This is a genomic window from Peribacillus sp. NPDC096622 (assembly GCF_044762665.1).
GTDB classification, from domain to species: Bacteria; Bacillota; Bacilli; order Bacillales; family DSM-1321; genus Peribacillus; species Peribacillus frigoritolerans_B.
The window spans coordinates 287,028-344,698 of sequence record NZ_JBIWES010000003.1 but is presented as its reverse complement, the minus strand read 5'-3'; the positions used below and the strand labels follow the sequence as shown (position 1 = coordinate 344,698).

Genomic DNA, 57,671 nt, shown 5'->3' with positions numbered 1-57,671 from the left:
TGGTCCTGATTGGAGATGTCGATTTGGAGATCTTAAGGCGGGAGCGTCAGTCCGGTACTGTAAAGCAATTGAAAGATCGCCGCCATGATATATACCATCTGCATTACAAAGATGGCGAAAAATAAAGAGGAAAACGAGCTCGTGATGTGAAGAACACTGGATTTGGTTCTTTTCATTACGAGCCTTTACTTCATTTATTGGAATAAATGTGATAATTTTGTATATGTAAGGCAGATACATAATAATAAAAAAATAAGGCGTTTAGGAGGAGATGTTGGAGATGGACTGGAAATCTTTATACACCACTTGGGCAGGGTACCAGAATTTAAATGGGGAATTACGTGTCCTCCTTGAGGAAATGCAGCAGGATGAAGCACAACTCGAAGATGCCTTTTATAAAAATTTAGAATTTGGAACAGGCGGAATGCGTGGGGAAATCGGAGCGGGAACGAACCGGATGAATCTTTATACTGTAAGGAAGGCAACGGTTGGGTTGGCTCAATATATCTCTTCGTTTGGGGAAGAAGCAAAAGGAAGAGGGGCTGTGATCGCTTATGATTCGAGACATAAGTCCCCGGAATTTGCACTCGAAGCAGCTAAGACCTTGGCTACATTTGGGGTGAAGGCTTATTTATTCGATGAATTGCGTCCAACTCCAGAATTGTCATTTGCGGTTCGCGAGCTGAATGCCTATGCTGGAATCGTCATCACGGCGAGCCACAATCCGCCTGAATATAATGGTTACAAGGTTTATGGGTCAGATGGGGCACAATTGCCACCGGAAGCAGCGGATCAAGTGATCAGCTACGTGAATGCCATTGAAAGTGAGCTTGAAATTCAGGTTGAAGAAGCTGAAGTCCTTAAAGGGCAGGGCCTTATCGAAATGATTGGGGAGGAATTGGATGCCGCATATAATCGTGAGCTGCTAACAGTTCCCGAGAATCCGCAGCTTGCCGAGGAAATAGATGTGTCAATCGTCTTTACGCCGCTTCATGGAACGGCAAATAAATCCGTCAGGCGGGCACTGCAAAGCTTAGGGTACCAAAATTTGCATATCGTTAAGGAGCAGGAATTGCCGGATCCTGATTTTTCGACGGTCAAATCTCCAAATCCAGAGGAACCAGCTGCATTTGAAATGGCCATCGAGCTTGGAAACAAGGTGGAAGCGGACTTATTGATTGCAACAGACCCAGATGCAGATCGGCTTGGAATTGCCGTTAAAAACGAGATGGGTCAATATGTTGTCCTGACTGGAAATCAAACAGGTGCTCTTTTCCTGGACTACTTGCTGTCCCAGAAAAAAGAGAAAGGGATGATTCCTCAAAATGGTGTCGTCTTAAAAACAATCGTCACATCAGAAATCGGGCGGACGATTGCCAAGTCATATGGCTTGAAGACGGTTGATGTACTAACAGGGTTTAAGTTCATCGCCGAGAAAATAAATCAGTATCATGAAAGCGGAGAAAATAGCTTTTTGTTCGGATATGAAGAAAGCTACGGATATCTGATTAAAGACTTTGCACGAGATAAGGATGCCATTCAAGCGGCAGTGCTGGCTGTCGAGGTCTGTGCCCATTATAAAAAGCAGGGATTGACACTATATGAAGGGTTGCTGAATGTGTTTGAAAAATACGGCTTTTACTTGGAAGGATTGCGTTCATTGACTTTAAAGGGCATTGAGGGAGCAAAACAGATTCAAGGAATATTGAATCAATTCCGTCAAAATCCTCCTTCCCGAATAGCCGGCATTCCGGTAGTCGCTGAAGAAGATTATCAAAGCGGCAAAAAGCGTACATTACTTTCAAATGGTGAAGAATTGATCGAGCTTCCGAAATCAAATGTATTGAAGTATTTCCTTGAGGATGGTACATGGGTTTGCCTCCGTCCTTCAGGCACTGAACCGAAAATCAAATTCTATTTCGGCGTTCAAGGTAAATCAATGCCGGAAGCTGAGTCCAAGTTATCGGGAGTCATGGAAGATTTCATGAGCAAAATCGAAGCGTTGGTTTAAATGTATGAAAGCTAAACGAAAGACTTCTTCGGTCTTTCGTTTTTTTATGATGGCAAATTTTCAGTTGCATGAAAAATCAAAATTCTAGGAAATTCCTTTTCGGTTTTGGTATACTGTATTGGCGAGTGATCTCGGAAAACATCGGTTAATTGAATTTAGAGTGAGCAGCAATATAGGAATAATGGAGGTATATATTCATGAAATTAGTAATCATTAATGGTTCACCACGTAAACAAGGGCGTACGGGGATTGCCTCACGCTACATATCCAAGAAATATGGAGCGGAACTTATTGATTTAAGCAATAGCGAAATCCCTTTATATTCAGGTGAAGGTGAGCAATATCAATTGGAAGTGATTCAAGGTCTTCGGAAAAGCATCGAGGAAGCTGATGGCGTCATTCTGACCACTCCGGAATATCATGGTTCCATGAGCGGAGCCTTGAAAAATGCCTTGGATTTTCTAAGCAGTGAACAATTCACGCATAAACCAGTTGCTCTATTGGCTGTCTCCGGCGGAGGAAAAGGCGGGATCAATGCCTTGAATTCCATGAGGACAGTGGGTCGAAGCCTTTATGCAAATGTGATTGCCAAACAATTGGTTCTGGATCCGCATTGCTTCGATTACGAAAATGATGGTTTATTTGAAGAGTCTGCGGTACTTGTAGAAGGAATGATTGAAGAGCTTAAAATGTATGCAACTGCATATGCTACAATGAAAAAATGATGAAATGAGGGTCAGGTATTAAATACCTGACCCTTCCTTGTTTTTATAGGGTTTCACCAGCCAAAGTTATATCCCCGATAAACAATCCCCTTGTATAAATTTTCCCGTTTTGCAAAAACTATAATTGATTTTAACTTGGAAGTTCATTTAAATAATCACTTGTTTTTTCTGCCGCATGATCCAGATAACGAAGCAGTGCATACAGCTGGGATTGAACGACTTGATAATCATGCTCAAATCTGTAAGCGTGCAAAAAATGTTCTATTTTTTTCGAAAGAAAATGATCTTTCGTTCGAACCATCAATACTAACAAGCTGTCCCAATCAGAACGGTGTGTGTGAAACAATGCCTGATCATAATCCGCAATCCTCATGTTCTTCTCCCCCTTAATAAGGAGCTATTTGTATTTTGTTCAGATATGACAGAACATTTCCTTACAATAAGTGGTGATGTATTGGAACCGCGGTTGTTGCTTTTTACCTGAATAAAAATAAAAGGTGAGTACATGAGAAAAATAATGGTAATTGGAATATTGTTGCTTCTTTTTTTTCCTGAACCATCGTTGGCGGCAGAAGTGTATTCCCCTGAACAGATGGAAATGGATCTGCATGAAATCGAAAAGCAGTATAAATTGGATGTTAAAATAATCGGGCAAACTGAAAAAGGGAAAAAAATAAAGGCAGTCAAGTTAGGAAAAGGAAAAAGGTCGATTTTGCTGGTGGGATCACATCATGGACGGGAATGGTTAAGCTCCATACTTTTAGTGCGCATGCTTGAAGAGTATGCAGCCGCCTATCGAGCGGGCAAGCCTGTTGGAGAATATCCGTCGGAATCATTGGATGAAGTGAGCATCTGGTTCATCCCGATGTTGAATCCAGATGGGGTGAGTATCCAGCAAGGAGATTTATCCAACTTAAATGTTCTTGAAAAGGCTGCAGTATGGAAAATGAACCGATATAGCAGGAATTGGTCACGGTGGAAAGCCAACGCAAAAGGCATTGATTTAAATAGGCAATACCCGGCTGGATGGAAAGAAGTCATGAGTCATGAAACAAAACCAACGTATCAATTTTATAAAGGCGGACAACCACTGGAAGCAGCTGAAGTAAAAGCGCTTACGGATTTCACGAAGGAGATCGATCCGCTTATTGCTGTTTCCTATCATACTTCAGGAAGGGAAATCTTTTGGCATTACAAAAATGAACGGAAAAATATGGCAAGGGATTATGGGATTGCCAAAAAGACTGCAGAATTGACTGGGTATGAACTGACCTTCCCGGAAAAAGAAGCGGTAGGAAGCGGGTTTACTGATTGGTTCATAACTGAATTCCGCCGCCCGGGAATGACGATCGAACTTAGTTATTTAGTGGATGAAACCAATCCGCCGTTGACTGTGTTTCCTGAGGAATGGAAGAGGAATCGATTAGTTGGAATCATGCTTGTAAAAGAAGCGAAGCAGCTGCATAACAACTGAACATTTTTACATAATAATACTAAGCGGAAAGTATTGAGGAGGAAAGATTTTGAAAAAAGTCATCGTGATGCTAATGGGGATTTTTTTAATCATACAAGCAGGGTCCATTTCAGCACAGGCCCAAAAACCCGATTACGAAAAATACGGAAAGATTGCTATTACAGTAGTGCAGGCAGATTATCCTGAAGTTGAGATTACCGACTACGAATATAAGGGCAGAAAAACTGTGGCGAAAAATCTCGTCGAAGACGATTTCAGATTTTTGGTCGAGGATAAAGGTCAGGAGTTCAATGTCATCGTGACCGTCCAACATGATTTGAAAAATGAAAAATTACTTAGTTTGAAGGTCACGGAGCAAAAAGGAAAGTGAGATCAGGACATACGGAAATTCCAGGTATGCATCTTACCGAACATCTTCACCTCGAGAAGATGTTTTTTTCTGATTTTTTTTAAAGGTTGTCCGGAAAATGAGGGATATCGGCTTGGGTGTTAAAGGAAAGTGATGCCAATACGGTCAGCTGCCATGAAGTTTTCATTGCATTTAAGAGCAGCTAACCAGTATAGTTAGTATCAGATTGAAACAATAAGCTTGATGGTAGGGGTATTAGAAAATGAGAAAGTTTAAGAAAGTTTATGTGGAAATTACGAATATATGTAATTTGAAGTGTAATTTTTGCCCAAGTTCCAGCTTGCAAAGGACCCTGAAATTCATGGATCCTGAAGGGTTTACGGATGTTATCAAGAAAATCAAACCACACACCGATCATATTTATTTTCATTTGATGGGTGAACCGTTTTTAAATAAAAATTTGGGTACATTCCTGGATATCAGTGCTGAAAATGACTTGAAGGTTAATATTACAACGAACGGTACTTTGATTCAAAAAGTCAAAGACAAGCTGCTCTCCAAAAAAGCCCTTCGGCAGGTGAATATTTCACTTCATAGCTTTGAGGCAAACGATACAAGCAATAGTCTTGACTCTTATGTCAGTAATATTGCCGATTTCATAAATGAAGCAAACGAAAAAAGTGAAGTGATTTGTGCCATTCGTTTATGGAATATGGATACGGCTGAATTAAAAGCGAGTAATGGCCTGAACGATGATATTCTGAGCATGCTGGAGGAGAAGCTTTCATTGGACATTCGCTTAAGTGAAGCTCTTCAGCAAAAGAATAATATTAAGTTGAGGGACCGGGTTTATATAAACATGGCCGAAAAATTCGAGTGGCCGGAATTGGACCGTGACATTATCGATGAAAATATTTTCTGCTATGCTCTTAGAGATCAGTTAGGTATCTTGGTGGATGGTACAGTCGTACCTTGTTGCTTGGATAGTGAAGGGAAAATACCGCTTGGAAATATATTCGAAACATCACTTGAAGACATTTTAAATGGTGAACGGGCTAAAAATATGTATGATGGTTTCTCAAGAAGATGTGCAGTTGAAGAACTATGTAAACGGTGTGGCTACGCAAAGCGTCATAAAAAATAGATGAAGGAAAATTACGGAGTTCATCTTCGTGGTTTCAGACTGTAGACAAACTCGATGAAAACTCAGTTTGCCTGCAGTTTTTTTATTTGAAAAGTTCAATTTATTTCAGAGACTGCTCCCTTTCTTTGGTAGACGTTGATTTCCTCTCCAGGCACTCGCTTTCCGCGGGCGGTCCGCCCTCGGCGTCTTTGCGCCTGTGGGGTCTCCCTTGGACGCGCTTTTCCCGAAGGAGTCTAGCAAATCTCTTCAATCCAATGGGATTACAGTAAAAAAAACCATCCTCTCTATTCGTACTCCGAACTCCATTTGTCGCCAAACTGAAACCACCGGGTCCATCTCTGTGTTTTTTTGTGCTTGAGGACATTGCAGTCATACTTTATTGAAAATTCAGAATATTATTGTTTTATTAAAAGTCCCGTGATAAAATACTCTCTATTATTGATGAAGTTAGAACTTCATATTGTCATATAAAAAGTTTTGGATTCATATCTTGCTTTAGAGGGGATGTTTATGGATTTACAGCAAAAAGTTAAAGAAGTATTCCCTGGTTTATCAACTGGTCAAAAAAAGGTAGCAAAATACTTGTTAGTGCATTCACATACATTTGCAGTCACTTCAGCTCAAAAGCTTGGAAAAGATATAGGGGTAAGCGAAACGACAATCATCCGCTTTTGCTATTCATTGGGGTTAAGTGGATATGCAGAGCTTCAAAAACTTATTCGCAATCAGTTGATATACGAGAGCAGCAGTTTGAATGAATATCATTCTTCAAAACTTGAAGCCGCGAATCAGCCAAACTTCATGGCTCAAGTGATGGGGCAGGATATCATCAGCATCGAAAAGACAATGAAAAATTTATCAAATGAAAGTTTCTCCAAAACAGTTGATAAATTGGCGGCAGCTGACAATATTTTGATATCCGGACATCGGTTATCATTTTCGGCAGCACATTGGTTAACCTTTACGCTTAGGCTTGTTAGGGAAGAGGTTCATTTATATAAGCCTGATACAGATGATATTTTTTTACTGTTGAGTAAAATGACTGAAAATTCCGTTTTTGTAGCCATTTCATTTCACCGCTATGTTAAAGAAACTGTGAAAATAACGGAGATGGCAAAAAAGGCGGGGGCATTTGTAATTGGTGTTACGGATTCCGAACTGGCTCCAATTGCTGAATACACTGACATTTTATTGCCAATTTCAACGCCAAGGACTTCCACTATCGATACGGCACCAGTGTTATTTTCATTATTGAATAGTTTAGTAGCTGGTGTATCGATTAAAGATGAACAAGGTTTCAAAGAAAGAAAAGCTATATATGATGCGTTCAATCAAGACGATTACTTCTTTTGAGATGAAAATTCCATCAGTTTGGTGAACATGCCGATTAAACCGGGATATAAGGAGGAGACAGAAATGGATATCACACAATCTATCGAAAAATTAAGGCCGCGTATACTCGATATTTTTGACCATTTACACGCAAATCCTGAAACGAGTTGGAATGAGGTGAATACGACAGCTTTCATTTCAAATATTTTAACGGAGAATCAGTGTACAGTGAAAACGTTCGAGGACTGTACAGGTGTGGTTGGGGAAATCGGGGATGGGGATTTCACGGTCGGGTTACGATCGGATATCGATGCACTTTGGCAGGAGGTGCATGGGACTTTTCAAGCCAATCACTCCTGTGGACATGATGGTCATATGACCTTGGCACTTGGGGTATTCCTGGCATTGAAGGAAATGGACTTTCGTCCAAGAGGCAAGCTGAAATTCATTTTTCAACCTGCTGAAGAAAAAGGTACGGGCGCCTTGAAGATGATTGAAGAAAAAGTATTGGATGATGTCGACTTCCTTTATGGAGTGCACTTAAGACCGGTTGAGGAAGTGAAGGATGGGCAAGCGGCGCCAGCCATTGTCCATGGAGCCGCCCAGTTCATTAAAGGTGAAATAGCGGGAACTGATGCACATGGAGCAAGACCGCATCAAGGTCAAAATGCCATCGAGATAGGGGCGGCATTCATCACTTTGTTAAATGGTATCCATCTCAATCCATCCATCCCTTATTCCGTAAAAATGACGCAGTTTTTTGCTGGCGGCGAAAGTTCCAATATCATCCCGGGGAGAGCCACTTTTTCATTGGATTTACGGGCACAGGATAATGCAGTGATGGAAGAGCTCACCAAAAAGGTGGAAAAGGTTGCAGAATCTTTGGCCATTGTCCACGGAGTCGAAGTGAAACTCGAACCGGGAACCACGGTTGCTGCAGCAACCGTGAACGATCAAGCCCAGGAAATAATGTCTGAAGCGATAGCCGAGACACTCGGGGAAGAAAATTTGGTAGCGCCTGTCATTACAACAGGAGGAGAGGATTTTCATTTTTATACGTTGAAAAGACCTGAACTTAAAGCGACGATGCTTGGATTGGGCTGTGATTTAGCACCAGGGCTCCATCATCCGGACATGACATTCAACAAAGAAGCTTTGTTATCGGGAATTGAAATCCTGGCCAAGGCCATCATACTCACTTTCGAGAAGTATGGAGAGGAGGGACAATTACATGACTGATGAATTCATCATTAAATCTCTCTCAACACTAGAGGAATTACAAGAAGTGCAGCGACTGGAAGTCCTTGTATGGGGCATGGATTGCGTTCCCATCCATCAGACGATTACTGCAGTCAAAAACGGCGGGCTTGTTTTAGGCGGCTACATCAATGGCCGGTTAGTCGGGTTTCAATACAGTTTCCCGGGATTCAAGGACGGAAGGGTATATCTTTGTTCACATATGTTAGCCATCCATCCGGCCCATCAAAAGAAGGGCTACGGCAGATTACTTAAGCTTGCGCAAAAAGAAGAAGCACTCAAAAAAGGCTACGACTTGATAACTTGGACGTATGATCCATTGGAAAGTGTGAATGCAAACTTGAATATCGGTAAGCTAAAAGCTATTTGCTCTACATATATGGAAGATTGTTATGGGAATATGAATGATACCCTCAATGAAGGATTGTCCACTGATCGATTCATGGTGGAATGGAATATACGGCAGGAAGCAAAGGAAGAGACTCCGCTTCGAAATAAAGCCATACACATCGTAACGACAGGAATGACTGACCAAGGCTTTCCTTACATCAAGGATTATCATTTCGAAACCAATGCCGAGGTGATCGCCATACCCATTCCGACGGATATTCAAAAAATCAAAAAAGCTGATCTCCGCCTTGCGATTGATTGGCGGTTAAAAACCGGTGAATTATTCAAAGCTCTTTTTGCCAAAGGATATGTTGCAGCCGGGATTGAACGGGAACAAGGTGAAAACATTCAAAACTATTTATTAAAAAAACAAGAATAAGAGGGGAATCGGGATGAAAATAACGGAAGTGCGTTTACGTCATTTAAATATGGATTTGGTAGCTCCCTTTACAACTAGCTTTGGAACGTTTGTGGATAAGGAGTTCATTCTTGTGGAAGTGAAAAATGGAGAGGGGCTTTCAGGCTGGGCTGAATCTGTGGCATTTTCAGCACCTTGGTATAACGAAGAAACCATAAAAACCAATTGGACCATGCTGGAGGATTTCCTGATTCCGCTTGTATTGGATAAAGAAATAGAGCATCCTCGTGATGTATCGGATATGTTCTCGCATATTCGTAAAAATAATATGGCAAAATCGGCAATCGAGGGAGCCATCTGGGATTTATACGCAAAAGAAAAGAATATACCATTAAGTATGGCTTTAGGCGGGGAACTGGAAAAGATCGATGTTGGGATCAGTATCGGCATCCAAAAAACGGTACCTGAATTACTGGCGAAGATAGAAGCTGGATTGAAGGATGGGTATAAAAGAATCAAAATGAAAATTCAACCAGGTTGGGATGTAGATGTAATCAGGGAAGTGCGAAATAGATATCCCGATATCCCGATCATGGCAGATGCAAACTCCGCTTACCGTCTGAAAGACATCGAATTACTGAAACAACTTGATCAATTTGATTTAATGATGATCGAGCAGCCATTGTCATCGGATGATATTGTCGATCATGCTACATTACAAGCGGAAATGAAAACACCGATTTGCTTGGATGAAAGTGTACATTCCGTCGAAGATGCAAGAAAGGCCCTTGAGTTGGGAAGCTGTAAAATCATTAATATTAAGATTGGCAGGGTTGGCGGTTTAACGGAAGCAATGAAAATACATGAATTATGTAAAGAAAGGAATGTACCGGTTTGGTGCGGAGGCATGTTGGAATCTGGTGTGGGGCGTGCCCATAATATCGCATTGACAACACTTGATAACTTCACGATGCCTGGTGATACGGCAGCATCAACAAATTATTGGCATCAAGACATCATCCAACCAGAGGTTACAGTGAATGATGGGGTCATAACCGTTCCAAAAGCAGCAGGCATTGGCTATGAAGTCGATTACGCTGCGGTCGATGAATTCACTTCTTATAGTAAAAGATATACAAATAAATAAGAGTTGGAATAAAAGAACCTCCCAACTTCATGGGCATCGGCCAGTTAACTTGAAGCTGGGAGGCTATTAAGGAACAGGATAATGATGAAAGGGAAGGTATTTCTTTTAATCTAAATTGTCAGAATAATCATTTAATTAGGGTGGTATTTAATATGAAAAACAGTATAAATCTTGCAGGAGCATATATTGGAATCATCATTGGAGCAGGTTTCGCTTCAGGACAAGAAGTGTTACAGTTCTTCACGAGTTTTGGAATCTACAGTGTATTGGGAATTGTTGTTGCTACAGCTTTATTCGCGTTTTTGGGCATGCAAGTTACCCAGTTGGGGAGCACTCTCCAAACACGTTCCCATAAAAGCATCATCGATCATATTTGCGGCCGCTTTATAGGCAGGTTGGTCGATATAATCATCACATTTTTCTTGTTTGGCGTTACAGTCATCATGATTGCCGGTTCCGGAACGATTTTTGAGGAACAATTCGGGATTCCAAGCATGGTCGGTGCAATCGTCATGACGGTGCTTACGATTGGTACGCTTTTACTTAATGTTAATAAAATAATGTCCATCATTAGTGCCGTCACACCGTTTTTATTCGTTATCATGATCATTATTTCAGGTTATTCATTTTTTACATCCGAGCTAAGTTTCAATCAAATCATTTCATCTTCAAGTGAAGGAGCGGCTGCAACCGGAAATTGGTTGATGGGTTCATTACTTTATGTTTCATATAATATGACTGCCGGAATTGCCATGCTGGCCGTAATGGGCGGGACCTTCAAGAATAAGAAACAGGCTGGTATGGGAGGCATTCTGGGAGGTATCGGATTGGGGATCTTGTTATTCTTGATCAATTTGGGGATGATGTCCGACTTGAAGGGCATAGAAGGCTCAGGTATGCCTACCCTTCATTTAGCGAACCAGATTTCTCCATGGTTGGGATATATCCTATCAATCATCCTTTTAGGAATGATTTATAATACCGCTGTCGGGATGCTGTATGCATTCACCGCCAGGTTGGTGCCTGCCGAAACGAAACGCTTTAAATTATCCGTGATCATGGTTGGGATCCTTGCTTTCCTTGCAAGTTTCGTTGGCTTTATTAAATTGGTTGGGACGGTATACCCAATCACAGGATACTTAGGTTTTGTCATCATTGCAGCGCTAATCATTTCCTGGATCCGTTCAAAAACGAAAAAAGAGGCAGTGAATCCGGAATTAGCGAAATTTTAATATCAAAGGGATTGAGTGCAGAACTGCATGAAACATTTGGCCTGACATCTTCTTCATGGAGGTGTTTTTTTTCTGTTAGCGAGGACCTTTACTCATGATCACGGCATTTTTCCTCCTTTTTTTCATACATTAGTTTAAAGGCGGAAGACAAGGGGGATATCGGATGAATGAAGCGGAGCAAAAGGCTCTGGAATATGCCATTAGTGAAATTACAGAAATAGCAACGGGGTTCGGGTTGGATTTTTACCCGATGCGCTATGAAATTTGCCCTTCAGAAATCATTTATACATTTGGTGCCTATGGGATGCCGACCCGTTTTTCTCATTGGAGCTTTGGAAAGCAATTTCATAAAATGAAGCTGCAGTACGACTTTGGATTAAGTAAAATCTATGAACTGGTCATTAACTCTGATCCTTGTTACGCTTTTCTGCTGGACTCCAATTCACTTGTGCAAAATAAATTGATTGTTGCCCACGTTTTGGCGCATTGTGATTTCTTTAAGAATAATATACGTTTCAATAATACCAAGAGAGATATGGTAGAAAGTATGTCGGCAACTGCAGAAAGAATCCGTGAATATGAAATCCTGCATGGCAAAAAGGAAGTGGAAACCTTCCTGGATGCACTTTTAGCCATTGAAGAACATATCGATCCGTCGCTGATGAGACCGAAGCTTGCCTGGACGATGGGAGATGAGGAAGAAGAAGAGGAAATAAAACCGACAGCCACACAATACGATGATTTATGGAACCTTGATAATAAGGATAAACCCAAGCAATCGAACATTAAAAAGAGAAAAAAATTCCCGCCAAGGCCTGAAAAGGATATTATGCTTTTCATAGAACAGTACAGCAGGGATTTAACCGATTGGCAACGGGATATCATGACGATGATCAGGGAAGAGATGCTATATTTCTGGCCGCAGCTGGAAACGAAAATCATGAACGAAGGCTGGGCATCCTACTGGCATCAGCGCATAATCCGTGAATTGGATCTATCCTCAGGGGAAGCCATTGAATTCGCAAAACTGAACGCAGGTGTCGTTCAGCCATCACGGACCAGCATCAATCCATATTATCTTGGATTGAAAGTGATTGAAGATATTGAAGAACGCTATGATAATCCGACCGAAGAAATGATCAGGATGGGCGTCAAGCCCGGATCAGGCCGGGAAAAGATATTCGAAGTAAGGGAAATAGAATCGGATATTTCCTTTCTCCGTAATTATTTGACGAAAGATCTGGTCATGCGGGAGGATATGTATTTATTTCAAAAACAGGGAAAGGATTATAAAATCGTCGATAAGGCATGGGAAAATGTTCGTGATCAACTCGTAAGTATGAGGGTTAACGGCGGTTTCCCCTATATCACGGTGAACGATGGGGACTTCATGCGCAATGGGGAACTTTATCTAAAACATTGGTATGAAGATATTGAACTGGATCTGAAATATCTCGAAAAAGTCATGCCATATATCCATCAGCTCTGGGGCCGCTCCGTTCATATGGAATCAGTCATAGAAGGTAAAGAAGTCCTGTTTTCCTATGATGGAAAAGGCATTCACCGGAAATATTTATAAAGCTGAAAAAACTGCCGGTGACTCGGCAGTTTTCTTGTTTTTATATGGATGCTTTTTGGAGATGTAGTATTAAATTAGGAGTGGATAAACATTTTATTGAAAATTTAACGCTTGATTAGATAAGAATATGCTTATACAATGATATTGAATAATCGTATAAGCATATTCTTATTTGTTCGAATGTGCTAGGAGGGATGAAATGAATGAGGCGTTGGATTTGGAAACAACGGCAAACATTCTTAAATTACTAGGTGATAAAACCCGTTTGACCATGATTAAGATCATGTCTGAGCATGAATGCTGTGTCTGTGAATTTGTGGACCTATTCGAAATGAGCCAGCCAGCTATCAGCCAGCATTTACGAAAGTTGAAAGATGGCGGGATCGTGAATGAAGCGAGGAGGGGACAATGGGTTTTTTACTCGTTAAACCCGTCTTCTTCCCATTACACATTTATTCAGACGGTCATCAAGGATTTGCCAAGTCAAAACTTTAAATTAGAAAACTTAACAGCACAAGGAAAACGGATTTGTTGTGACTAACTAGGAGGTACTACTTCAGTGGGATCAGTTATTTTGGCAGTTATCATTTTTTTATTAACACTCATTCTCGTCATCTGGCAGCCGAAGGGATTGTCGATCGGATGGTCAGCTTGTGGCGGTGCGGTTTTGGCCTTACTTGTTGGAGTAGTGGATTTTACTGATGTCATAGACGTGACAGCGATAGTCTGGAACGCGACACTCGCCTTCATCGCCATCATCATCATCTCGCTTATTTTGGATGAGATAGGATTTTTTGAATGGGCAGCACTGCATATGGCGAGAGCCGCCAAGGGAAATGGAGTAAGGATGTTTGTCTATGTAAGTATCCTTGGTGCTCTTGTGGCTGCTTTTTTTGCGAATGACGGTGCGGCACTTATCCTTACACCAATTGTATTAGCAATGGTTCGAGCCCTGAAATTTAGTGATAAAATGATTTTCCCGTTTATCATCGCAAGTGGGTTCATTGCTGATACAACCTCACTGCCATTAGTGGTGAGTAATCTTGTAAACATTGTATCCGCAGACTTTTTCAATATCAGTTTTGCCGAGTTTGCTTCAAGAATGATCGTACCGGACATCTTTGCACTTGTAGCAAGCATCTTGGTTTTATATTTGTTTTTCCGAAAAAGCATACCGAAAAATTACGATGTATCACAGCTTAAAAAACCAGCGGAAGCCATTAAAGACCAAAGGATGTTTAGGCTGTCCTGGATCGTATTAGGAATATTGCTGGTTGGTTATTTTGCGAGTGAATTCATTGGGGTTCCTGTATCGATCATTGCAGGCATTGTCGCCATTTTCTTCCTCATGATGGCAAGAAGGAGTCCAGCGATCAACACGAAAACCGTTATTAAAGGCGCACCATGGGCCATCGTCTTTTTCTCAATTGGCATGTATGTAGTGGTTTACAGCCTGAGAAATGTTGGATTGACGAATTTATTAACGGATTTAATCCAAGTTACCGCCGATCAAGGATTATTTGCCGCAACGATTGGAATGGGCTTCATCGCCGCCATTCTGTCATCACTTATGAATAACATGCCAACCGTTATGGTTGATGCCCTTGCCATTTCCGACACCCATACAACGGGAGCAATCAGGGAGGCACTTATTTATGCAAATGTCATCGGTTCGGACTTGGGCCCGAAAATCACACCGATCGGTTCTTTGGCTACGTTATTGTGGCTGCATGTCCTTTCATTAAAAGGCGTGAAAATCTCATGGGGAACTTACTTTAAAACGGGAATCATCTTAACCATCCCAACATTGTTCATCACATTGGTCGGCTTATATATATGGCTGCAAATCATTCATTAAACACTTACTTACAAACAAAGGAGAGAAACAGCATGGCTAAAAAAACACTTTACTTCTTATGTACAGGGAACTCTTGCAGAAGCCAAATGGCAGAAGCATGGGGGAAGAAATATTTAGGTAATGAATGGCAAGTGCTTAGCGCAGGAATCGAAGCCCATGGGTTAAATCCCAAAGCTGTAAAAGCAATGAATGAAGTTGGATTGGACATCTCCAATCAAACTTCGGATATCATTGACACTGATATTTTGAATAATGCCGATTTTGTCGTTACATTATGTGGGGATGCGGCTGACAAATGTCCAATGACGCCACCGCATGTTAAACGTGAACATTGGGGCTTTGATGACCCGGCAAAAGCGGTAGGAACAGATGAAGAAAAATGGGCAACTTTCCAACGCGTTCGTGATGAAATAGGTGAAAGAATTGCACGTTTCTCTAAAACCGGTGAATAAATGAAATTGAAAAGCCATGGGTGTTAGCAGGCGGACCAAAGACCATAAAGAAGAGCTGCCAAAATTCGGCAGCTCTTTTCATCATTAAATCTTAATATCGACCTTAGCATTTTTCTGAAGTTCTTCGACATGCTTCACAAGCTTTTCCTGTTTCTTTTGCTGCTCTAGTTGTTTCTTGATTTGCGGCTTCATTTCTTCGAGTTTCTGTACCTTCTGTCCGCTTGTTTTAGCTTGCTCAGCAACCTGGTCGTAATACTTTTGGATTTCTTCATCAGTTGCTTCTTCCACTTTAATCTCTTTTTCAACGTACTTCGTATATGGAATGTTCTCTGCGATCTGGGCATTCAGCATTTCCGAATTCAGACCTGCTTGCTTCAACGCTTCCTTGAATTTCTCTTCATTCTCATATGGCTTTTTGATTTCGGCAAGTTGCTTTTCAATTTCGGCCTTGGAAGCTGTGTAGCCCTTCTTATCAGCTGCTTGGAGCAGCAATGTTTGCCCCACTAAAGAGTTGAGCGTTTGCTCTTTAATTTGTTTGGCGCCCTCCTTGGATGTTGGGTCTTGTCCGAATTGCTGCATCTGCATTTGTGTAGTGGACAACACAGTATTATATTCCGCACCTGAAATTTTTTCGTCATTGACGATGGCTACCGTTTTCTTTTCATCCACTTTTTGTTTGTCTAGTTTCTTTTGCATTTCTTCCATCTGTTTTTGCTGTTCCTCAGTTGCTTTAGCCGTTTCTTTCTCAGTTGTTTTAGTCTCTTTCTCGTCATTTTTCTTATCAGCTTCATCGTTCGAACCACAAGCCGTCAGAGCAACTGCCAATAATCCAATGATGATTGGGTACAATAATTTCTTCATAGTTTCAGTCTCCTCTCGTATTCAATGCTAAAAAATCATCTAATGCGCATTATAAAGGAATTTCCCATTAAAACACAATATATTCATTCTTTTTTCCAGAAAACAGGAAGATAGTATAGGCATTATCTCATTATATAAGTGTAACATTCACGGAAATGAACCAATTTACCCTTCGCTTAAAAGGAATGCGAAGGCTGATCCTGGTACAGTCAGAAACTTGTAATCTATCTCTTACCACGAAACGATGCTTAGTAACTATTGTATACGAAAATTGTGTGGTATTATATACCTTATCATCCGGATATAGTTCATTTAGCCTATCTAATGAAATGATCAAATCATGAATGGAGTGAGCCGTGACAATGAGAAAAGTGAACTAAGAGATAGTATTGGAATTCCAGAAGATTATTGGAGGTAAGATTTTGGAAAGGGAAATCAAGGCTGCCAGGCGAATTGGCAGGGTATTTAAAGTTTGGGGATGCCGCCATCATTACGGATCAAGATCATCGCATACTTGATATTAATGCCTATTATGAACAGACGACAGGATATTCCAGGAGCAGCATCATTGGGTTCAAAGCTGGATTCTTGAAATCAGGGTTAACACCTTTATGTACATACACATCCTTGAAAAACGAGTTAAGGATGGGGAAACCTTGGTCAGGGGTTTTCACCAATCGAAAAAAATCGGGTGAGATTTGGCATTCCTCGATTACGATTACCCCTATTCATCTGGGGGATCAGTGGTATTTCGTAGGGGTTTTCCGTGAACTGGAACAATAGAAAGAGGGGATCTACCTTTCGGAAAAGAAAAGGGCAGAGACTCAAAGGGAATTGTTAAAGGTGCTCGCCATTTCATGCGAAATCCGTGATCCAGGCATTGAGGCGCATTTATTGAGAGTTCAAAACCTGACCGAGCAGCTTGTTATCGTTCATAATCGAAGATGCCAGCTGGAACTATCTAAAAGCTATATGAATCTTATCGTCCATTCAAGTATTCTGCATGATATCGGGAAAGCGGAGATTCCTGAGGGGATTTTATACAAACCTGGACCCTTATCTCCATATGAACGAAAAATCATCGAGATGCATCCGTTAATGGGATCCGATATTTTGAATAAGATTTCAAGGGAAATAAACAATGATGTGATCAGCAGCCTGGAAGTTGCTGAAAACATCATCCTCCATCATCATGAAAAATGGGATGAAACTGGATATCCCGATCGTTTGAAAGGTGAGGAAATCCCATTGGAAGCTCGAATCGTTGCCATTGTGGATGTGTTTGATGCATTGACCAGCAGAAGGCCGTATAAAGATTCCTGGTCAGTGGAGCGGGCATTATCTTTCATAAACGAACAAAAAGGAAAGCATTTCGATCCATCCATCGTGGTGTCTTTCTTTTCCTGTTTTGATGAAAAGGCGGCGCAGAAAAAAGGCTGCGATACCATTCGCAGCACAGGGATATAGTAAACAGCGAACTCGTCGCCTTCTGGATATGGTCGTTAACCCTTTGAGACCAAGGGCTAACGATTCTTTTAAATAAAAGGAGTTTGTAAAATGGTAAATGAATGGCTAGCAATTTACCAAAAAATAGTGAAGGTTTTTACTCCATGCCTTTTTTCTTATTTCTATAAAAGTAATAAACGACTGAGATTACCAGAATCAGCAGTACCAAAACAATTCTTATATCGTCCGATGCCTTCAATACTTGTGTTACCGAATAGGCCTCGATAAGGAGGGCAGGCATTTTTCCGATGGATGTCGCGAGAAAGAAAATCATCATTCCCGTCCTGCTTAGTGCTGCTGTAAGGTTGATCGCGCCGGATGGTATAAAGGGAAGGAGCCTAAGCATCAGGATCATCCAAAATGCATGAAACCCTTGTGATTTTTGCAGCTGCATGATCCACCGGTTCTTCATGAACTTGGGTTTGAATGTTTGAAAGCCCTTTCGATATAACCAAAAGCTGAACACTGCACCGGCAATTTCTCCTATGTAAGAAAGGATCAACCCCTTTTCAAATCCAAATACGCTGATATTGGCGGCCGTGATGAATACGCTTGGAATAAAACCAAGCACACTGATCAATATATTGAATGCTAAACTTACAGAAATGGAAAAAGGGCCGCTGGATTGTAATGCCTCAGTAATGAAATCCATATCAATCCACAGAACTCCATTTATACCCTATGCCCCAGACCGTTTTCAAATGTTGATCTGCTGGAAAACCGGCATGACGCAATTTCTCTCTAATATTTCGAATATGGGAATCGATTGTCCGATCTTCGGTATCCGTTTTAAATCCCCATATGGTCGAAAGCAGGTGGTCTCTGGAATACACTTGATCTGGGGATTTTAAAAACAAGCACAGCAGTGAGAACTCTTTCGGTGTTAATGGGATTGTTTTGGTATCATAATGTGCTTCATAAGCGGATTCATTTAATTTTAGCCCCCTAAAGATCACAGAATCATCCTGATTATGCACTCGCCGCGTCACAGCTTCGATTCTGGCAAGTAAAACTTCTTCATGAAAGGGTTTGGTAATATAATCGTCTGCGCCCTTTTTCAACCCCTTCACCATTTCTTGTGCACCATCCCGGGCGGTGAGCATGATTATGGGAATGTTGGAAAACGCACGGATCCTTTCGCACGTTTCCCACCCATCCATTTCAGGCATCATTACATCAAGAAGTACTATGTCCGCATGTTCATGCGTTAAGAACTGTAAGGCTTCATGTCCAGATTTCATCTTCATGCATGTATATCCGTGAGGTTTAATGTATAGCTCTAATAGATCAAGCATTCTCTGTTCATCATCAACCAGAACTACTGTCATCATTTGTTATCTCCTTAAATGTGATAGTGAAGCACGTTCCTTGCTCCAAGTTGCTTTTAACCGAAATGGTTCCTCCTTGTACCTCCACTAATTGCTTGACGATGGAGAGCCCCAACCCGAATCCACCGGTATCTCTGGCGCGTGATTTCTCGACACGATATAAACGATCGAAGATATGGGGGATATCTTCAGGGGGAATGCCAACCCCTTGATCGATTATGGAGATGGAAATCCTGCCATTGCATTCAGTGGCTTTGATGGTGGTGACTGTATATTCGTTCGAGTACTTCAGCGCATTATCCAACAGGTTAAGAATGACTTGCTCAAACCGTGAGGGATCTACATCTATAAATAAATCATCCTTGCATTCCAGATTCAATTGAATTCTTTCATTTACAAAAGCCGGTAACACTTTTTCATGTATGTTTTGCAGGAATGAAGAGAGCTGGACGGTTTCCTTTGATATGGTGAATGTATTTACATCCATTCTGGCCATATTGAATAGTTCGTCCAATAATCTGTTTAATCGTTCGGATTCATCATGGATGATCTCTAAGTATCGTGTTCGTTCGGATGCATCCAAATCTTTCCGGCGGGTTATATCAGCGTATCCCTTGATATAAGTTAGCGGCGTGCGCAGTTCATGGGAGATACTTGCCAAAAATTCATTGCGTTCCTTCTTTAAATAGTTCAATTCATTAGCCAAGCTTTGAATGGATTGGGCAAGCTCCCCTAGTTCATCATGAGATCGTACCGGCACAGCCACTGAAAAATTCCCTTTGCTGAGCTTTGTTGTCGCTTCCTTCATCGAAATTAGCGGTCTAGTCAAAGCTTTTGATAGAAAATAGATGGTGATAAGCATGAATATAAGGAGCAATGCAGTCGCAAAAAGGAAATGCCTATTCAATTGTGCGATCAAATCCTCAACATCTCTAGTATCTTTGAACATATAAACATAGCCTTTTTTTTCTTTATTACTGATAAATGGCGTAACGGTGGCTATATATCTTTCATCCTTCCAACTTGATTGGATGACCATACCTTTTCGGGGTACTTGCGGGATGTTTTTTGCCAAGATTTTTTTCATTCCCCCATTAACCTTTGCGGAAGATATCAGATTATCTCCTCTTGTGTCCGTAATCACGACATCTGTATCGGTATGGTATTCCATCAGGCCGATATGCTGAAGGGTAGAGTCGGAATACGTGATTTCCAACACATCACGATGACTGTTGCCACGGGCCTTCAGTGATTCCAATTCTTGATTGATACGGGAATGGATCACTTTATTATGCAGGTAAATCATGGAGATGGTTTCCATCAAAAAAATGCAAACAAATATAGATAGTCCGAGTTTAAAGGATATTTTCAGGAGTATTCACCTTCTTATAGCATAAAGTCAGTTTAGCGAAAAAGTATGAAGAAAGTATGCAGTTTTTTTCAATTTCTTCGCACCTTTTAAACAACGATAATCCGAATGATGACTTGTTGCAAGAGAGACTATATTTTTAATGGGTCAAAACTGTCATTTTTTTCAGCCTTGTATAGGGGAAATGGGGAGGAATACTTCCTCCCAATAAACATGTACTTAGCTTTGCTATGCGGCAACATTAGAAAAATATTATTTTCCAGGAGGGAATCATTTAACATATTTATTTTGAAAGTTGTTATTAATTATTTATAGCTGCTCTTATTTTAATTTAATCTATAATAAATTGAAACTGCCGGGAAAATAGGCAGTTTTTTTGATTTAGTTTATACAAAATGTTTTGTCTTAAGGAAACATTTTGTCGTGAATGAATACTATGTAAAAAAGGAGCTGATCCATATGAATTGTACAAACCGTACGCAGAAAAAAATAATGGCTTATTCCGCATTATTCAAAAAAATGGGCATTCTCAATGATGAAGAATACAAAAATATCGCAAAGACCTTTCAATCAAAGGATTGAGGAAGTGTCCATTGGATATTCATAAACTTTTAACCTGCATTAAAATGGCTGTAAAACCCCCGCCTTTCAATTTTCGAAGTAGGAGGGGGACTGCAGTCTATTAGGAAATCAAGGAAGTGTCGCGATGTTGTCAATTTGTCCGGCTCTGATTCCTATTGATTTCCATATTTTGGAGGATAGCCGTACAGCTGGATGAAGTGATGGACCTTTAGTTTGAAATACTACATATACGATGGACATTTCTTGGCAAATAGGAGGGAGTTCATTGAAAAGGAATACAAAAAAATTTCTTGCGTTATGAGAAGTGAAAAGGAAGATTATTGTGATCCGATGGTGTTCTCTGCGATAATGGAATAAAGAAATTGAAAAGGAGTTACGTAGGATGGCAGAGGACTTTAAGATTCCCAGCTTGAAAGTTGATGAGATCGATAAGAAAATCATATCGGTTTTACATGAAGATGCACGAATTTCGTATACCGACTTAGCGAAGAAAGTGGAGCTGTCCAGAGTTGCGGTTCAGATGAGAATTAATCATCTTGTTGAAAACGGTGTGATCGAGAGGTTCACTGCAGTCATAAATCCAGCTAAGGTCGGCATCCATGTTTCGGCATTCTTTAACGTTGAGGTTGAGCCAAAATATCTGGAATCGGTCGCGCAGCAATTAGAAAGTGAACCGGCTGTTACGAGTTTATATCATATGACCGGTCCGAGTAAACTGCATATGCACGGAATCTTTACTGATAATCAAGAGATGGAACGCTTTCTTAATGAGAAACTGTATGCGGTCGTCGGTGTTGTCAGCGTTGATTGCCAAATTCTCATTAAACGTTATAAAAGCCGGATGGGCATGAAGCTTTAATGAAAAACCCCCCTATATAGGAGGGAGGATTTTTTATTATGATGTGAGCGGGATGATAAAGCCGCCGTATGCAAAGGCAAAAATGATTACGAATGCCGGGTGGATCTTGAATTTACCTAAAGCCAAGAAGGCCAATCCAGCGATGACAATTGAATGGATGTAGCCAATGGACCCGACCGCATCCGCGGCCATATTCCAGGTGAGCAATAACATCATGATCGCGATCACGGGCTGTACAAGCAGTGACATGCCTTTTACGATAGGCGATTGCTTGTATTTTCGCAGGATTTTTAATAAATATATCAAAGCCACGGCTGAAGGGATGATCGTGCCTGCCAATGCAGCCAGGAATCCTGGCCAGCCATATACATCATATCCGACATATGCGGCTATTTTCGTGGCGATGGGTCCTGGGAGTGAATTTCCTAACGCAAGCATTTGTGAGAACTCGGTATTATCAAGCCAGCCATAACGGGTGACGATTTGATCATACATTAGCGGAATCGAGGCTGGGCCTCCGCCGTAACCAAGAATATTGGCAATGAAAAACGCTAGAAAAACAGCAACTCCTATTGGGATAAAAATACCCATTAAGCGGATTCCTCCTTCCTATCAGTCTTTTTATTTTTCAATCTATCCTTTAATTTATAATGAAACGCCCCATATAAAAGAAATATCATAATGACAATACCCGGATGCAGGGAAATGACCTGCAGAAGCAAAAAGGAAATCGCAAAAAAGGTGATTCCGAGCACCCTTCCTAACCCTTTTACCGCCTTTTCGCCAAACTCATAAGCCATTTGACCAAGCATGACAGCGACAACCGGCATTACAGCAGCGATCATATTACTGATCATCGCCGAATTACTTAAAACATTAATGAACGCAATCAAGAAAACCATCGCAAAGCATGAAGGTAACACGTGAGCGGCCACACTTACGATGGCTCCTGGCCAGCCTTTTAATTTATAACCAAGATATGCTGCCATCTTCGTGGCAATCGGTCCTGGGAGTGTATTGGCAATCGCCAAAGTGTCCCCGAATTCATCATCGTCAAGCCAGTGATAACGGGAAACTGCTTCGTGGCGGATGAGCGGAATGACAGATGGCCCGCCGCCGAATCCTAATATCCCCGTTCTCATCATTCCAATCGTCAATTCCGTATATGGATTTTTCAAAAACGATTCCTCCTTTGTTATAAAATCCAGCATTCATTTCCAAGATTATGAATTAATGATAACAAAAATTATTTCGAAATGTACATCAAACAATGATAATAATTACGTAATGAATGTATATTTAGGGATTTTCAATAAAATAGGTTGAAAAAAACAAAAGAAAATATCTTTTTGTCTTAAGGGATGAAAATTGAATTACATAAGACAAACAAGCAATAATGCTATTACCATTAGTGCGGTGGGTTCTTGGACTCCGCCTTATTGAAGGGGAATAAGAGGAGAAATTATATACAAAAAAACAACTTTTCTACAATCCCCTTTTTCAAACCCAAAAAAGTACCCTATAGGCAGCCTTTTTCTGAGTGACTGCTCTATAGGGTACTTTTTATTATATAACTCTAATAAACATTTTTAATGTGGGTCATTCTTCCCGAATGACTAATAACACACCGATAAAAATTAAGATTGTACCGATCCAGAACGACAAGCCGATTTGTTCACCTAGTATTAACCAACCTAAAAAAGTACCGACTATAGGCTGTAAAAAGAAAAATAGTCCGCCACTTGAAGCGGTAAGCATTTGCAGTCCGCGATTCCACAGTAAAAAGGCACATGCTGTGGAAATAACGCCTAAGTATAGAAGGCCGCCCCATATGGATGGATGCGTGATTGCTTGAAAATCAAGCTCATCCAATCGACTAATCGTAACAGGTGTTAAAAAGACAATGGCCACAAGCACTGCATAGGTCGTTATAACAATTTGTGAATATTGCCCAGGTACACGTTTAACTAGAACAGACATAAGTGCCCAAGTTAACGCAGCAATAAGCAGTGATACGCCCCCAAGTTGGTAAGATGAGCCAATATGGGCATTCCCGACAATGATACCGACACCTATTGTCGCTAAAATAACAGAAATTGATTTTTTAAAAGTGATCTTTTCTTTTAAAACGATAAGTGCGAATATCACCATGAATGCAGGTGTTGTTGAAGTGATGATGGCTCCCATTTGTGCAGTGGATAGCAGCGTACCGACTTCCTGGGTTACGATGGAAATGGTGTTTCCAACAAGTCCTATAATGAAAACCAAAAGCCAGTCTCGTTTTTCAATCCGCCAAGATTGTTTTGTTATAAAACCAATTGTCAGCAATGCTAAAATCGCAATTACATATCGTAATAATACTAATTCAAGAGGCGGAACAACGTCTACCACAACTTTTACCACAACATACATCCCGCCCCAAATGCTGGCAGCGAGTGATAGATATAAAGAACCTATTATAGTGTTTTTCATTTTGTACCCTCCGTTTTAACCAAACATTTCCAGTCCTTAACGGAGATGCAATTTTTCTGCCGTTAAGGAAGAAAAACTGCAGGTACATCATTTTCGAATAGTGGTGACCACAACATCAGCTTTCAGCTCACTTTCAAAAAATATTTATTTTCAATGATTTTAGCTAATTAAAAAGCTATTCCGGGCTGCTACTGATCATTCGTTTCAAACATCAGTAATTTAAAAAACATACTCATTTAAATATACAGGACTTTAGATTAATAAAACAACAAATTATCGTATTAAACCTAGCGTACCATTAAGATCATTCGTATTATACTAAAACTTAAAACACAGGAAAAACCCCTGCCTTAAAAACTGGTGGGGTTTCTATTAGGTTAATGGATTCTAGTTGGAATAAAAAGAGGGATTTATAGGGAAGGGAAACAAATGGTACAGTAATAATGCTGGCCAAATTGTCAGTAGCGGTAATGATGTAAGTAATAAGCTGGAAAGAAAAGGTGGATTAGGATTAATAGGCTCCCTTAAAGAGTTTAATCCTAATCCACCGTTAAGTTGAATTTAAGCATCACAATCCGTTATATTTTCTTTCGATTTTCCTGAACTCATCTGATAGTTCAAATAACGTGTGTAATACGGCTGTTTGAATATATAGATTCATATAATTATCATTGCTCTTCTTTTGAAATGATAAATCATGTTTTTCATTGATTTTCCGAGTTATACATTCATTAATTTCGCTCCACATTTCTTTCGTTCCTTCTTTAAGTTTAGTCTCCATAATCTCCCACTCCTTTTTTATTAGTTTATCCAATCTATTACATTCTTATACTTATTTTTTGGCCAAGCTGGTAACTTTTTTATCTAAAATTAATGTCTTCAGTTTTTTTTGGTATCCTTCTGTTTGAGTGCAAACTCCCTCGAAGAATAGGAGAAGTCATTCCCATTAGTGGTTATTAATTGCTGAAAAAATATTGTCGACTAACGCTATTCTCTTCGCTCAGTTTGTAGACAAAAGGGCTCTATCTAAAAGTTAAAACAAAGTTGTTCGGAACGGAAGGGGCGAGTGCCTGGAGGCAACCTTCAAATTGTACAATCTCTAAAAGGGGGGGCAGGGTGTCACTATCGCATTCCTTCACTAAAGTTTCTTTAATTGGGTCATATTCTGGAGTGATGTATTGTACAAATGACAGGAGTTTGGAATAATTAGCATAATGATATTAAAGAACATGTAAACCTGAATAGGAGATAGTTATGTTTAAAATTATGATAGTTGAAGATGATGAAAAAATTAGAAAAATTGTGGCTGATACGCTAACAAAATGGAAATATGACGTTGTGGGGATTATGGAATTTGACCACATTTTAGATGATTTTGAGAAATCCCAGCCTGATTTGGTACTGTTGGATATAAACTTGCCAACCTTTGATGGCTTTTATTGGTGTCAGCAGATCCGTGCAATCTCAAGTGTGCCCATACTGTTCCTTTCCTCTAGAAATCAAAACATGGACATCATCATGGCCATTAATATGGGAGGGGATGATTTTATCCAGAAGCCATTTGATTTAGATGTTCTTGTAGCAAAAATCAGTGCATTGCTACGCAGGAATTATACATATCAAAATGGACATAACCTAAAATTAACGCATCGGGACTTGTCTTTGCATGTAACAAACTCAACTATCCAATTTGAGGAACAGTCCATTGAACTTTCACGTAATGAGTTCATCATTTTGCAGTTGATGATGCGCAGAATAGGGAAAATTGTATCCAGAGAGGACTTGATGCAAGCTCTTTGGAACGATGAACAGTTTGTCGACGATAATACACTGACTGTCAATGTAAATCGATTAAGGCGTAAGATCTCGGGAATTGGATTAGAAGACTTTATTGTGACACGTAAAGGAATGGGGTATCTGATCGAATGAGGTTCATAAAATTTTTAAAATACGAGAAGCCTTATATAGTTTTATTCGTTTTTATCTTTTGCATGGTTTCTGCCGTGTTTTACACGGACCCCAATATGACATGGAGCTGGAACACTTTTCTATATGCAGGGGTATTAACCCTTTTCGTATTGATTATTTTCTTTTTGTATCGGTATCAGCAAAGTTTACGCGCAATCCGGGCAAGGGGTGACGAAGATCACGATAACCTTTCTTTGGAGGCAGCCTCTTTACAGTATTTGTTTGAAGAGAAGGAAAGGGAACATATTAGGTCTCTCAATGAGATTCATGAGAAGCAAAACGAGTATTATGATTTTATTGTATCGTGGTTTCATGAAATTAAAACACCCATCTCAGTGCTGCGATTGATGCAGCAGACAGAAATCGACGTCAAGAGTTTTCATGATGAGGTATCAAGGATAGAGCATTATGTAGATCAGGCACTTTATTATGCAAAGTTGGATAACTTCAATCAAGATTATGACATCAAGAATTGTGATTTGGAACAATTGGTGAAAGAGGTTATAAAAACGCATTCCAAAACATTTATTTCCAAGAAAATCCGCCTTCGGTTACAGATTGAACCAACCACCATCCAAAGTGACCCCAAGTGGCTGCAATTTATCCTGAATCAATTAATTTCAAATTGCTTGAAATATACGCAAGAAGAAGGGGAAATTAAGATTGAGACAGGTTCTGATTTAAAAGAAAAGCAGCTGATTATTAGAGATAATGGAATTGGTATAGAAAAGACTGATTTACCACGGATATTCAATAGGGGTTTTACAGGATCCAACGGGCGTACCTACACAAAATCCACAGGGATGGGGTTATATTTAGCGCAGCAGTTATCGAATAAGCTTGGTCACTATATCACTTGTACCTCTGAAACGGGTTTGTATACCGAGTTTGTCATGCACTTTCCCAAAAATGTCGATCCCTATTTCAATATGCAAAAAAACGCAATGAGACCTTGATGAAGGCCATTGCGTTTTTTAATTAATATTTCTGATTTACGATTTTGTAGTAGAGATTCGCAGAAGACAGATAAAACAATACATAGATCACAAAGTAAATAGCAAAGATGAACCAGAGCATAGAGGTGAGCTGCGGAAAATCTTGTACAGAATCCAAGATATAGTATTTTAAAATGAGCCAGCTGTGTAAAATGCCTAAAACTAGCGGAGGGAAGAAAACAAAGAGTAGTTGTTTACGAATCACGCTTTTCAATTCACGGTCTGCGGTACCTATCTTTCGAAGAATGGAATATTGTCTTTGTTCTTCCGTCGCTTCCCGCAATTGTTTAAAGTAAATGACGCTGGCCAATGCAAACAGGGCAATGACAGCCAGGAAAGCAGCTGCAAATAACATTAAAGATGAACCTTCTATTTGCTTTGAATACACATCAGCAAATGAAGAATAGTAAGTGTCGGGCTTCTTCGTAACAATGGCATGTATATCAGTTGATAAGGATTCAGCCTGCTTCTCATTTTCGATTTCATAAATTTCAAAAGGGACCCTTTTGGCTTTGCTTTTTAAGTTTTGATAAGTCTCATCTGAAATAATCAGGACTGCGGGCTTCAATATCATAGATCGAACAGGGTCGCTGGCCCAGCCTAATAATGCGTAATCTTTCTTCTCTATTAGTTTTAGAGTGATACCTTCATTTACATTCACTTTAAAACGTGGCAGCTGATCGGAGGGGAAGGATTTTGGGGAATCTGTTCCTTGTGACAGAGTTACAGCTTCCATATCTTCTAAATGGATTTCCTCCTGATTTCCACGCAATGAGATGATTTCGTTATATGCTTTTTCTGGAAAAAGAAAAACGTCCTTTGAAAAATACTCAGGGTTTTCAAAAGCAAGGTCCATGTTTGTATTTGGCTTTCCTACCAAGGCTTCCAAAGTTTTGTGATACTCGATTGAGTGGTCGGAATTTTTTATCTTAGCATCAATTTTCTCGTTAGTTTCCTTATCCAATGACTGGAATGCAATATCATTCGGTAAATTCCTGCCGACAGCTTCAAACTGGACAGCGTAATTGATCGAAACGAATCCAATCAAGAAAATGATGGTCGCACTGAACAAAGAGATGAAGGTAAGGTTTAACGTATTAGACCTTATTTGGAAGCGTAATGAAGAGATCCACAATACCCGATTGCCTTCATGGAAATTATGCTTCTGGCGGATCTTTTGCAGCAGCCAGCCGGAGAACTGACGGAAGAACAAATACGTTCCACCAATCATGCCGACTGTGACAGCAATCATGGCAAAAGTTAAGTGTTCTTGCCATATGCTTGATTCTTTGCCCCGGCTTATCAGAAAGAATTCCGTTGCTAATAATACTAACGATAAAGCTGCCATAATGAACGAAGAAGGTATCGGTTTTTCCATTTTTTCTTTGGCATGAAACAACTCAACGAGTTGTACGCGACTGATCATGAAGAAACTTTGGATACTTGCAATGATCGCTAACAAAAGAAACAGGATGATTGTCGATCCGATCGCTTGATAAGGAAAATTCAGCGTGATGACATTGTCGTATTGCATTAAGTTCATTAATGCCATACCGAAAAACTTGGACAGCAGACCGCCAAGGAGTATTCCAATTACAAGCGAGAATGATCCAATGAGCAAATTTTCAACGAAAACCATTCGTGTAATCTGGCTTTCTTTCATACCTAGCAGCAAATAGAGTCCAAATTCCTTTTTTCTTTGCTTCATAAAGAAAGAGTTTGCATAAAGAATAAAGAAAATGATAAAGAGGAAGATGACCACCGAGGCAATCGACACCCCCGTTTGAAAACTCTCTTTATTATTGAGTACATCCAATATATCCTGGTTATACATCAGTGATGAGAAGGTGAAATGGACCATCACACCTGTAATCATGGCAAACAGATAAATCGTATAAACACGGAAATTGCGCTGAACGTTCCGGAACGTCATATTCAGTAAGTTCACCTTTGATTCCCTCCCATTGCACTCTGGATGTGAAGGATCCGATCAAAGAAGTCACTTTGACTTTGGTCACCTTTATAAAGCTCGTTTACGATTCCCCCATCACGCAAGAAGATAACTCGTTTACAGAAGCTTGCTGCATAGGAATCGTGTGTAATCATAAGAATCGTCGTTTGAAACGTTTCATTTAAGCTTGCTAACTGTTCCAATAATTGTGTTGCTGATCTCGAATCAAGGGCGCCTGTAGGTTCATCTGCAAAGACAATCGCAGGATTTGTAATAATGGCGCGCGCAGATGAGGCCCGTTGTTTCTGACCACCTGAAACTTCTGTAGGGTATTTATCCTGAATTTCTTCAATATTCAATGCCTGAATGACTGGTCTCAGCCGTCTTTCCATCTCATCCGAAGAAAATTTCCTTAGTGAAAGGGGGAGAAGAATGTTCTCTTTAATCGTTAAAGTATCAAGCAAGTTGTAATCTTGAAAGATGAACCCCATACGTTCTTGGCGAAATGTGCGCAATGCTTTTTTGTTTAAATCCAACAGGGCCTGTTCTTCAAGCCAGACTTCCCCGCCAGAAAATTTATCAATTGTCGATAACACATTCATCAGTGTTGTTTTTCCTGAACCGGAAGGCCCCATAATAGCTGTGAATTCACCCGAATTTATAGTCAGGTCAATATTTTTTAAAACCTGTGCCGTTCCATAGGATTTAGATAAGTTTTTAGTTTGTAATACTTTTTTCAACGTAAATCTCCTCCTCATGTTACATACTATAAAATTCATCCCTTTCCCCACCATAGATGTAACAGGAAGTAAGATTACAATTTTGTCACATTACAATTTAAAAATGAAAATAACACCGTGAAAGTGAATGTAATAAATGAAATTACCTATATCAATTATGCATTTTCAGCATCTTAGTGGCAACAAGTTGAAATAATGGGGGGATAAAAGGAACTAACCGGTCCTTTACTTCACTTTCGGAGTTGCTTTGGCAGCACACTTATGGAGTTTAAGGGACAGGATAGTTGCAAAGGGCTAGAGCAGTGGAGATATTATTGAAAGATAAGGAATAAAATCAAATTTTCTACAGAGAATACTTCTATTAATTACAAATTAGGAGTGTGGATATGGAACAAACACTTTTTGAAAAAGTCGGCGGAGAAGAAGCAATAGCAAAAGTTGTGGACTACTTTTACTCCGAAATGGTTCTTAAAGATGAGACAGTTAATCATTTTTTTGAAAAAACGGATATGGAAAAGCAACGAAGTCATCAGACAAAATTCATTAGTTTTGCATTAGGCGGTCCAAAACAATATTCTGGACAATCCATGGCAAAAGCTCACCAAGGATTGAATCTGCAACCTGCCCATTTTAATGCCATTGTAAAACATCTTAATGATGCACTTGCTCACTTTGGAGTGAATGAAGCTGACATAGATACAGCTTTAACTAAAGTTGCTTCACTAAAAGATGATATTTTATATAAATAAATATATTGAGTTAACAGATGCATTACCAACGGCTTTTATGGAAAGTGGCATCCAAGAATCGAGTGTGCGTGAATGATGTTGTGGTCGCCCTCTCCGTATTTTACATAAAGGGCATATGCCTGGAGTATAAGAGTTCATCTGGTAATCATCCCCCATTATCTGGGGGCTTTTTTATTTGAATTTTTTATCCTTTTGTTACATGTTTTTGACTTCCATAAGGATGATTAATAAACGACTTTACGTTTTAGAAAATTACAAAGGTTTCGGTTGGTTTACAAAATTCAGAAAAATATAAAAAATATTATTGACTTATGTTTTGGATGTTATGTATTATGTATACATAACACACATGAAATTTTAACCAATCATATAGATTCAAATTATTCAATTGAAAAGACTCATCAAAAAGGACGGATTAACATGGCAGGAATCCATTTAAAACCAATCGAAAAGGAAAGAACGACGCAAGATAAAGTTTATAAGCAAATTAAACAAGCAATTTTATTTGGTGGTATTACCGGTGATGAAATATTTACAGAAGTTCAATTAGCGGAAAGGTTAAATACTTCAAGAACGCCGGTAAGGGCAGCCATTCAAGATTTGGTGAAAGAAGGATTACTTGTTTCCATTCCAAGGAAGGGATTAACGGTAAGAAAGATTACACCAGAGGAACAGGATGAAATCTTCTTACTAAGAAGTGCTATTGAAGTTGAATCGGTGAAAAAGCTAACAGAAGAAATTACATCACCTGAACAACTGAGGTTACTTAAATTAATTCTGAAGCAACAAGAAGAAGCATTGCAAAATGATGATGCTATTAGTTTTATAAGGCTAGACCATGAGTTTCATCTCTCGCTGACAAGACTGGCAAACTTCACCATAATAGAGCAAGTTTTGAACAATCTTCATAACCTTACTCAGCTAATGGGTTTAAAAGCAGTCAGTAAACATGGGAGAATGAAGAAAGTTTTGCTGGAGCATAATCAGATTATCCAGGCTTTAGAAGAAAAAAATCCCGAACTAGCTTCACAGGCGATTTTAAACCATTTAGAAAAAACAAAAGAAACATTAATTATCGTAGATAATTCCTGATTTTCTATCAAATGCTTGAAGGGGGGATTGCTCCTATTAAAAGGTGGTTTACTACATCTCTGGGACAAAAAATAAAGGGTTAAAATCAACTTCACCCTAAGAAATAGAAGATATCCGCAAGGTCAAACCAAGTCTTTTGTAACGTTTATAGCAAAAGCCTTGGGAAAATTCTTTCGAATGCCTTTTCCTGAGTTTTTGCTATAAATTGTAATTCCTATTGTTGAAACTTATGAGAGATCAGTGTATAGTTCATTGGAAATGAAAGCGTTTACCCATCAGCCCGTTGTTAATGTTCATAGGTGAAAGCGTAGGTTTAAGGAATAAAAATGAAATTCGATATGTAATGTCATTATCTACTTTAATTACAGATAGGAAATGGCGAAACCTCTAATGTATACACAATACATAATACATAACACAAAGTACAATTAAGGTTCGCCGTTAAGAGCTTTTAAATTGTTTCTTGTTTTTAAAACATGTACTTATTCAAACATATAGGAGGAATCAGGTATGGTCAGGACAGGTAAAGAATATTTACAAACATTGAAAGATGATAGGGCAATCTACATAAATGGGGAACGAGTACAGGATGTGACGACCCACCCAGCTTTTACAGGAATTACACATACCATTGCAGGCTTATACGATTTAGCATCGGATGAATCTCAGAATATGACATACAAAACTGAGGACGGTACAATAGCAAATAAAATTTATATGATTCCAAGGAGTCGGGAAGAACTTAAAGAGAGAAGATTGGCGATATCTAAATGGTCTGAAGCAACTTGTGGATTTGTCGGAAGAAGCCCTGATCATGTCGCCAGCTTTTTGGCTGCTTTTGCCAGTTCACCTGATGTGTTCGATCGTGGAGGAGAAGGTTATGGAAATAATGTTTTGAATTTTTATAAACATGTGCGAGATGGTGATCTATATGTTACATACGTTATTATTCCGCCACAAATTGATCGAAGTAAAGCAGCTCATGAGCAGGAAGATAAATTTCTCCCGGTTGGAGTGTACGAAGAAAGGGAGGATGGAATTATTGTTCGAGGTTCCCAGATGCTCGGTACTGCATCAGCCGTCTCAGATTACTTATTCGTAAGTTGCCTTACGCCGCTCAGACCAGGTGATGAAGATTATGCTTTGTCTTTTGTACTGCCGATTCATGCAAAAGGATTAAAATTTTATGCAAGGCCTGGTTATGCTGAAAAATCACCAAGCACATTTGATTACCCATTGTCCTCTCGTTTTGATGAAAGTGATTCATTAGTTGTTTTTGACGATGTATTTATTCCTTGGCAAGATATCTTTGTTTACAAGAACATTGACATCGTGAGAGCCCAGTTCCATGAAACACCAGCTCACGTATTAGGCAATAATCAAGCACAAATAAGATTTAGCAATAAATTGAAATTTTTGATTGGTGCTGCCCGAAAAGTTTCTGCTATGAATGGAATCGATAAAATCCCTTCAGTCCAAGAGAAGTTAGGGGAACTCGCTTCGATTGCGGCTTCTGTAGAAGGTAATCTTTTAGCTTCGGAATATAATTGTATCATCGACAAAAATGGTGTGGCACGACCGAATCCACGTTTTCTTTATGGTGTAGTGGGGCAACAGGAAACTATTTATTCTTCCACTATTAAAATTTTAAGGGAGTTATGCGGTGGAGGTGTTTTACAATTACCATCTTCATATAAAGAGCTCATCAATCCTGAAACGAAAGATGATATGTATCAATATATACGTTCTACGGGAGTTGGGGCTGAGGAGAAAATTAAACTATTTAAGTTAGTATGGGATATCATTGGTTCAGAATTCGGTGGCAGACATCAACAGTATGAATTGTTCTATAATGGTGCACCTTTCGTCACGAAAGGCTTTTCATTTAGAAATTACGGATATGATGAGCCGGTTCAAATGGTGGATAAATTTTTAGAAAGCTATTCTCTTCCCACTCAGGTGAAAGAACTCATATAGAAATATAAAGAAAAGGATGTTGCAGAAATGAAAATTGCATCAATACAATTGGAGATTAAAGATAGTGAATCTAAATCTGCTCGCATAGATCGTGTGGAGTCAATGATTGATGGATTAAAAGGACAAGATTTAATAGTTTTGCCAGAAACGTGGGCAACGGGGTACTTTTCTTTTGATCGTTATATTGACGAATCGGAAGAATTGAATGGTGATTTTGTACAACGTTTCTCCTCAAAGGCCAAAGAAGTTCATTCATATATTTTTGCAGGTAGTTTTATAGAAAAAAATAATGGAAAATACTATAACACAAGTGTTCTATTTGCTCCTGATGGGACACTTATAGGAACCTACCGAAAAATGCATTTATTTCGTTATGGTTCAAAAGAAGGTCAAATATTGACGAGAGGAAATGAAACAACTGTAGTAGATACAGAATTCGGGAAAGTTGGCTTATCAACTTGTTATGATTTGCGATTCCCTGAATTGTACCGTGCAGAAGTGGATTTAGGAGCAGAGTTACTTCTTGTTACATCTGCTTGGCCGCATAGAAGGCTTGAACATTGGAAATTATTCAATTCAGTTCGAGCATTGGAAAACCAGTGTTTCTTGATTTCGAGTAATTGTGTTGGAAATACTAATGACGTCCTTTTAGCTGGCCATAGTCAAGTGGTTGATCCATGGGGGATTGTTGTGGCTGCTGGAGGAGATGAAGAAACGATTATTAAAACTGAGATTGATCCATCTCAGGTTACTAAAATTCGCGATGTATTCCCTAATTTGAAGCATCGAGTCTTAGATAGACAGGAGGAATTCAGTTGATAAACATTAATGTTCGTGGAAGAAATATTGTCGCAGACCCAAAACGATTGCTTATTGCCGGCTATACGGGAAAAGACCAGGAATCTGTAAAAAAACATATTGATGAATTGAAGGAGATCGGAGTTCCAGCGCCTCCACAAGTCCCGATGATTTATGATCTTTCAACAAATCTTATTACGACAAATAAGTCAATTTCAGTTATTCAAGAAAGCAGCAGTGGGGAAGCGGAAGTAGTCATCATGAAAATTGAAGGGAAATGGTATTTAGGACTAGGCAGTGACCACACCGACCGCGGGCTTGAAAAAGTGTCTATTCAGAAATCCAAACAAGTATGCAGCAAGCCTATTTCAACACAATTTTGGTCCTTGGATGACGTAAAAGATCGATGGGATGACATTGAAATGAGAAGCTGGATGATTGTTGATGGGGTGAAAAAAGAGTACCAAACAGGCAAACTAGGAGAATTCCTGCATCCAGAAGAATTGCTCAAAATTATTGAGGAACGCGGCTATGATAGTGAGGATATGATTGTGTTTTGCGGAACATTACCGATTAAAAATGGTGAATTTATTTATGGGGAAGCATTTTCAGCAGAATTATATGATCGTTTAACAGATAACAAAATTCAATTGAATTATCAGGTTCATATTTTAACGGATGCGGAGGTAGTTTGACATGGAAAAACCAAAAATTAAAATTGATAGAAAACCAGAAATTGAATTTATTGAGTATAAAACCTTTGAGGCTGTTCCTTCAAAAACTGTTGAAGGTGCATCCCAACGAATTATTGCGCAGATTCCGGATACTAATGTAGCAACTCGCATTCTTGAACTGGAGGCAGGTACTGATACATCCCCAGATGGCGTGCAAGTGCATGATTTTTGGGAAGAATTATATATTATTGAAGGATCCTTAATTGATTTACGTTTAAATGAGGAATTTACAGCAGGAATGGTTGCTTGCCGTCCTCCTGGGATGGAGCATGGACCATGGAAATCACCTAATGGTTGCAGGATTTTTGAAGTTCGCTATTATGCAGATCAGAAAAAAGAAGAACATGAATTTGTCGATCATACCACTTTTGAAGCGCAGCCTTTTAGTAAGGTTAAGAGCCTCTCTGAACGAATAATAGCTTCTGACCCTGCTACTGGAGTCGCTACAAGAATTCTTCATAACGGTCCCGGGACAGATACTTCTCCTAATGGCGTGCAAGTCCATGATTTTTGGGAAGAATTATATATTATTGAAGGATCATTAATCGATTTACGTCTAAATGAGGAATTTACAGCGGGAATGGTTGCTTGCCGTCCTCCCGGGATGGAGCATGGACCGTGGAAATCACCAGATGGCTGTAAGATTTTCGAGGTCCGTTACTACTCCAAGGAACAATAAACAGGCATGTTTGAATAAATAAGATCCTGCTTTCCTATAGGAATATGGTAATCTATCAAATGGCTTCTCGTGACATCAAACAACGAGGAGCCTTTTATCTCTGATATATTCTTCCACAGGGACTAAGTGCTGAATGCTCAAATTGATAATTGGGTTATCTCAGGAAGCCGGTATCTGAATTTCCTGTGTGATGGATTATGTATACAGAATCCATCACACAGAAACCTTTAATCGTTAAAAAATGAGTGTACATTCAAGATTATTGGAAAGTTGTTGATTCCGCATGAATGGGTAATACCCGTCCACCGGGCACGAAACTTGGTCCTTGGTTAGCAAACGGATGCAAGGATTTTGAAGTCCAGTAATCCATTAAATAAATCGACAACACAATTTTTTCCCCTTTGACAAAATTTTATTAACATGATGACGGAGAAGGTGAAGCAAGTTGGAAGTTTACCATTTAACACATCCACTAAAGGGATCCCTATATCCAAGGGAGCCTCACGTAATGGCATTAGGTTTTTTTGACGGTGTTCATTTAGGTCATCAATCTCTGTTAATGCAAACCAAGAAAATAGCTGAAAAGAACAATCTTAAATTCACGGCGATGACCTTCGATCCACATCCAAATGAAGTAATCAAATTGGAGAAAGACTGGAGATATATAACTCCCCTGGCTTTAAAGATTGAAAGAATGGCTGCCATTGGAGTGGATAAACTTTTTGTCATAAAGTTTAATTTATCATTTGCTTCCCTTTTGCCATCTGATTTTATTAAACAATATGTTTTAGGTCTTCAAGCTAAACACTTAGTTGTGGGATTTGACTTTACCTTTGGTAATAAAGCTCAGGGGACTGCTGATTATATGCAAAGAATGAGCAAAAACAACCCTTTTGATGTAACCGTCATTTCAAAACAAGTACATAATGGCGAAAAAATAAGTTCAACCATAATCAGGAAAATAGTAAGGGACGGGGATGTCCACCTTGTTCCTTACTATATGGGACATCATTTTGAAATAAAAGGGATCGTTTATAGTTCAAATAGACATAAACACGAGAAAAAGAAAAATATGGAGTTCCATACCGAAAATAAGTATATCCTGCCAGCACCAGGTGTATATCGTGTAGAAATCAAAACCTGGAACAAAACTTGTCATGGGTTATTTATAAGGTATGGGTCCAGCAGGAGAAATGATGAAATAAGCGGTCAAATTATAGAAATGCTGAAGGGAGGTGTTGTGGAAGAAGTGACGGTTAAATTTTTAAATCAGATACCTTTTGAGTCAAAGTCTCAGTGCAGTACAAATTTTAAGGAGGTTATAAAATGATGGATGATAGAAATTTTAGAAATGCGATGGGGAAATTTGCTACAGGAGTAACAGTGATCACGACACTTTTAGAAGATGAAGCACACGGTATGACGGCGAATGCATTTATGTCAGTTTCCCTTAACCCAAGGTTGGTCTTAATATCCATAGGCGAAAATGCTAAAATGCTGGATAAAATTAATGAATCTGGAAAATTTGCTGTAAATATATTGTCAGATGCCCAAAAGGAGTTATCCATGCATTTTGCGGGGCAGATTAAAGATAATCGCCAGATTGAATTTGGCTGGATAAATGAACTTCCAGTAATAAAAAATGCTTTAGCAAACATCGTATGTAAGGTCCATAGTAAACAAATAGCTGGGGACCATACACTCTTTATTGGAGAAGTAACTGAACTCGTCATTAGCGAAGGGGCACCACTAGCCTTCTATGAAGGGAAATACGGTAAAATACTCAGCTAAACTTATGGCAGGATTATTGTTTAAGTTTGATGGTTAAAATTGTGTGAGCTTTCTAAAAAGCGCTTTTGTTGTGGTTAAGGAGGGGAAACTCATGCAAAGCAAAAATAAGACAGTCGTCAGATCAATGGATATCCTTACTCTTTTCTTAACGCATTCAAAGCTAAGTTTTAATGAAATCGTGCATTTTTCAGGGATACCTAAAACATCTGTTTTTCGAATGGTGATGTCACTTGAAGAGATGGGTCTTCTCGATAAAGATAGAAATGGAAAGTATTCACTTGGGCTGTTATTTCTTCGGTTTGGCCATTTAGTAGCCGAACGCCTCGATATTCGGAAGGTCGCTTTGCCGGTCATGCATAAACTTCATGATGAGGTCGGGGAAGCTGTTAATCTCATCGTACAAGATGGCAATGAGGCAATCTGCATCGAAAAACTGGATACAAAACAGTGTGTAAGGCTTAATGCGGCAATTGGCCGGAGAATGCCGCTATATGCCGGAGCGTGTTCACGTGTTATTCTCGCTTTTCAGGCGAAGTATGAACAGGAACAATATTTAGAACAAACCGAACTGAAGCCGATTGCATCTGGAACGATTACTGTTAAAGAGAGACTTCGTATTCTTCTAGAAGAGTCTCGAAAAACGGGATTTACGGTCAGTCACTCGGAACTTGAAAATTATATATCTGCGGTAGCCGCTCCTATTTTTGATTATAAAGGTTATATCATAGCGGGCATTAGTGTTGCAGGTCTTGAGGTGAACTACGAAAAGGAGTTGTTGCCTCCATTGGTTAAAAAGGTTAAGTGTGCAGCACTCGAGATATCACGGAAATTTGGATATACCGATAAACATCTTTGCTTAGGCTGATATATCAATATGTCCACGCTTGAGAAGAAATGGCGATTGTCTTTAAGCTTTTTCACGAGAACGATTTTTATCTTTATTGACTGTATTTCAATAATATATTGTGTATACACAATGCATTATACATAATACATATTGAATTAAAAGCTCATTAACTGCATGTTCGAGATGATTACGGATGGGAAAGCAATACGAGAGGTAAGAGTCAGACTCTCTTTATCGGGGGAGTAGTTCGTTATTAATGATGTTGCACCTTTTACCATCTATTAAAGAAAATGTGGAAGAATTATCGGAAGGCCATCTTGATAATTCTTCAACATCTAAGAAACCACATCCAGAAATATAACTAATTCGGAGGTGTGTTAAATTGAGTGGGAAAAAGAAACTGGACAAGAAATCAAAAAAGATATTATTTGCGAGTTTACTTGGCAGTACTATTGAATTTTATGATTTCTTTCTTTATGGAACCGTTGCTGCACTTGTATTTAATAAACTGTATTTTCCTAATGATGATCCGTTTGTAAGTTTATTGCTTGCTTATGCATCATTTGGCATTACTTTTTTTATACGACCTCTTGGCGGGCTTGTATTTAGTCATTTGGGAGACAAGTTTGGCAGGAAAAATACGCTCGTGCTTTCACTTTTATTAATGGGAGTTTCTACTGTGTGTATTGGACTCCTTCCAACATATAGCATGATAGGGCTTTGGGCACCAATCCTCCTTGTTTTCTTTCGTCTCGTTCAAGGTATCGGGCTTGGCGGAGAATGGGGAGGAGCAATACTCCTAGCGGTTGAATCTGCACCTAAAGAAAGGCGTGGCTTTTTTGGAAGCTTTCCCGCAATGGGTATCCCTCTTGGGATGTTACTTGGGACATTCTCCATTTCATTAATGAGTTTACTTCCAGAATCCCAATTTCTATCATGGGGATGGAGAGTGCCATTTGTACTAAGTGCGATTTTGGTGGTTATCGGTATTTGGATAAGGAGAGGTATTGAGGAAACATCGGCATTCCAAGAAGAGAAAGAAAAAGGAAACGTCGTAAAAATTCCACTCTTTGAGACACTGCGATATCATTGGAAAGCTGTATTGATTTCTTTAGGTGCAAAATGTGTTGAAGTGGGCCCATTCTACTTATTTTCCACATTTTTCATATCATATGCTACGGAAACACAAGGTTTTTCAAGGACTACAGCTTTAAATGTAGTTACTGCAGCAACAATTGTTACAGCAATTTGCATGCCATTTATGGGAATGTTATCTGATAAAATTGGCCGTAAACGTGTTTTTCTTATGGGGACAATCGGGATAACTCTTTTTGCCTTTCCATACTTTTATTTGTTTTCCTTACAATCCACTCCTTGGTTATACGTTATTTCAATAGTAGGGTTGGGTATTCTATGGCCTCCAATTGCGGCGACTATTGGGACAATGTTTACTGAAATGTTTAGTACGAATGTTGGCTATACAGGAATAACACTCGGTTATCAAACTGGCTCTGCATTATTTGGCGGAACTGCTCCAATGATTGCGACTATATTAGTCGGCGCTTACAATAATTCTTGGATTCCACTAGCATTATTTTTAGTATTTCTTTGCATCGCCTCTCTTATTTCAGTATTATTTGTCCGAAATAGTCAAAGTAACAGTATTCCTCTCTCTGAAAGTAGAACAATCGACTAAAAGGATTCAGAAAATCCAATAGGTGGGTGATGGATTGTTTTCTACTGGGAGATCGTTGGTGAAAACTTTGAGTATGAAATTGAAATCTCGAAGTTAAGCAGAAAAAATTAAATATCATGATTCTATTATCAATTAAGGAGGGAGATTTTGAAAAAGAAACCAACAAGGGTTAGATGGGGACTTGCACTTTTTTTCTTTATCATCGGTGTAATCGCTTACATGGATAGGTCAAATATTTCTATAATAGCAAAGCCTATGATGGATGATTTAGGATTGGATAAAGTTCAGTTTGGTATGCTTGCATCATTATTCTCATTAGGTTACGCGTTAGTTCAAATTCCAGCTGGACTATTGGCGGAAAAATTTGGGCCAAGGAAAATGATTGCATTTTCTCTTATTTGGTGGTCAGTATTTACAGGTCTTACAGGTTTAGTGAAATCTCACGGTCTTTTGTATGTAGTGAGATTCTTATTTGGAATAGGTGAAGGACCAATGTTTCCATCTAACGCCGTATTTAATACAAACTGGTTTAGAAAAGATGAAAAAGCTAGAGCTTCTAGTGCCTTATTGGCAGGTTCATATTTTGGACCAGTTATAGCCCCTATCGTTACGGTTTATATCTATCAATATTTTGGCTGGCAAGCTGTATTTTACATTTTTGGAATTTTAGGAATAATGATTGCAGCTGTATGGTACGTTATAGCCAGGGACTATCCTGAAATTCACAAATTAGTTAATGAACAAGAAAAAGAATATATACTTGAAAACAGAGAAATTGTTGAAACTGCTAAAGTAAGGGCTCCTTGGAGTAATTTTCTGAAAAACTCTCAATTTTGGGCGTTAGGAGTGCAGTATTTTGTTGTTTTATATATTATTACTTTCTTTTTAGTTTGGTTACCTACTTATCTATTGGAAGATAGGGGATTCTCATTAAGTAAAATGGGATTTGCTGCAAGTCTACCATGGTTGGCAATTCTGATAACTGTAATGTCTGGTGGTATTCTTTCTGACTACTTAGTGCATAAAGGATTTTCAAAACAAATATCTAGATCCTCTTTAGCAATATCAGGCTTATTAGTATTTATTATTTCAATGTACCTGGCTGTTATGACAGAATCACCATATATGAATGTTTTGTGGTTATCATTATGCTTGGGCTCACTCGGATTCACAGTAGTGTGTTCTTGGGCCGCAGCTACAGACTTAGGGAGAAACTTTTCTGGATCAGTTTCAGGTTGGATGAACTTATGGGGGAATTTAGGAGCATTTGTATCACCGTTATTATGTGGATGGTTAGCAGAAAACTTTGGTTGGAATATCACTTTAGGAGTAACAGTAATCCCTGTGTTTATTGCAACTATATTGTGGGTGTTTGTGAAACCAGATACCTCTTTACTAAATACAACTGAGCAATTGCCAATGAATTTTTAGTATTTCAAGTGGATTAAATGGTTCAATGTTAAATTTTTTTTTAGTTCCTATAAAAATTTGATTACTAGGGTGAAAAAGAAAGGAAGAGATGATTCGAATAAGCCACTAAATACACAGTCTCAATCTTTTAAGGAACTGCTTCACCGATTTCCATTTAGGGTTATGGTCGTAGGCATCAGGGGATTTAAACAATATTTTAGGGAAAGCTTTAGCAAGATTGTTGGATCGCTATATTAAACGCAGAGCTTCATCGAGTATCTTTTACAGGTATTTCCGTAAACATACATGACAGCAAATGTTAAGAGTGAGGGTGAACATAGGCTTGAAAGAAGCTATCTTAATTATTTTTTCAATATTGGCACAATAATTGTATTATTCTAGGTGAGTTTTTTAATCATCGAATAAAGGGAGGCTTTTATAATGAAAAAGGTCAATATCGCTTTGTCACAACTCAGTTGTGAAGAAGGGAGAGTTGAGAACAATCTCAACCGTTTGGATAATGTCATTGATGAATATGGGCATTCTCATGACCTCATTGTGTTTCCTGAGACATTTATAACGGGATTTCTTTCACCGAAGGTTTGCCGTATTTTAGCCGAGCCATTAAATGGACCAATTGTTAAGCATTTAGAACGTCAAGCGAAGAAATCTAATACCTCAATCGTTGTTGGTTTATACGAAAAGGAGGGAGAAAACCTTTATAACACAACTGTTTTGGTTGGACCGACAGGATTATTGCTTTCTTACCGTAAAACCCATTTATGGGCAGGCGAATCTTCAGCCGTTGAAGCCGGAAATTATTACCGGAGCTGCAGCTGGCAAGGAACAAAAATCGGACTGCTCATTTGCTACGATATAGAATTTCCAGAAACGGCACGTGCAGTTGCCGGTATGGGAACAGAGCTATTGGTGCTGACAGATGGGAATTGGGATGGTCCGGTACACCGTCTTGCCATTAAAGCCAGAGCTCAAGAGAATCAAATGTTTGTCGCTATGGCAAATCGAGTTGGACAGCTAGAGGAAACTGCGTTTTGTGGAGAGAGCGTTATTGTTGATCCATATGGAAGGGTAATTGCTGAAGCGGGACGTGAAGAAGAAGTATTATCAGCATCCATTGACTTGTCGCTTGTTCATGAAAGCAGACAACATTATAACTATTTGAAAGAGCGCAGGGTGCCATTTAATATACCTTCAACGGAGATTGGAAAGGGAATTCGGGAAATTAAAATCTAATAATTCGAATCGTCCTTCTTAGGGCTATAAGGAAAATGTGCAATATGCATTAATCGCATCTAAAATAATCGCGGGATTTGCGTGTCATACCAGATACAATTTATCGATGACGCCATTCCGGCACGTAGCTTTTTTCGAACCTTATTCGTATGAACCAGATACATGGTGAGACATCTTCGTAGCCAACGACTATTATGCAATCATAATTAATTGATGCAATATTGCATAAAACTAGTAATCCATTAAATAGTCCGTATATTTTAATTATTAGGAATATAACGATAATTAAACCGTTAAATAATCAATCTCCGCTTGGTATGGTATTTGCATATAAGTTAATTAATCACGAATAAGGGTGGAGTGATACATGGAGAATGCAAAATTAAGACGTTCGTTAACAGTTTTTCCTTTAGTGCTATTTGGATTGGCTTATATGGCACCTACAACAGTTTTTTCTACTTATGGGGTTGTTGCGGAAATAACGAAAGGGATGGTACCTGCTGCTTATATCATAGCTTTGGTTGGTATGTTGTTTACAGCCTATAGTTATGGTCAAATGGTCAAGGCCTACCCTGTTGCCGGTTCCGCATATACATTTACTCAAAAGGCCCTTAATCCTCACCTTGGATTCTTAGTGGGCTGGGTCATCCTATTGGACTATTTATTCTTGCCAATGATCAATGGATTATTGATAGCCATTTACTTAAACGCATATTTTCCATCCGTTCCTTTTTCCGTCTGGTTAATTGCCTTTGTCATTTTAATCACCGCTGTAAATATAATTGGAGTGAAAATAGCAACAAAAATAAATCTATTATTAGTTGCCTTTCAATTCTTAATAATAGTCATATTTGCATTCCTCTCGATTAAAGGGCTACTAAACGGAATGGGTTCAGGAACATTACTCATGAGTTCTCCATTCGTTAATGGCGATATACCGCTATCTTTAGTATTAGCAGGATCTTCTGTTTTATGTTTATCTTTTTTAGGATTTGATGCAGTTACCACATTCTCGGAAGAGACCATTAATCCGAAAAAAATAATACCAAAGGCCATTTTCCTCGTCGCATTAATAGGAGGAGGTTTGTTTGTCACCATCTCATACATCAGTCACCTTGTTTACCCGAATTTCCAAGCCTTTAAAGATCCAGATTCCGCTTCCTTGGAAATTGCTATGTACATCGGGGGTAATTTATTTCAATCTATTTTTCTAGCAGGATACATTACCGGGGGACTGGCATCTGGTTTATCAGCTCATGCAAGTGTTTCGCGGCTTTTGTATGCGATGGGGAGAGATGGAGTCCTTCCAAAGAAAATATTTGGTCATATTCACCCAAAATTTCAAACTCCAACACACAACATCATCTTGGTGGGTATTTTTGCTTTATCTGCTTTATTTGTTGATTTAGTGACAGCATCATCCTTTATTAACTTTGGGGCGCTTGTTGCATTTACATTTGTCAATCTTTCTGTTATTTCCCATTATTTTATTAGAGAAAAACAGCGAAGCGGAATTGACACATTAAAATACCTAATATTGCCGCTGATTGGTACGAGTTTCACAATTTGGTTATGGACCAGTCTTGATTTAAAGGCACTCTTACTCGGACTGGGATGGTTCGGAATTGGTGTCATCATGCTGCTTTCAAATACGAAAATGTTTAGTAAGCGGCCGCCAGAGCTTTCTATTGATAGTGCGATTGAAAAAGAAATTCAAGCATAAAAGCTATATTCATCAAGGAGGATAAAAATGGTAAGTGCAGACGTCATTCTTTCTGGTCAACATGTTTTTACTGGGTTACAAGATGAGCCAATAAAAGCAGCTATCGCCATTAAAGATAATAAAATTATTAAAATCGGTTCTAAAGAAGATATAATGTCATTCCTTGGGGAACAAACAAAAGTGTATGACATCGAAGAGGGACTGATTATTCCGGGATTTCATGATTTTCATATGCACATTATGATGGGAAGCATTTTACAGAAGGATAGTGCCAAATTATTTGATGCAGATTCAGAAGAAGATGCAGCCAAAATCGTAGCTGAATTTGCAGCAACGAGACCAAATGATGAGTGGATATTTGGTGTTGGTTGGGATCATACCAATTGGAAGAACAAAGTGCTGCCACATAGAACAACACTAGATAAATATATTTGTGATCGTCCTGTTTTATTATTCAATGCAGAAGTGCATTACGCATGGATCAATAGTAAAGCTATGGAAATGATTCAATTAACGAAGGATACCCCAGATCCGGAATATGGAGAAATTGGGAAAGATGAAAATGGGGAACTGACAGGCCTTCTATTTGAACAGGCAATTGGGTATGCATCAGAACATGCATACAAATTACCGAAAGAAAAACGTGTAAACCTATTCCAAGGTTTTCTTAATGAAACAAAAAGGTTGGGAATCACATCCGTTAATGACTTATACGGAGCTAAAATTGCCCCGAATCCATTAGACGATCTTGAAATTTTTAAGGAATTTGAGAGAGAAGGATTACTAACAACCAGAATTCACTTTTCGCCGGAGTTAAAAATGGATTTAGCTGCCGCCAAGGAATTACAAAAAAATTATCAGTCAGACAAGCTCACTTTTTCTGGATTAAAACAATTTATAGATGGTGTTGTGACAAGTCATACTGCTTTTTTATTGGATCATTACAAAGACCGTCCTGAAACAAAAGGCGGAACCACTTATCCATCTGAAACAATTAAACAATTAGTTAAACAAGCAGATAAGGAAAAATTTCAAATTCGTTTCCATGCGATTGGTAACGGTGCTGTCCGCTTAGCATTGGATGCATTTGAAGAAGCGAGAAACGTAAATGGAGTAAGAGATGCCAGACATGTCATTGAACATGTGGAGGTATTGCATCCAGACGATGTTCATCGCTTTAAGGAATTAGATGTAATCGCCTCATTTCAACCTAAACATATCGAATTAATGGAAAGTGAGGCATACACAGCCAGAATCAGTGAAAAACAACAACCTCTCTATTATCCAATCAAAACACTAGTGGATACTGGTGCAAAAATTGCCTTTGGTACAGATTTTCCTGTAGTGCCCTTAAATCCCATGATGGGCATTTACCAGGCAATCACGAGAAAAGATTTAACCGGGAAGGCGTGGCAAGAGTCGGAAGGAGTACCATTGGCACAAGCGTTAAAATATTACACGGCTACACCGGCATTCGGTTCTTTCAGGGAAAAGGAATTAGGCACATTGGAAGCAGGGAAGATAGCGGATATCGCAGTATTAAATAAAAATTTATTCAGCATATCAACAGAGGAAATTCTTGAAACAGAAGTGAAGATGACGATTATGGATGGAAAGATAGTATATGAAAACCAGATCGTCCAAACTGTATAAGATAATAAATGATAAAAGGTAGGTAGTGAAAAAATGTCAAAAGTAAAAGTTGGTCTTATTCAAATTCATTGCGGGGAATTCATTGAGGAAAATATTCAAAAAACGATAGAGAAAATAAAAGAAACAGTAAATAATGGTGCACAAATCGTTTGTTTACAGGAATTATTTTCTTCGCAATATTTTCCGCAAACGGTGAGTGTGAAAAATTATGAATTAGCTGAAGATGTAGATAGCGGTACATTGGCCGAAATGGGTGAATTAGCAAAGGAATTAGCCATTGTCTTGATTGTACCTTTTTACGAAAGAGCAGGTGCCGGGATTTATTTTAATAGTGCAGCTGTATTTGATGCTGATGGGGAATGTTTAGGGATTACAAGAAAAAATCATATTCCGGATGGCCCCCAGTATCATGAAAAATATTATTTCGTTCCAGGTAATACTGGATATCCTGTCTATGAAACGGCTTATGGAAAAATAGGAGTTGGGATTTGTTGGGATGAGTGGTATCCAGAAGTTGCCCGAATTTTGAGCTTACAAGGGGCAGAAATATTATTCTATCCTTCTGCTATTGGTTCAGAGCCAGATCATCCCGAGATATCAACAAGACCATCCTGGGAAAAGGCAATTTCCGCTCATGGCATTTCTAATGGTGTATTTGTTGCTGCGACAAATCGAGTGGGCCAGGAAAAGGACATGAATTTTTATGGAGGTACATTCATTAGCGATACATTCGGGAATATTTTAGCTTCACTTGATGATGAAGAAGGAATTATTGTGCAAGAAATTGATTTAAAAGAAATAGAAGAAACTAGAAAAATCCTGCAATTCTTTAGAGACCGTCGTGTCGATACATACGGCCCTATATTACAAAAAGAAATACTCCCGACTCCATCCCCTTCAAAAAAGGGAACAAACAAAGCGCTATTTAGTTAATCATTAAAAGGAATAGACAAACCTTATCATGATTGGGTTTGCCGAATTCATTATTGCCAGGGCACTAGCTTTCCGCCGACCGTGCCAAGCCTCCTCGCCAAAAAGTGTCTGTGGGGTCCCGGCTAGCCAGTTTTTCGGCAGGAGTGTCGCAAATTTCTTCGATCTATTCAGGGTTTCATCTGAAATGAAAAACCAATTTTCCTATTATGGAAAGTTGGTTTTTTACGCTATTCAAATGGTCATTAATGTAACCAGGCATTTTATTTCTTGCTTCAGAGAAATAACGGGTGAATTAGCTTTTGATCAGCGCTGTCGCTTGGGAAGCTTTTTCTTTATATGACGGTTAGCAAAGAACAATATGGGAAATACTAAGAGAATGAAATTCTTACCGAATTTTCAGAAAAATGCATTGACGGGAAATTACGGTTGTTATATATTATTAATAAGTTAAATTTATTGTTATATAACAGAAGGAGGAATCTAGATGATGAACATTTATGATAAAGCTTATGAAAGTTATTTAAAGATTTGTGAAAGGTATGAAATCGAGTCGATAAACATCGACCATTTCATCAAAAATTTAACTAAAGATCAGTTGGATGAATACAGTAAATTAGCCGTTTAAACGAAAGGACGTGATTGTACAAGATGGACCTCCCGGTTGATGTAGATGTAGAAGCCAGTTAGAAACCCCACCAGTTGCTATGGGAACAGGTGGGGTTTTGTCATGTGTTTTAAGAGGTTATTTTTTATTAATAGGATAACTCGGCTTGTTGCACGGATGTGTTTTGGCGATTTATACTAGCGATAGCCCTCTTTATTTGTTGTTAAGTACTTTAATGGCTCGCCAGAAGGCAAAGGTAACAATCAAAATGTTCAGCGTATTCATGGTCATGTTTGCGAAAGAACCCTTCTTTTGTTCGAGGACGTGTATAGGGTAAAGCCGTTATGATTTCTTTGTAAAATAGGTAGCTTGTAATTGCTGGTGTTTAATAAGTTCTTCTGCTCTTATAAAATCAAATATCACTTACTATTACATGACTAGTAAAAGAGAAAAGCTGTGTAAAAAACTTTAGTGGGTAAAAATACAAAATTCAGAATTTTCTTGAAAGTGATTCATGCACATGTTAAAATTCATTTCAGGAAAGAGTATTATAAATAAGCTGATATTGGAACTTTGGTGAAACTTAGTTTCTTAATAAGCAACAAAAACCGCAATGAAGGACTAAAGAATCCATATAGGAAATAAAGTCTACGGGGATTGGAAACATTAAACGATGCCTTCTTGCCTATTACATTAAAACATCAAAAATCAGTACAATGATTGTTATACATATTGACATAACTAATCATTCTTTTTATACAGATTTTTTGTAATGGAAAGAAACGATGTTGTTTATTAAGAAACTGCGAGTTGTTGATTAAACATCTTCAGTTTTAATATTCTTCAAATCTATCTACAAGGGGGTGAGAAAGATGAATTGAAATCAAACTATAGAAAATTTGACGGGAAATAATATTTAAAAGAATTAGCTTAAAACACCAATAAAAGTTATGTCGATGTAAATCTAATGATTTATTTTTTTGAATGGAAGAAATGTAAGCGCTTGTATAAAAGTTATCCGTTGGTAATGTCCTGTGTTTTAGACTGTAACATCGTAACTAATTTAGAAAAGGCAAAACTTTACATGATAGAGATGAAATCATTCAGGAGGTTTTTGTTTAATGAACAAACAACTGCAGATGAAAAAGAAATCTAAATGGAAAGTTCGTTATACTGTCTTATTCGTATTATGGTTATGTTGGCTGTTTTCTTTCCTGGATCGAATGGTTATCACTATTGCATTGCCTTATATTGGTGAAGATCTTAATTTAACGGCAACAGCTCAAGGATTACTTTTAAGTATTTTCTTTGCGGGGTATGCACTGTTCCAAATTCCGGGCGGGATGTTATCAGATAAATTTGGCTTTCGTCGTGTGATGAGCATTGCGATTGTTTGGTGGTCAATGTTCACATCATTGACTGGTTTTATTTTTTCTTATCCACTTATGTTACTTATTCGATTCGTTTTCGGTTTAGGTGAGGCATGTTTACCAGGTGCTGCTTATAAAGGAATAGCTAATTACTTTCCTAGTAGGCAACGAGGAACAGCTACTGGAATCCAGTCAACAGTTAATACTTTAGGACCGGCTATTGCTGCTATAGCTGCTGCAGCAATTATTGGGGCATTTGGATGGCGTACAGTCTTTATCGTAATGGGTATTCCGGGCATTATACTCGGTCTGTATATCTGGTTTAAATTCAAAGACAATCCGAAAGATCATCCTAAAATGACGAAAGAAGAGCTTGCAGAATTAGATGAAGACATTGAGTGTGAAAAATTGAATGAAGAAAAGAACTCAGGAGTTTCCTTTAAGGAGCTATTTAGAAAACCGATTTTATGGCAAATGGCGTTCATTTGGTTCTTCTTTGATATTACTTTCTGGGGCTTCACTTCTTGGCTTCCATCTTACCTGATAAATGTTAGAGGGCTTTCTTTAATGGATACTGGTATTTTCAGTGCCTTACCGTATTTAGTAGGTACAGTCTCAATTATCCTTGGTGGGTACTTGTCAGATAAAGTAAAAGGAAAGAGGAAATGGGTGTTCATCCCTAATGCTGTAATTAGTGGGTTAGCATTATTATTAATGCTTCAAGCTACTTCTACTGCGGTGGTCATTACGTATCAATGTGTTGCAGCATTCTTCATGTTCTTAGCTCAAGGAGCATTCTGGGGTCTGGTTGTTGACACACTTCCTGCGAAAATAATGGCTGCAGGTTCATCCACTGTTAACTGTTTCGGATCAATTGCAGGATTTATATCCCCGTTATTAATGGGTTATATGATTGAGAGCAGCGGTGGTTCTTACAATTCAACTTTCATATTAATGATTGCAGCAATAATTGTAGCAGCAATCATTGCCCTTACGATTGGCAATAATACCGAAAAAGAAAATTCATTAAATTCAGAAGCAATAGTAGAAGCTTAAGATGAATTGCAAATTTATCAGTAATTAAATGGGTTCATTTATCTTTGTTGAGAATAGTAATATTGTAAAAATGATGCGAATGTTTTTACATGGTAATAAAAGCGGCTGTCAGATAACGAATCCTCGTACATAGAAATGCAGACGCCTTTTTTAGAGTAGTGGGTAAGAAAGACGGGGGAAGTGTTGTAATTTTCAGAAAATAAATTAGAATTATAAGGGAACATCGTTGCTTATTGGGTAACGGAAAGAGTATGAATGAACGAAATAAGTTAAATCATCTTTAAGGGAGTTTGAATGAATGAAAGTAAATTTAAAACCAAACAATGTTAGTTCATTAACAAAGGTACTTGCAGTAGCTACGCAAAATCAATTTGCTGTCGGTTCGTTTACTCCTAGAGCTACAAAGATGGTAGCTCCTATACTTAGAGCGGCCCAAGAAAAGAAATCTGCGGTCATTGTCCAAACTTCTGAGAGGGAGCAGGAACGATATGGCATCAATTTAGCGGAATTTAGCCGAGAGTTTTATCGTGTGATCCGAGAGGAGAATATTACGATCCCTGCTGTGTTACATTTAGATCATACGAAGGATTTCAATGTAATTGCTGAAGCCATCGAAGTTGGTTTTACATCCGTTATGATTGATGCATCAGAGCAACCATTTAAGAAAAATATTGAGATAACAAAAAAGGTTGTTGAGTATGCACATTCAAGAGGCGTAACTGTTGAAGCTGAACTAGGCAAGATAGGGACTACCGACTTTATTGAAACCGACGTTGATGAAGAGCTATTTACAGAGCCTAAAGAAGCAAAACAGTTTGTTGAAGAGACATGTATTGATGCATTAGCGGTTTCTGTCGGAACTTCACATGGGGTCTATCTTGTTAAAAATCCAAAAATTGATATTGAACGTTTAATAGAAATCCGTACATTAACATCGGTCCCCTTAGTGTTACATGGCGGTTCCGGCACTCCTTCAGAGATGATTAAAAATGCAATTCAAATTCCTAATGGTGGAATTAGTAAAGTGAATATTGCAACAGATTTAGAACATATGATGATAAAAACTCTTAATCGAGAAAATTATGTTACAGAAAAAGAGTGGTCGGAACTGCCAACTGAAACATTAACTTTAGTCCAAAACGCAGTTCAGAACGTAGTAAAAGAAAAAATTGAAAATTTTTTAATAAGTAGCGATAGCGCTTCTTATTATGTTTAAGAAGTAATATTATACTAACTTTGAACGGGTACCGCCTTATTTTAGACACATAAGATAAACCCTATAACCACATATTAGATGGCTATACAATTTATCGTCGAAGATAACTATTTTTAGAAGAATTGCTAAGGTAATAGGAGGAAAATAATATGTCTTTAGAAAGATCTAGTATAGTAACCTTTGCTGGTAAGCCAGTTACGTTGATTGGTAGTGAAATTCGTGTTGGTGATAAAGCGCCAAATTTTGAAGTATTAGCAAACGATCTCTCAAAAGTTACACTTGAAGATTCAAAAGGGAAAGTCCGACTTATTTCATGTGTTCCCTCTCTTGATACAGGGGTATGTGACGCACAAACACGGAAATTTAACCAATTAGCTAGCAATCTAGGAAATGACGTGGAAGTGTTAACAATTAGTGTAGATCTTCCATTTGCACAAAAAAGATGGTGTGGAGCAGCAGGAATAGAACAAGCCCAAACCCTTTCAGATCATTATAAGATGTCATTTGGAACAGCTTATGGCACATATATAAAGGAACATCGTTTAGAATGCCGTGCAGTATTCGTTGTGGATGAAAAAGATGTCGTACAGTATGTTGAATACGTTCCGGAAATTACGGAACATCCGAATTATGAAGCAGCTATAAAAGCAATTAAGTCATTTATAAAAGTTAAAAAGTGATATAAATAAGCAATATACACTATGTTTTAAAGAACGCATTACGTATTAAAATCTTGTTTTCTCAGTTTATTATATTCTAATCTCAAAATAAAAAGGCTGCCTCACAAAAGGTCAGCCTCTTCTTCTATATGGTTTTAATAATGGGGTAGTGAGGTGCAAACATTGAGGCAAAAAAGTTTTTATTACCTTAAAGGAATAGGCTGATAATAGTAATATTTGATTTTTCTTAATAAGGTGTCAGAAATATTCTGAATTTTATATTTTTTTGTTGGAAAACTAAATTAGGGGTGATATTATAAAAATGTGAAGAATTTATTGATTATGGAATTAAATGTTATATTTTTCTCATTAATAGAAACAATGTTGCTTATTGAGAAACTTAAAGAAGTGACAAACTTTTTGAATTTTGGCAATGATATTTGAAAACAGATAGATGAAGTATTTTAAACAACTTAATTTAAATGAACCAGATTGTATAAAATTAAGTATCAAATAATTATCCCATTCAAATTTTTTTTACCCTGTATTGTATACAATACTGCATTCAATTTTGAATTTTTCTGAGAGGAGGTATAAAGTTTTGAATAGTTTAGAAATAGATATCTATAAAAAAATCAAGCAAGCTATTATCCAGCAAAGGCTTCGGCCCAATATGCAATTAATAGAAAAGGATCTTGCTGAATCGTTTGGCGTTAGCCGTACCCCTGTCCGTAATGTTCTGCGCAGATTGGAATATGAAAAATTGGTGAAAATTAAAGAGCATAAAGGTACCTTTGTCTCTTGTTCAACAATTGAAGAAGCAAAAGAAGTATTTGAAATGAGGAGAATCTTAGAAGGGGAAGCAGTGCGAAGAGCATGCAGACTCTTTGACGAGGAACAATTACAAGAACTAGAGACTCTAGTTGAGGAAGAACGACATATTTATGGTAGTCGGGATTTTTATGAATCTTTAAAAGTATCTGGGGATTTTCATTTGAAAATAGCTGAATTCGCAGGAAATTCGTATTTTTATCAATATCTCGAAGATTTAATTTCCCTAACTTATGTGATTATAGCAATCTATGGAAGAGGGGGAATGGAAACATGTGGTTATCACGATCATTTTCAAATTTTTAATGCTATTAAGCAAAGGGATGGTGACCTTGCAGAACACTTATCTCTCATTCATCTTAGTGAAATTGAGTCGAATCTTCATTTTAATGAGGAATTACAAATCTCGTCTTCCTTGTCAGATATATTTCTTTAATGTAAATTGATAAATGATTCATTGAAAGCGCTTACTGATGGGGTTTTTAAGGAGGTGATACAGTTCATCGAAATCATTTTCCAAATTAAATGTAGTTTTCATGCTGTTTTTTTTGTGATTTTCAAGGAACGTTGTTGTTTAATGCGCGACAATACCTCGATTCAAACACATTAAGATGGTGGAGGATCGATGGGAAATAGTACTTTTAACAAAACAAATTCGCATTTTATTTCCTTTGAATGAAGAACAGAAAAGAACACTTAGAAGAAAGATTGTATCATATTATAGCCTCGGCAAACATCTAAGACCTAACCTGTTAACCAATGCATTAAAATGCGGCAAACCATAAAAAAGGGGTTGGATGTATCATGTCTACAAATTTAGAAAATTACGTTCCACAAGAAACGCAGATCCAACATGATACGGGTGTGGATGAATCACTTAATCCAAAAACCGAGGAGGGTAGGACGGTAAGTCCGTTAGACTATATTTTCATGTGGGTTGGTGACGGTGTTAATCTAGGTAATATGACGCTTGGAGCCAGTATGATTGTAGCGGGAATCGCTACGTTAAACATCTTTCAGACATTTGCCGCAGCTATCATGGCAATTGGTATCATTTCAACTGTTTTTGCTTTAAATGACAGGCTCGGATACAGAACGGGAATACCATATGTTGTACAGCTTAGAATGTCCTTTGGGCTTAAAGGTTCCGTAATATCATCACTGATGCGCGGTATTCCCGCCATCGTTTGGTACGGTTTTCAAAGTTGGATTGGCGGTACTGCCTTAAATGAAATTGCGAAGATTATTACAGGCGGCGCCTTTGATAATGTTGCCATTTGCTTTGTAGTGCTACAGTTGGTGCAAATTGGGCTTTCGCTGTATGGATTCCATGCCATTAAATGGGTGGAAACGCTTGCGTCTATTGTTATTGTACTAGCGCTTCTCTATGTATTTGGCGTTCTACTAACTTCCTATAGCGATGTTATTGCAGAAACATGGGTTCATGCAGAAGGATCATGGGGCTTGCCTTTCTTTGCATTGATCATGATGTTTATGGGAAATTATGCGGCTATCTTTTTAAGTGCAGCGGACTATTCAAGAGAGCTAAAGTCTGGTATTAGCGACACAAAACGCGGGTTTTTGTACTTTCTTCCTATTTTAATGGCGTACGGCTTGACACTTACAATCGGTGGAATGCTTGCTTCTGCAACCGGCATCAATAATCCTGTGAAAGCGTTTGCGGTCGTGGTGGATAACTCTTACATTACACTCTTTGTATCCGCATTTATTGTTTTGGGTGCGGTTGCAGTAAACATGGTTGCCAATATTATTCCGCCAACCTATGTTATTACATTGCTTACAAAAATGAAATATAAACCTGCAGTTACCATAACCGGACTGCTTGCATTTTGCTCATTCCCTTGGGTTCTTGTGCAGGATTCTTCGGCAAAGGGTCTTGGAATCTTCATTCTTATATATTCCGCATTTCTAGGACCGATTGTTTCTATATTATTAGTGGAATATTATATATTAAGAAAGCAAAAGGTAAATGTTGCAGACTTGTATAAGGAAGACGGTCCATTTGCCGGGTATAATCCAGCAGCGGTGCTTGCATTGCTTATCGGCGCCGGTGCAGCCTGTGTGAAAGTGGAGCTGGCATGGATTATCGGCGTTGTTGTGGCAGGCATTGCATATTTGCTTTTGATGAAATTTGCATTTAAAAATTCAAAATTCAAAAAGGGTACTATTTTTGAAAAGTAAACCTGTATTTCTATGTTTCCTGGGGTTATTCTCTCTGTCTATTTATAATGGATTGATGCAATCTGAGGATGAAATAAACAAGGCAGTTGAGTAATGCCAATATACAGAAAATTTCAAAAAAGGGGGTTGGGAGAATGAAGTTTGATTTAGTTATAAAGAACGGAAATGTAGTATTTGAAAATTCAGTAGAACAACTGGATATCGGTATACTTAATGGTAAAATTGCAGAAATTTCAAAAGAAATAGTCGGGGAATCTGCTGAAATTATAGATGCCTCTCATCAATATGTCATGCCTGGGATGATAGATGCCCATGTCCATATTTGCGAGCCAGGCAGAACGGAGTGGGAAGGGTTTGTAACAGGAACTCAAGCACTAGCTGCAGGAGGGACAACATCATTTGTTGATATGCCATTAAACGCTTTGCCGGCAACGACTACAAAGAGTTCACTGCATTTAAAATTAAAATCTGCTGAAAATAAGGCGTACGTTGATTATGCTTTGTATGGTGGATTAGTTCCTGATAATCTCGAAGATTTAGAAGCCCTTTCTAACGAAGGTGTTGTGGCCTTCAAATGTTTTATGGCAACATGTGGTAGTGAGGAAATTGGAGATTTTAAAAATGTTGATGATTTTACTCTATATCAAGGTATGAAAAAACTATCGGAATTGGGGCATATTTTATCCATACATGCTGAGAATGCAGAGCTTACTGATAAACTGGCAATTGAAAAGAAAAAACAAGGGAAGACAACAGCAAAAGATTATGCTGAGTCCCGCCCCATATTTACTGAGGTTGATGCTGTAAAACGTGCTTTGTTATTAGGTAAAGAGACTGGATGTAAATTACATTTTGTTCATATTAGCAGTGAAGAGGCTGTTGAAGAAATCCTTAAAGCACGTAAACTAGGCCAAGAGGTTACGATAGAATCGTGTCCTCACTATTTCACGTTAGATATTGAAACCTTTGAAAGGGTAGGACCTGTTGCGAAATGCGCCCCACCGCTTCGCACTAAAACAGAACAAGATAAATTATGGGAAGCTCTTAAGGAGGGGAAAATTGATATCCTGGCCTCAGACCATTCCCCATGTCCTCCAGAAATGAAGCAGAGCAACAGCAATAATATGTTTGATGTGTGGGGAGGGATTAGTGGCTGCCAAAATAATGTTGATTTAATGTTTGACGAGGCTGTTAAGAAACGTGGGGTTTCTGTAAGTGAATTTTCAAAGATGATTGCGACAAAACCTGCAGAAATATTTAACTTAAGAAATAAAGGAAGCATTAAAGTTTCCTATGACGCTGATATCATTCTCCTTGATCCAAATAAATCATACACCATTCAGCCAGAAGATTTGTATTACCGTCATCAACAAAGCCCTTATGTTGGAAGAAAAATTAACTGTCGAGTGACGAAAACGTTTGTAAGAGGACAACTGGTATTTGATTTTGAGCAAGGGATAGTAAGTCATCCAATTGGGAAGTTCATTTCGGCAAAAAGTAGTTTCGTACAAGCATAAAGTTATTTAAAGAAGGTTGACCTAAAAGGGCACTTAAGTTGCTCTTAATGGCGTCATACCTTCTTTTTGTTTTATTTTTTGAATGGTATTATGTCTGTGGATTGCTCTTGTGGTAAGATAAAGAAACAGGATCAGTAATTTAGGATTTAATCGGAGGTTAATATAAATGGTTAAGTCAGTAGATAGGGCGTTAACAATTATTTCATTAGTGAGCAAGCGTAAAGAAGGGATTGGGGTTACTGAGCTGGCCTCCAACCTAGATTTAAATAAAAGCTCTATATTCAGATTATTAAGTACTCTTGTAGATCATGGATTCATCGAACAAAATCCTGAAACTAAAAAATATAGATTAGGCTATAAATATTTAGAATTAAGTTCGATGCTACTTGAATCTATTGACTTGAGAACTCAGGCTAAACCTTTTCTGGAAGAGTTAGAATCACATATTAATGAAGTGATCCACTTGACCGTATATGATCAAGGAGAGGTAATCTATATTGAAAAACTTGAGGGAAGTGAAACCCTTAGAACACATTCACAAGTAGGGAGACGGGCCCCAATGCATTGTACGGCAGTTGGGAAGGTAATCTTAGCCCATCTGCCATTAAATGAGATCGTAGATATAATTGACAAGCATGGTTTACCAAAACATACTGAACATACGATTATAGATAAGGAATCTTTTTTTAAAGAATTGGGAAAAATCAGGAACGAAGGTATTGGTAGGGAAGTTGAAGAAAATGAACAAGGAATCACCTGTATTGCAGCGCCAATTTTTGATAATCGGAAGAAAATTACAGCTGCTGTCAGTATATCAGGACCAAGCATCCGAATGACTGAAGAAAGATTAACTGAAATTAAACCAATTATAATGGATATTGGTAAAAAGATTTCCAAAAGGCTTGGTTACACAGACAATTAAATAATGTGAAAAAAAGAAT

54 protein-coding genes and 1 pseudogene (1 of these 55 only partly in view) are annotated in these 57,671 nt (G+C 38.5%); 43 read left to right on the top strand and 12 right to left on the bottom strand.

Annotated features, from left to right (window positions below; translation table 11 throughout):
• From ACIQYG_RS08105 to ACIQYG_RS08095, 3 genes are all read left to right on the top strand, one after another.
• On the top strand, positions 1 to 125 hold the 3' portion of the coding sequence (locus tag ACIQYG_RS08105) for a GNAT family N-acetyltransferase (protein ID WP_402836897.1). It extends 1,423 nt beyond the left edge of the window; 125 of the gene's 1,548 nt are visible here — the last part of the coding sequence; its start codon lies off the left edge, out of view; its stop codon occupies positions 123 to 125.
• 155 nt (positions 126 to 280) lie between these two features.
• The gene (locus ACIQYG_RS08100; protein ID WP_402836895.1) at positions 281 to 2,011 is read left to right on the top strand and encodes a phospho-sugar mutase; all 1,731 of its coding nucleotides are present in this window, start codon (positions 281 to 283) and stop codon (positions 2,009 to 2,011) included.
• A gap of 197 nt (positions 2,012 to 2,208) precedes the next feature.
• Entirely contained in the window at positions 2,209 to 2,736 is a 528-nt protein-coding gene (locus tag ACIQYG_RS08095) for an NADPH-dependent FMN reductase (protein WP_053533937.1), read from the top strand.
• 130 nt (positions 2,737 to 2,866) lie between these two features.
• Here ACIQYG_RS08095 and ACIQYG_RS08090 read toward each other — a convergent pair whose 3' ends face one another.
• Complete coding sequence (locus tag ACIQYG_RS08090) at positions 2,867 to 3,109, bottom strand: YhdB family protein (RefSeq protein WP_402836892.1); 243 nt, start codon at positions 3,107 to 3,109, stop codon at positions 2,867 to 2,869.
• A 132-nt stretch (positions 3,110 to 3,241) separates the two neighbouring features.
• On the opposite strand from ACIQYG_RS08090, the gene ACIQYG_RS08085 reads away from it, so the two are divergent.
• The 12 genes from ACIQYG_RS08085 to arsC all read left to right on the top strand — a co-directional run bounded on the left by ACIQYG_RS08085 (position 3,242) and on the right by arsC (position 15,308).
• A complete protein-coding gene (locus ACIQYG_RS08085; RefSeq protein WP_402836891.1) occupies positions 3,242 to 4,210 on the top strand; it encodes a M14 family zinc carboxypeptidase in 969 nt (322 codons plus the stop codon).
• Between the two features lie 49 nt (positions 4,211 to 4,259).
• The gene (locus ACIQYG_RS08080; protein WP_053533939.1) at positions 4,260 to 4,580 is read left to right on the top strand and encodes a DUF3889 domain-containing protein; all 321 of its coding nucleotides are present in this window, start codon (positions 4,260 to 4,262) and stop codon (positions 4,578 to 4,580) included.
• Positions 4,581 to 4,821: 241 nt separating this feature from the next.
• The gene (locus tag ACIQYG_RS08075) at positions 4,822 to 5,703 is read left to right on the top strand and encodes a radical SAM/SPASM domain-containing protein (RefSeq protein ID WP_241593573.1); all 882 of its coding nucleotides are present in this window, start codon (positions 4,822 to 4,824) and stop codon (positions 5,701 to 5,703) included.
• 510 nt (positions 5,704 to 6,213) lie between these two features.
• Positions 6,214 to 7,056: a MurR/RpiR family transcriptional regulator gene (locus ACIQYG_RS08070; RefSeq protein WP_402836889.1), complete on the top strand. Its 843-nt coding sequence runs from the start codon at positions 6,214 to 6,216 to the stop codon at positions 7,054 to 7,056.
• Positions 7,057 to 7,119: 63 nt separating this feature from the next.
• Positions 7,120 to 8,274 carry a M20 peptidase aminoacylase family protein gene (locus tag ACIQYG_RS08065; RefSeq protein ID WP_402836887.1) on the top strand — a complete coding sequence of 385 codons (1,155 nt, stop codon included), beginning with the start codon at positions 7,120 to 7,122 and terminating at the stop codon, positions 8,272 to 8,274.
• On the top strand, positions 8,267 to 9,061 hold the full coding sequence (locus ACIQYG_RS08060; protein ID WP_402836885.1) for a GNAT family N-acetyltransferase: 795 nt from the start codon (positions 8,267 to 8,269) through the stop codon (positions 9,059 to 9,061). Before ACIQYG_RS08065 ends, ACIQYG_RS08060 begins: the two co-directional genes overlap by 8 nt.
• Positions 9,062 to 9,074: 13 nt before the next feature.
• Entirely contained in the window at positions 9,075 to 10,187 is a 1,113-nt protein-coding gene (gene menC / locus ACIQYG_RS08055; protein WP_402836883.1) for an o-succinylbenzoate synthase, read from the top strand.
• Positions 10,188 to 10,339: 152 nt separating this feature from the next.
• Positions 10,340 to 11,419 carry a YkvI family membrane protein gene (locus ACIQYG_RS08050; protein ID WP_402836882.1) on the top strand — a complete coding sequence of 360 codons (1,080 nt, stop codon included), beginning with the start codon at positions 10,340 to 10,342 and terminating at the stop codon, positions 11,417 to 11,419.
• Between the two features lie 163 nt (positions 11,420 to 11,582).
• Positions 11,583 to 12,998 (top strand): SpoVR family protein, encoded by a 1,416-nt coding sequence (locus ACIQYG_RS08045; protein WP_402836880.1) that lies wholly within the window; start codon positions 11,583 to 11,585, stop codon positions 12,996 to 12,998.
• Between the two features lie 199 nt (positions 12,999 to 13,197).
• Positions 13,198 to 13,539, top strand: coding sequence for an ArsR/SmtB family transcription factor (locus ACIQYG_RS08040; protein ID WP_402836878.1), 342 nt, complete (start codon positions 13,198 to 13,200; stop codon positions 13,537 to 13,539).
• Between the two features lie 18 nt (positions 13,540 to 13,557).
• Positions 13,558 to 14,856 (top strand): arsenic transporter, encoded by a 1,299-nt coding sequence (locus tag ACIQYG_RS08035; RefSeq protein ID WP_402836876.1) that lies wholly within the window; start codon positions 13,558 to 13,560, stop codon positions 14,854 to 14,856.
• 32 nt (positions 14,857 to 14,888) lie between these two features.
• A complete protein-coding gene (gene arsC, locus ACIQYG_RS08030) occupies positions 14,889 to 15,308 on the top strand; it encodes an arsenate reductase (thioredoxin) (protein ID WP_402836874.1) in 420 nt (139 codons plus the stop codon).
• A gap of 84 nt (positions 15,309 to 15,392) precedes the next feature.
• On the opposite strand, the gene ACIQYG_RS08025 is transcribed toward arsC, so the two are convergent.
• Positions 15,393 to 16,169: a SurA N-terminal domain-containing protein gene (locus ACIQYG_RS08025; RefSeq protein WP_402836872.1), complete on the bottom strand. Its 777-nt coding sequence runs from the start codon at positions 16,167 to 16,169 to the stop codon at positions 15,393 to 15,395.
• A 408-nt stretch (positions 16,170 to 16,577) separates the two neighbouring features.
• Here ACIQYG_RS08025 and ACIQYG_RS08020 point away from each other — a divergent pair, with 408 nt between their 5' ends.
• Both ACIQYG_RS08020 and ACIQYG_RS08015 read left to right on the top strand, forming a co-directional pair.
• Entirely contained in the window at positions 16,578 to 16,952 is a 375-nt protein-coding gene (locus ACIQYG_RS08020) for a PAS domain-containing protein (protein WP_402836870.1), read from the top strand.
• 111 nt (positions 16,953 to 17,063) lie between these two features.
• The gene (locus ACIQYG_RS08015; RefSeq protein ID WP_402836868.1) at positions 17,064 to 17,636 is read left to right on the top strand and encodes an HD-GYP domain-containing protein; all 573 of its coding nucleotides are present in this window, start codon (positions 17,064 to 17,066) and stop codon (positions 17,634 to 17,636) included.
• 136 nt (positions 17,637 to 17,772) lie between these two features.
• Here the strand turns inward: ACIQYG_RS08015 and ACIQYG_RS08010 are convergent, their stop codons facing one another.
• The 3 genes from ACIQYG_RS08010 to ACIQYG_RS08000 are packed head-to-tail and all read right to left on the bottom strand — an operon-like array spanning position 17,773 to position 20,309.
• A complete protein-coding gene (locus tag ACIQYG_RS08010) occupies positions 17,773 to 18,327 on the bottom strand; it encodes a TVP38/TMEM64 family protein (protein WP_402836867.1) in 555 nt (184 codons plus the stop codon).
• A 1-nt stretch (position 18,328) separates the two neighbouring features.
• Entirely contained in the window at positions 18,329 to 19,006 is a 678-nt protein-coding gene (locus tag ACIQYG_RS08005) for a response regulator transcription factor (protein ID WP_402836865.1), read from the bottom strand.
• On the bottom strand, positions 18,984 to 20,309 hold the full coding sequence (locus ACIQYG_RS08000) for a sensor histidine kinase (RefSeq protein WP_402836863.1): 1,326 nt from the start codon (positions 20,307 to 20,309) through the stop codon (positions 18,984 to 18,986). Before ACIQYG_RS08000 ends, ACIQYG_RS08005 begins: the two co-directional genes overlap by 23 nt.
• Positions 20,310 to 21,336: 1,027 nt before the next feature.
• Here ACIQYG_RS08000 and chrS point away from each other — a divergent pair.
• The gene (gene chrS, locus ACIQYG_RS07995) at positions 21,337 to 21,813 is read left to right on the top strand and encodes a chromate efflux transcriptional regulator ChrS (protein ID WP_034315019.1); all 477 of its coding nucleotides are present in this window, start codon (positions 21,337 to 21,339) and stop codon (positions 21,811 to 21,813) included.
• 36 nt (positions 21,814 to 21,849) lie between these two features.
• Here chrS and chrA read toward each other — a convergent pair whose 3' ends face one another.
• From chrA to ACIQYG_RS07975, 4 genes are all read right to left on the bottom strand, one after another.
• Positions 21,850 to 22,404, bottom strand: a complete 555-nt coding sequence (chrA, locus tag ACIQYG_RS07990; protein ID WP_402836860.1) for a chromate efflux transporter ChrA — start codon at positions 22,402 to 22,404, stop codon at positions 21,850 to 21,852.
• A complete protein-coding gene (gene chrB, locus ACIQYG_RS07985) occupies positions 22,404 to 22,991 on the bottom strand; it encodes a chromate efflux transporter ChrB (protein WP_402836856.1) in 588 nt (195 codons plus the stop codon). Before chrB ends, chrA begins: the two co-directional genes overlap by 1 nt.
• 421 nt (positions 22,992 to 23,412) lie before the next feature.
• Positions 23,413 to 24,285, bottom strand: a complete 873-nt coding sequence (locus ACIQYG_RS07980; RefSeq protein WP_402836855.1) for a DMT family transporter — start codon at positions 24,283 to 24,285, stop codon at positions 23,413 to 23,415.
• A gap of 568 nt (positions 24,286 to 24,853) precedes the next feature.
• Positions 24,854 to 25,066, bottom strand: coding sequence for a hypothetical protein (locus tag ACIQYG_RS07975; protein WP_402836854.1), 213 nt, complete (start codon positions 25,064 to 25,066; stop codon positions 24,854 to 24,856).
• 473 nt (positions 25,067 to 25,539) lie between these two features.
• On the opposite strand from ACIQYG_RS07975, the gene ACIQYG_RS07970 reads away from it, so the two are divergent.
• On the top strand, positions 25,540 to 26,214 hold the full coding sequence (locus tag ACIQYG_RS07970) for a response regulator transcription factor (protein WP_402836852.1): 675 nt from the start codon (positions 25,540 to 25,542) through the stop codon (positions 26,212 to 26,214).
• A complete protein-coding gene (locus tag ACIQYG_RS07965; protein ID WP_402836850.1) occupies positions 26,211 to 27,209 on the top strand; it encodes a sensor histidine kinase in 999 nt (332 codons plus the stop codon). Before ACIQYG_RS07970 ends, ACIQYG_RS07965 begins: the two co-directional genes overlap by 4 nt.
• Positions 27,210 to 27,231: 22 nt before the next feature.
• Here ACIQYG_RS07965 and ACIQYG_RS07960 read toward each other — a convergent pair whose 3' ends face one another.
• Together ACIQYG_RS07960 and ACIQYG_RS07955 are read right to left on the bottom strand one after the other, a co-directional pair.
• Positions 27,232 to 29,196 (bottom strand): ABC transporter permease, encoded by a 1,965-nt coding sequence (locus ACIQYG_RS07960; protein ID WP_402836848.1) that lies wholly within the window; start codon positions 29,194 to 29,196, stop codon positions 27,232 to 27,234.
• Positions 29,193 to 29,939: an ABC transporter ATP-binding protein gene (locus ACIQYG_RS07955; protein ID WP_402836846.1), complete on the bottom strand. Its 747-nt coding sequence runs from the start codon at positions 29,937 to 29,939 to the stop codon at positions 29,193 to 29,195. Before ACIQYG_RS07955 ends, ACIQYG_RS07960 begins: the two co-directional genes overlap by 4 nt.
• A 386-nt stretch (positions 29,940 to 30,325) precedes the next feature.
• Here ACIQYG_RS07955 and ACIQYG_RS07950 point away from each other — a divergent pair, with 386 nt between their 5' ends.
• The 16 genes from ACIQYG_RS07950 (at position 30,326) to ACIQYG_RS07875 (ending at position 47,900) form a co-directional block, all read left to right on the top strand.
• Positions 30,326 to 30,688, top strand: a complete 363-nt coding sequence (locus ACIQYG_RS07950; RefSeq protein ID WP_402836844.1) for a group I truncated hemoglobin — start codon at positions 30,326 to 30,328, stop codon at positions 30,686 to 30,688.
• 420 nt (positions 30,689 to 31,108) lie between these two features.
• Positions 31,109 to 31,780, top strand: a complete 672-nt coding sequence (locus ACIQYG_RS07945) for a GntR family transcriptional regulator (protein ID WP_402836842.1) — start codon at positions 31,109 to 31,111, stop codon at positions 31,778 to 31,780.
• A 510-nt stretch (positions 31,781 to 32,290) separates the two neighbouring features.
• Complete coding sequence (locus tag ACIQYG_RS07940) at positions 32,291 to 33,757, top strand: 4-hydroxyphenylacetate 3-hydroxylase family protein (protein WP_402836840.1); 1,467 nt, start codon at positions 32,291 to 32,293, stop codon at positions 33,755 to 33,757.
• A 27-nt stretch (positions 33,758 to 33,784) separates the two neighbouring features.
• The gene (locus ACIQYG_RS07935; protein ID WP_402836838.1) at positions 33,785 to 34,576 is read left to right on the top strand and encodes a carbon-nitrogen family hydrolase; all 792 of its coding nucleotides are present in this window, start codon (positions 33,785 to 33,787) and stop codon (positions 34,574 to 34,576) included.
• A complete protein-coding gene (locus tag ACIQYG_RS07930) occupies positions 34,573 to 35,250 on the top strand; it encodes a DUF2848 family protein (RefSeq protein ID WP_402836836.1) in 678 nt (225 codons plus the stop codon). The genes ACIQYG_RS07935 and ACIQYG_RS07930 overlap by 4 nt, the downstream gene beginning before the upstream one ends.
• A 1-nt stretch (position 35,251) precedes the next feature.
• A complete protein-coding gene (locus tag ACIQYG_RS07925; RefSeq protein ID WP_402836833.1) occupies positions 35,252 to 35,968 on the top strand; it encodes a cupin domain-containing protein in 717 nt (238 codons plus the stop codon).
• 508 nt (positions 35,969 to 36,476) lie between these two features.
• Positions 36,477 to 37,298, top strand: a complete 822-nt coding sequence (locus tag ACIQYG_RS07920; protein WP_402836831.1) for a cytidyltransferase — start codon at positions 36,477 to 36,479, stop codon at positions 37,296 to 37,298.
• A complete protein-coding gene (locus ACIQYG_RS07915) occupies positions 37,298 to 37,759 on the top strand; it encodes a flavin reductase family protein (RefSeq protein WP_402837177.1) in 462 nt (153 codons plus the stop codon). The genes ACIQYG_RS07920 and ACIQYG_RS07915 overlap by 1 nt, the downstream gene beginning before the upstream one ends.
• A 91-nt stretch (positions 37,760 to 37,850) precedes the next feature.
• Entirely contained in the window at positions 37,851 to 38,624 is a 774-nt protein-coding gene (locus ACIQYG_RS07910; RefSeq protein ID WP_402836829.1) for an IclR family transcriptional regulator, read from the top strand.
• 364 nt (positions 38,625 to 38,988) lie between these two features.
• Positions 38,989 to 40,302, top strand: a complete 1,314-nt coding sequence (locus tag ACIQYG_RS07905; RefSeq protein ID WP_402836827.1) for an MFS transporter — start codon at positions 38,989 to 38,991, stop codon at positions 40,300 to 40,302.
• 147 nt (positions 40,303 to 40,449) lie between these two features.
• Positions 40,450 to 41,733 carry an MFS transporter gene (locus ACIQYG_RS07900; protein ID WP_402836825.1) on the top strand — a complete coding sequence of 428 codons (1,284 nt, stop codon included), beginning with the start codon at positions 40,450 to 40,452 and terminating at the stop codon, positions 41,731 to 41,733.
• 420 nt (positions 41,734 to 42,153) lie between these two features.
• A complete protein-coding gene (locus ACIQYG_RS07895; protein ID WP_402836823.1) occupies positions 42,154 to 42,966 on the top strand; it encodes a carbon-nitrogen hydrolase family protein in 813 nt (270 codons plus the stop codon).
• 367 nt (positions 42,967 to 43,333) lie between these two features.
• Entirely contained in the window at positions 43,334 to 44,689 is a 1,356-nt protein-coding gene (locus ACIQYG_RS07890; protein ID WP_402836821.1) for an APC family permease, read from the top strand.
• A gap of 27 nt (positions 44,690 to 44,716) precedes the next feature.
• The gene (locus ACIQYG_RS07885) at positions 44,717 to 46,342 is read left to right on the top strand and encodes an amidohydrolase (protein WP_402836819.1); all 1,626 of its coding nucleotides are present in this window, start codon (positions 44,717 to 44,719) and stop codon (positions 46,340 to 46,342) included.
• Between the two features lie 33 nt (positions 46,343 to 46,375).
• Positions 46,376 to 47,275: a carbon-nitrogen hydrolase gene (locus ACIQYG_RS07880; protein ID WP_402836817.1), complete on the top strand. Its 900-nt coding sequence runs from the start codon at positions 46,376 to 46,378 to the stop codon at positions 47,273 to 47,275.
• A 484-nt stretch (positions 47,276 to 47,759) separates the two neighbouring features.
• Positions 47,760 to 47,900 carry a hypothetical protein gene (locus ACIQYG_RS07875; RefSeq protein ID WP_153246179.1) on the top strand — a complete coding sequence of 47 codons (141 nt, stop codon included), beginning with the start codon at positions 47,760 to 47,762 and terminating at the stop codon, positions 47,898 to 47,900.
• Positions 47,901 to 48,079: 179 nt separating this feature from the next.
• On the opposite strand, the pseudogene ACIQYG_RS07870 reads toward ACIQYG_RS07875, so the two are convergent.
• Positions 48,080 to 48,264, bottom strand: a pseudogene (locus ACIQYG_RS07870) (IS5/IS1182 family transposase); the annotation flags it as partial.
• Between the two features lie 736 nt (positions 48,265 to 49,000).
• Between ACIQYG_RS07870 and ACIQYG_RS07865 the strand changes: the two are divergent.
• The 7 genes from ACIQYG_RS07865 to ACIQYG_RS07835 all read left to right on the top strand — a co-directional run bounded on the left by ACIQYG_RS07865 (position 49,001) and on the right by ACIQYG_RS07835 (position 57,652).
• Positions 49,001 to 50,305 carry an MFS transporter gene (locus ACIQYG_RS07865; protein ID WP_402836815.1) on the top strand — a complete coding sequence of 435 codons (1,305 nt, stop codon included), beginning with the start codon at positions 49,001 to 49,003 and terminating at the stop codon, positions 50,303 to 50,305.
• Positions 50,306 to 50,603: 298 nt separating this feature from the next.
• On the top strand, positions 50,604 to 51,521 hold the full coding sequence (locus tag ACIQYG_RS07860; protein ID WP_402836813.1) for a class II fructose-bisphosphate aldolase: 918 nt from the start codon (positions 50,604 to 50,606) through the stop codon (positions 51,519 to 51,521).
• 149 nt (positions 51,522 to 51,670) lie between these two features.
• Positions 51,671 to 52,201: a thiol peroxidase gene (tpx, locus tag ACIQYG_RS07855; protein WP_402836811.1), complete on the top strand. Its 531-nt coding sequence runs from the start codon at positions 51,671 to 51,673 to the stop codon at positions 52,199 to 52,201.
• Positions 52,202 to 52,781: 580 nt separating this feature from the next.
• Positions 52,782 to 53,447 (top strand): GntR family transcriptional regulator, encoded by a 666-nt coding sequence (locus tag ACIQYG_RS07850; protein ID WP_402836810.1) that lies wholly within the window; start codon positions 52,782 to 52,784, stop codon positions 53,445 to 53,447.
• A gap of 368 nt (positions 53,448 to 53,815) precedes the next feature.
• Positions 53,816 to 55,213, top strand: a complete 1,398-nt coding sequence (locus ACIQYG_RS07845; protein ID WP_402836808.1) for an NCS1 family transporter — start codon at positions 53,816 to 53,818, stop codon at positions 55,211 to 55,213.
• A gap of 134 nt (positions 55,214 to 55,347) precedes the next feature.
• On the top strand, positions 55,348 to 56,730 hold the full coding sequence (allB, locus tag ACIQYG_RS07840) for an allantoinase AllB (RefSeq protein ID WP_402836807.1): 1,383 nt from the start codon (positions 55,348 to 55,350) through the stop codon (positions 56,728 to 56,730).
• A gap of 166 nt (positions 56,731 to 56,896) precedes the next feature.
• Positions 56,897 to 57,652, top strand: coding sequence for an IclR family transcriptional regulator (locus tag ACIQYG_RS07835; RefSeq protein ID WP_402836805.1), 756 nt, complete (start codon positions 56,897 to 56,899; stop codon positions 57,650 to 57,652).
• Positions 57,653 to 57,671: the final 19 nt, after the last annotated feature.

Bases quoted from the DNA above. Each gene is read 5' to 3' on its own strand.
- ACIQYG_RS08100 (WP_402836895.1), top strand. From the start codon at position 281: ATGGACTGGAAATCTTTATACACCACTTGGGCAGGGTACCAGAATTTA.
- ACIQYG_RS08095 (WP_053533937.1), top strand. From the start codon at position 2,209: ATGAAATTAGTAATCATTAATGGTTCACCACGTAAACAAGGGCGTACG.
- ACIQYG_RS08090 (WP_402836892.1), bottom strand. From the start codon at position 3,109: ATGAGGATTGCGGATTATGATCAGGCATTGTTTCACACACACCGTTCT.
- ACIQYG_RS08085 (WP_402836891.1), top strand. From the start codon at position 3,242: ATGAGAAAAATAATGGTAATTGGAATATTGTTGCTTCTTTTTTTTCCT.
- ACIQYG_RS08075 (WP_241593573.1), top strand. From the start codon at position 4,822: ATGAGAAAGTTTAAGAAAGTTTATGTGGAAATTACGAATATATGTAAT.
- ACIQYG_RS08070 (WP_402836889.1), top strand. From the start codon at position 6,214: ATGGATTTACAGCAAAAAGTTAAAGAAGTATTCCCTGGTTTATCAACT.
- ACIQYG_RS08065 (WP_402836887.1), top strand. From the start codon at position 7,120: ATGGATATCACACAATCTATCGAAAAATTAAGGCCGCGTATACTCGAT.
- ACIQYG_RS08060 (WP_402836885.1), top strand. From the start codon at position 8,267: ATGACTGATGAATTCATCATTAAATCTCTCTCAACACTAGAGGAATTA.
- menC (WP_402836883.1), top strand. From the start codon at position 9,075: ATGAAAATAACGGAAGTGCGTTTACGTCATTTAAATATGGATTTGGTA.
- ACIQYG_RS08050 (WP_402836882.1), top strand. From the start codon at position 10,340: ATGAAAAACAGTATAAATCTTGCAGGAGCATATATTGGAATCATCATT.
- ACIQYG_RS08045 (WP_402836880.1), top strand. From the start codon at position 11,583: ATGAATGAAGCGGAGCAAAAGGCTCTGGAATATGCCATTAGTGAAATT.
- ACIQYG_RS08040 (WP_402836878.1), top strand. From the start codon at position 13,198: ATGAATGAGGCGTTGGATTTGGAAACAACGGCAAACATTCTTAAATTA.
- arsC (WP_402836874.1), top strand. From the start codon at position 14,889: ATGGCTAAAAAAACACTTTACTTCTTATGTACAGGGAACTCTTGCAGA.
- ACIQYG_RS08025 (WP_402836872.1), bottom strand. From the start codon at position 16,169: ATGAAGAAATTATTGTACCCAATCATCATTGGATTATTGGCAGTTGCT.
- ACIQYG_RS08010 (WP_402836867.1), bottom strand. From the start codon at position 18,327: ATGGATTTCATTACTGAGGCATTACAATCCAGCGGCCCTTTTTCCATT.
- ACIQYG_RS08005 (WP_402836865.1), bottom strand. From the start codon at position 19,006: ATGATGACAGTAGTTCTGGTTGATGATGAACAGAGAATGCTTGATCTA.
- ACIQYG_RS08000 (WP_402836863.1), bottom strand. From the start codon at position 20,309: ATGATTTACCTGCATAATAAAGTGATCCATTCCCGTATCAATCAAGAA.
- chrS (WP_034315019.1), top strand. From the start codon at position 21,337: ATGGCAGAGGACTTTAAGATTCCCAGCTTGAAAGTTGATGAGATCGAT.
- chrA (WP_402836860.1), bottom strand. From the start codon at position 22,404: ATGGGTATTTTTATCCCAATAGGAGTTGCTGTTTTTCTAGCGTTTTTC.
- ACIQYG_RS07980 (WP_402836855.1), bottom strand. From the start codon at position 24,285: ATGAAAAACACTATAATAGGTTCTTTATATCTATCACTCGCTGCCAGC.
- ACIQYG_RS07975 (WP_402836854.1), bottom strand. From the start codon at position 25,066: ATGGAGACTAAACTTAAAGAAGGAACGAAAGAAATGTGGAGCGAAATT.
- ACIQYG_RS07970 (WP_402836852.1), top strand. From the start codon at position 25,540: ATGTTTAAAATTATGATAGTTGAAGATGATGAAAAAATTAGAAAAATT.
- ACIQYG_RS07965 (WP_402836850.1), top strand. From the start codon at position 26,211: ATGAGGTTCATAAAATTTTTAAAATACGAGAAGCCTTATATAGTTTTA.
- ACIQYG_RS07950 (WP_402836844.1), top strand. From the start codon at position 30,326: ATGGAACAAACACTTTTTGAAAAAGTCGGCGGAGAAGAAGCAATAGCA.
- ACIQYG_RS07945 (WP_402836842.1), top strand. From the start codon at position 31,109: ATGGCAGGAATCCATTTAAAACCAATCGAAAAGGAAAGAACGACGCAA.
- ACIQYG_RS07940 (WP_402836840.1), top strand. From the start codon at position 32,291: ATGGTCAGGACAGGTAAAGAATATTTACAAACATTGAAAGATGATAGG.
- ACIQYG_RS07935 (WP_402836838.1), top strand. From the start codon at position 33,785: ATGAAAATTGCATCAATACAATTGGAGATTAAAGATAGTGAATCTAAA.
- ACIQYG_RS07925 (WP_402836833.1), top strand. From the start codon at position 35,252: ATGGAAAAACCAAAAATTAAAATTGATAGAAAACCAGAAATTGAATTT.
- ACIQYG_RS07920 (WP_402836831.1), top strand. From the start codon at position 36,477: ATGGCATTAGGTTTTTTTGACGGTGTTCATTTAGGTCATCAATCTCTG.
- ACIQYG_RS07915 (WP_402837177.1), top strand. From the start codon at position 37,298: ATGGATGATAGAAATTTTAGAAATGCGATGGGGAAATTTGCTACAGGA.
- ACIQYG_RS07910 (WP_402836829.1), top strand. From the start codon at position 37,851: ATGCAAAGCAAAAATAAGACAGTCGTCAGATCAATGGATATCCTTACT.
- ACIQYG_RS07895 (WP_402836823.1), top strand. From the start codon at position 42,154: ATGAAAAAGGTCAATATCGCTTTGTCACAACTCAGTTGTGAAGAAGGG.
- ACIQYG_RS07890 (WP_402836821.1), top strand. From the start codon at position 43,334: ATGGAGAATGCAAAATTAAGACGTTCGTTAACAGTTTTTCCTTTAGTG.
- ACIQYG_RS07885 (WP_402836819.1), top strand. From the start codon at position 44,717: ATGGTAAGTGCAGACGTCATTCTTTCTGGTCAACATGTTTTTACTGGG.
- ACIQYG_RS07880 (WP_402836817.1), top strand. From the start codon at position 46,376: ATGTCAAAAGTAAAAGTTGGTCTTATTCAAATTCATTGCGGGGAATTC.
- ACIQYG_RS07875 (WP_153246179.1), top strand. From the start codon at position 47,760: ATGATGAACATTTATGATAAAGCTTATGAAAGTTATTTAAAGATTTGT.
- ACIQYG_RS07865 (WP_402836815.1), top strand. From the start codon at position 49,001: ATGAACAAACAACTGCAGATGAAAAAGAAATCTAAATGGAAAGTTCGT.
- ACIQYG_RS07860 (WP_402836813.1), top strand. From the start codon at position 50,604: ATGAAAGTAAATTTAAAACCAAACAATGTTAGTTCATTAACAAAGGTA.
- tpx (WP_402836811.1), top strand. From the start codon at position 51,671: ATGTCTTTAGAAAGATCTAGTATAGTAACCTTTGCTGGTAAGCCAGTT.
- ACIQYG_RS07845 (WP_402836808.1), top strand. From the start codon at position 53,816: ATGTCTACAAATTTAGAAAATTACGTTCCACAAGAAACGCAGATCCAA.
- allB (WP_402836807.1), top strand. From the start codon at position 55,348: ATGAAGTTTGATTTAGTTATAAAGAACGGAAATGTAGTATTTGAAAAT.
- ACIQYG_RS07835 (WP_402836805.1), top strand. From the start codon at position 56,897: ATGGTTAAGTCAGTAGATAGGGCGTTAACAATTATTTCATTAGTGAGC.